The sequence below is a fragment of the Streptomyces sp. NPDC040589 genome, from assembly GCF_055594445.1.
Genome location: NZ_JBVIWP010000018.1, coordinates 1 through 50,080 on the forward strand (window position 1 = coordinate 1; position 50,080 = coordinate 50,080).

General features: G+C 71.7%; 47 protein-coding genes and 1 pseudogene. 26 read left to right on the top strand and 22 right to left on the bottom strand.

What is annotated here, in order from left to right; genetic code table 11:
• Nucleotides 1-178 (bottom strand): citrate/2-methylcitrate synthase (locus tag ACZ58V_RS40820; protein WP_471296469.1); only part of this gene is annotated, 178 nt, incomplete at its 3' end.
• A gap of 283 nt (nt 179-461) precedes the next feature.
• Between ACZ58V_RS40820 and pdxH the strand changes: the two genes are divergently transcribed.
• Together pdxH and ACZ58V_RS40830 are read left to right on the top strand one after the other, a co-directional pair.
• On the top strand, nt 462-1,130 hold the full coding sequence (gene pdxH / locus ACZ58V_RS40825; RefSeq protein WP_471296411.1) for a pyridoxamine 5'-phosphate oxidase: 669 nt from the start codon (nt 462-464) through the stop codon (nt 1,128-1,130).
• A 465-nt stretch (nt 1,131-1,595) separates the two neighbouring features.
• The gene (locus ACZ58V_RS40830; protein WP_468194192.1) at nt 1,596-2,996 is read left to right on the top strand and encodes a PAS domain-containing protein; all 1,401 of its coding nucleotides are present in this window, start codon (nt 1,596-1,598) and stop codon (nt 2,994-2,996) included.
• A gap of 16 nt (nt 2,997-3,012) precedes the next feature.
• Here the strand turns inward: ACZ58V_RS40830 and ACZ58V_RS40835 are convergent, their stop codons facing one another.
• On the bottom strand, nt 3,013-3,768 hold the full coding sequence (locus ACZ58V_RS40835) for an SIS domain-containing protein (protein WP_468194195.1): 756 nt from the start codon (nt 3,766-3,768) through the stop codon (nt 3,013-3,015).
• Between the two features lie 281 nt (nt 3,769-4,049).
• Here ACZ58V_RS40835 and ACZ58V_RS40840 point away from each other — a divergent pair, with 281 nt between their 5' ends.
• Both ACZ58V_RS40840 and ACZ58V_RS40845 read left to right on the top strand, forming a co-directional pair.
• The gene (locus ACZ58V_RS40840) at nt 4,050-4,742 is read left to right on the top strand and encodes a metal-dependent transcriptional regulator (RefSeq protein WP_215120741.1); all 693 of its coding nucleotides are present in this window, start codon (nt 4,050-4,052) and stop codon (nt 4,740-4,742) included.
• Between the two features lie 526 nt (nt 4,743-5,268).
• Nucleotides 5,269-6,195 (top strand): alpha/beta fold hydrolase, encoded by a 927-nt coding sequence (locus ACZ58V_RS40845; protein ID WP_471296415.1) that lies wholly within the window; start codon nt 5,269-5,271, stop codon nt 6,193-6,195.
• A gap of 20 nt (nt 6,196-6,215) precedes the next feature.
• On the opposite strand, the gene ACZ58V_RS40850 is transcribed toward ACZ58V_RS40845, so the two are convergent.
• The 3 genes from ACZ58V_RS40850 to ACZ58V_RS40860 all read right to left on the bottom strand — a co-directional run bounded on the left by ACZ58V_RS40850 (nt 6,216) and on the right by ACZ58V_RS40860 (nt 9,373).
• Nucleotides 6,216-7,808, bottom strand: coding sequence for a transporter (locus ACZ58V_RS40850; protein ID WP_471296417.1), 1,593 nt, complete (start codon nt 7,806-7,808; stop codon nt 6,216-6,218).
• Nucleotides 7,805-8,596 carry an ABC transporter ATP-binding protein gene (locus ACZ58V_RS40855; protein WP_468194204.1) on the bottom strand — a complete coding sequence of 264 codons (792 nt, stop codon included), beginning with the start codon at nt 8,594-8,596 and terminating at the stop codon, nt 7,805-7,807. Before ACZ58V_RS40855 ends, ACZ58V_RS40850 begins: the two co-directional genes overlap by 4 nt.
• A gap of 114 nt (nt 8,597-8,710) precedes the next feature.
• On the bottom strand, nt 8,711-9,373 hold the full coding sequence (locus tag ACZ58V_RS40860) for a bifunctional DNA primase/polymerase (protein ID WP_471296472.1): 663 nt from the start codon (nt 9,371-9,373) through the stop codon (nt 8,711-8,713).
• A 306-nt stretch (nt 9,374-9,679) separates the two neighbouring features.
• Between ACZ58V_RS40860 and ACZ58V_RS40865 the strand changes: the two genes are divergently transcribed.
• Both ACZ58V_RS40865 and ACZ58V_RS40870 read left to right on the top strand, forming a co-directional pair.
• Nucleotides 9,680-11,065 (top strand): transcriptional regulator, encoded by a 1,386-nt coding sequence (locus tag ACZ58V_RS40865; RefSeq protein WP_468194207.1) that lies wholly within the window; start codon nt 9,680-9,682, stop codon nt 11,063-11,065.
• Nucleotides 11,066-11,266: 201 nt separating this feature from the next.
• Nucleotides 11,267-13,177 (top strand): hypothetical protein, encoded by a 1,911-nt coding sequence (locus ACZ58V_RS40870; RefSeq protein WP_471296420.1) that lies wholly within the window; start codon nt 11,267-11,269, stop codon nt 13,175-13,177.
• Between the two features lie 46 nt (nt 13,178-13,223).
• On the opposite strand, the gene ACZ58V_RS40875 is transcribed toward ACZ58V_RS40870, so the two are convergent.
• The gene (locus ACZ58V_RS40875) at nt 13,224-14,534 is read right to left on the bottom strand and encodes an ABC transporter substrate-binding protein (protein ID WP_468194213.1); all 1,311 of its coding nucleotides are present in this window, start codon (nt 14,532-14,534) and stop codon (nt 13,224-13,226) included.
• A 117-nt stretch (nt 14,535-14,651) separates the two neighbouring features.
• On the opposite strand from ACZ58V_RS40875, the gene ACZ58V_RS40880 reads away from it, so the two are divergent.
• Both ACZ58V_RS40880 and purU read left to right on the top strand, forming a co-directional pair.
• Nucleotides 14,652-15,152 carry an SCO4402 family protein gene (locus ACZ58V_RS40880; RefSeq protein ID WP_189727004.1) on the top strand — a complete coding sequence of 167 codons (501 nt, stop codon included), beginning with the start codon at nt 14,652-14,654 and terminating at the stop codon, nt 15,150-15,152.
• Nucleotides 15,153-15,210: 58 nt separating this feature from the next.
• Entirely contained in the window at nt 15,211-16,092 is an 882-nt protein-coding gene (purU, locus tag ACZ58V_RS40885; RefSeq protein WP_471296423.1) for a formyltetrahydrofolate deformylase, read from the top strand.
• Nucleotides 16,093-16,189: 97 nt separating this feature from the next.
• On the opposite strand, the gene ACZ58V_RS40890 is transcribed toward purU, so the two are convergent.
• The gene (locus tag ACZ58V_RS40890) at nt 16,190-17,479 is read right to left on the bottom strand and encodes a zf-HC2 domain-containing protein (protein WP_468194219.1); all 1,290 of its coding nucleotides are present in this window, start codon (nt 17,477-17,479) and stop codon (nt 16,190-16,192) included.
• Complete coding sequence (locus tag ACZ58V_RS40895) at nt 17,476-18,057, bottom strand: sigma-70 family RNA polymerase sigma factor (RefSeq protein ID WP_468194221.1); 582 nt, start codon at nt 18,055-18,057, stop codon at nt 17,476-17,478. The genes ACZ58V_RS40890 and ACZ58V_RS40895 overlap by 4 nt, the downstream gene beginning before the upstream one ends.
• A gap of 327 nt (nt 18,058-18,384) precedes the next feature.
• Between ACZ58V_RS40895 and ACZ58V_RS40900 the strand changes: the two genes are divergently transcribed.
• On the top strand, nt 18,385-18,765 hold the full coding sequence (locus tag ACZ58V_RS40900) for an STAS domain-containing protein (protein WP_030849533.1): 381 nt from the start codon (nt 18,385-18,387) through the stop codon (nt 18,763-18,765).
• A gap of 168 nt (nt 18,766-18,933) precedes the next feature.
• Nucleotides 18,934-19,446 (top strand): EF-hand domain-containing protein, encoded by a 513-nt coding sequence (locus ACZ58V_RS40905; protein WP_468194223.1) that lies wholly within the window; start codon nt 18,934-18,936, stop codon nt 19,444-19,446.
• Nucleotides 19,447-19,873: 427 nt separating this feature from the next.
• On the opposite strand, the gene ACZ58V_RS40910 is transcribed toward ACZ58V_RS40905, so the two are convergent.
• Nucleotides 19,874-21,376, bottom strand: a complete 1,503-nt coding sequence (locus ACZ58V_RS40910) for a class I adenylate-forming enzyme family protein (RefSeq protein ID WP_471296427.1) — start codon at nt 21,374-21,376, stop codon at nt 19,874-19,876.
• A gap of 90 nt (nt 21,377-21,466) precedes the next feature.
• Here ACZ58V_RS40910 and ACZ58V_RS40915 point away from each other — a divergent pair, with 90 nt between their 5' ends.
• The 4 genes from ACZ58V_RS40915 (at nt 21,467) to ACZ58V_RS40930 (ending at nt 25,604) form a co-directional block, all read left to right on the top strand.
• Complete coding sequence (locus ACZ58V_RS40915; protein WP_471296430.1) at nt 21,467-22,663, top strand: amidohydrolase family protein; 1,197 nt, start codon at nt 21,467-21,469, stop codon at nt 22,661-22,663.
• Nucleotides 22,664-23,797: an acyl-CoA dehydrogenase gene (locus ACZ58V_RS40920; RefSeq protein ID WP_471296432.1), complete on the top strand. Its 1,134-nt coding sequence runs from the start codon at nt 22,664-22,666 to the stop codon at nt 23,795-23,797.
• Nucleotides 23,798-23,799: 2 nt separating this feature from the next.
• Nucleotides 23,800-24,681: an acyl-CoA dehydrogenase family protein gene (locus ACZ58V_RS40925; protein WP_468194232.1), complete on the top strand. Its 882-nt coding sequence runs from the start codon at nt 23,800-23,802 to the stop codon at nt 24,679-24,681.
• Between the two features lie 443 nt (nt 24,682-25,124).
• Nucleotides 25,125-25,604, top strand: coding sequence for an ATP-binding protein (locus tag ACZ58V_RS40930; protein ID WP_468194606.1), 480 nt, complete (start codon nt 25,125-25,127; stop codon nt 25,602-25,604).
• Between the two features lie 459 nt (nt 25,605-26,063).
• On the opposite strand, the gene ACZ58V_RS40935 is transcribed toward ACZ58V_RS40930, so the two are convergent.
• Nucleotides 26,064-26,990, bottom strand: a complete 927-nt coding sequence (locus tag ACZ58V_RS40935; RefSeq protein ID WP_468194234.1) for a cyclase family protein — start codon at nt 26,988-26,990, stop codon at nt 26,064-26,066.
• A 104-nt stretch (nt 26,991-27,094) separates the two neighbouring features.
• Here ACZ58V_RS40935 and ACZ58V_RS40940 point away from each other — a divergent pair, with 104 nt between their 5' ends.
• From ACZ58V_RS40940 to ACZ58V_RS40950, 3 genes are all read left to right on the top strand, one after another.
• On the top strand, nt 27,095-28,006 hold the full coding sequence (locus ACZ58V_RS40940; protein WP_468194236.1) for an SDR family oxidoreductase: 912 nt from the start codon (nt 27,095-27,097) through the stop codon (nt 28,004-28,006).
• Between the two features lie 115 nt (nt 28,007-28,121).
• Nucleotides 28,122-29,270, top strand: coding sequence for an acyl-CoA dehydrogenase family protein (locus ACZ58V_RS40945; protein WP_471296434.1), 1,149 nt, complete (start codon nt 28,122-28,124; stop codon nt 29,268-29,270).
• On the top strand, nt 29,270-30,319 hold the full coding sequence (locus tag ACZ58V_RS40950) for an alcohol dehydrogenase catalytic domain-containing protein (protein ID WP_471296437.1): 1,050 nt from the start codon (nt 29,270-29,272) through the stop codon (nt 30,317-30,319). Before ACZ58V_RS40945 ends, ACZ58V_RS40950 begins: the two co-directional genes overlap by 1 nt.
• On the opposite strand, the gene ACZ58V_RS40955 is transcribed toward ACZ58V_RS40950, so the two are convergent.
• The gene (locus tag ACZ58V_RS40955; protein ID WP_468194242.1) at nt 30,309-31,331 is read right to left on the bottom strand and encodes a GlxA family transcriptional regulator; all 1,023 of its coding nucleotides are present in this window, start codon (nt 31,329-31,331) and stop codon (nt 30,309-30,311) included. The two genes, ACZ58V_RS40950 and ACZ58V_RS40955, sit on opposite strands and share 11 nt — an antisense overlap.
• A 72-nt stretch (nt 31,332-31,403) precedes the next feature.
• On the opposite strand from ACZ58V_RS40955, the gene ACZ58V_RS40960 reads away from it, so the two are divergent.
• The 3 genes from ACZ58V_RS40960 to ACZ58V_RS40970 all read left to right on the top strand — a co-directional run bounded on the left by ACZ58V_RS40960 (nt 31,404) and on the right by ACZ58V_RS40970 (nt 34,389).
• Complete coding sequence (locus ACZ58V_RS40960) at nt 31,404-32,708, top strand: MFS transporter (protein ID WP_468194245.1); 1,305 nt, start codon at nt 31,404-31,406, stop codon at nt 32,706-32,708.
• Between the two features lie 119 nt (nt 32,709-32,827).
• Complete coding sequence (locus tag ACZ58V_RS40965) at nt 32,828-33,235, top strand: YciI family protein (RefSeq protein ID WP_471296441.1); 408 nt, start codon at nt 32,828-32,830, stop codon at nt 33,233-33,235.
• Between the two features lie 8 nt (nt 33,236-33,243).
• Complete coding sequence (locus ACZ58V_RS40970; protein WP_471296474.1) at nt 33,244-34,389, top strand: RNA polymerase sigma factor; 1,146 nt, start codon at nt 33,244-33,246, stop codon at nt 34,387-34,389.
• On the opposite strand, the gene ACZ58V_RS40975 is transcribed toward ACZ58V_RS40970, so the two are convergent.
• The 6 genes from ACZ58V_RS40975 to ACZ58V_RS41000 all read right to left on the bottom strand — a co-directional run bounded on the left by ACZ58V_RS40975 (nt 34,367) and on the right by ACZ58V_RS41000 (nt 38,517).
• The gene (locus tag ACZ58V_RS40975; RefSeq protein WP_471296444.1) at nt 34,367-34,759 is read right to left on the bottom strand and encodes a hypothetical protein; all 393 of its coding nucleotides are present in this window, start codon (nt 34,757-34,759) and stop codon (nt 34,367-34,369) included. The genes ACZ58V_RS40970 and ACZ58V_RS40975 overlap by 23 nt on opposite strands.
• On the bottom strand, nt 34,756-35,337 hold the full coding sequence (locus ACZ58V_RS40980; protein ID WP_471296446.1) for a hypothetical protein: 582 nt from the start codon (nt 35,335-35,337) through the stop codon (nt 34,756-34,758). The genes ACZ58V_RS40975 and ACZ58V_RS40980 overlap by 4 nt, the downstream gene beginning before the upstream one ends.
• A 92-nt stretch (nt 35,338-35,429) precedes the next feature.
• On the bottom strand, nt 35,430-36,680 hold the full coding sequence (locus tag ACZ58V_RS40985; RefSeq protein ID WP_229873156.1) for a helix-turn-helix domain-containing protein: 1,251 nt from the start codon (nt 36,678-36,680) through the stop codon (nt 35,430-35,432).
• Between the two features lie 191 nt (nt 36,681-36,871).
• Nucleotides 36,872-37,198 (bottom strand): divalent-cation tolerance protein CutA, encoded by a 327-nt coding sequence (cutA, locus tag ACZ58V_RS40990; protein WP_189726985.1) that lies wholly within the window; start codon nt 37,196-37,198, stop codon nt 36,872-36,874.
• Nucleotides 37,199-37,363: 165 nt separating this feature from the next.
• Nucleotides 37,364-37,900, bottom strand: a complete 537-nt coding sequence (locus ACZ58V_RS40995) for a GNAT family N-acetyltransferase (protein WP_189726984.1) — start codon at nt 37,898-37,900, stop codon at nt 37,364-37,366.
• On the bottom strand, nt 37,897-38,517 hold the full coding sequence (locus ACZ58V_RS41000; protein ID WP_189726983.1) for a TetR/AcrR family transcriptional regulator: 621 nt from the start codon (nt 38,515-38,517) through the stop codon (nt 37,897-37,899). The genes ACZ58V_RS40995 and ACZ58V_RS41000 overlap by 4 nt, the downstream gene beginning before the upstream one ends.
• A gap of 131 nt (nt 38,518-38,648) precedes the next feature.
• Here ACZ58V_RS41000 and ACZ58V_RS41005 point away from each other — a divergent pair, with 131 nt between their 5' ends.
• From ACZ58V_RS41005 to ACZ58V_RS41015, 3 genes are all read left to right on the top strand, one after another.
• Complete coding sequence (locus ACZ58V_RS41005) at nt 38,649-39,560, top strand: alpha/beta fold hydrolase (RefSeq protein ID WP_189726982.1); 912 nt, start codon at nt 38,649-38,651, stop codon at nt 39,558-39,560.
• Between the two features lie 181 nt (nt 39,561-39,741).
• Nucleotides 39,742-40,596 carry an alpha/beta fold hydrolase gene (locus ACZ58V_RS41010; RefSeq protein WP_471296451.1) on the top strand — a complete coding sequence of 285 codons (855 nt, stop codon included), beginning with the start codon at nt 39,742-39,744 and terminating at the stop codon, nt 40,594-40,596.
• Between the two features lie 133 nt (nt 40,597-40,729).
• Nucleotides 40,730-41,851 (top strand): methyltransferase, encoded by a 1,122-nt coding sequence (locus ACZ58V_RS41015; RefSeq protein ID WP_471296454.1) that lies wholly within the window; start codon nt 40,730-40,732, stop codon nt 41,849-41,851.
• Here the strand turns inward: ACZ58V_RS41015 and ACZ58V_RS41020 are convergent.
• The 5 genes from ACZ58V_RS41020 to ACZ58V_RS41040 all read right to left on the bottom strand — a co-directional run bounded on the left by ACZ58V_RS41020 (nt 41,848) and on the right by ACZ58V_RS41040 (nt 48,759).
• Nucleotides 41,848-42,489: a flavin reductase family protein gene (locus ACZ58V_RS41020; RefSeq protein ID WP_471296456.1), complete on the bottom strand. Its 642-nt coding sequence runs from the start codon at nt 42,487-42,489 to the stop codon at nt 41,848-41,850. The genes ACZ58V_RS41015 and ACZ58V_RS41020 overlap by 4 nt on opposite strands.
• Nucleotides 42,490-42,531: 42 nt before the next feature.
• Entirely contained in the window at nt 42,532-43,317 is a 786-nt protein-coding gene (locus ACZ58V_RS41025) for an enoyl-CoA hydratase/isomerase family protein (RefSeq protein ID WP_468194259.1), read from the bottom strand.
• Entirely contained in the window at nt 43,317-45,542 is a 2,226-nt protein-coding gene (locus tag ACZ58V_RS41030) for an acetate--CoA ligase family protein (RefSeq protein ID WP_471296458.1), read from the bottom strand. The genes ACZ58V_RS41025 and ACZ58V_RS41030 overlap by 1 nt, the downstream gene beginning before the upstream one ends.
• A 279-nt stretch (nt 45,543-45,821) precedes the next feature.
• A complete protein-coding gene (locus ACZ58V_RS41035) occupies nt 45,822-47,006 on the bottom strand; it encodes a flavin-containing monooxygenase (RefSeq protein WP_471296461.1) in 1,185 nt (394 codons plus the stop codon).
• A 217-nt stretch (nt 47,007-47,223) separates the two neighbouring features.
• Nucleotides 47,224-48,759 carry a subtype B tannase gene (locus ACZ58V_RS41040; protein ID WP_471296463.1) on the bottom strand — a complete coding sequence of 512 codons (1,536 nt, stop codon included), beginning with the start codon at nt 48,757-48,759 and terminating at the stop codon, nt 47,224-47,226.
• A 212-nt stretch (nt 48,760-48,971) separates the two neighbouring features.
• Here ACZ58V_RS41040 and ACZ58V_RS41045 point away from each other — a divergent pair, with 212 nt between their 5' ends.
• From ACZ58V_RS41045 to ACZ58V_RS41055, 3 genes and pseudogenes are all read left to right on the top strand, one after another.
• Nucleotides 48,972-49,421 carry a DoxX family protein gene (locus tag ACZ58V_RS41045; protein ID WP_468194270.1) on the top strand — a complete coding sequence of 150 codons (450 nt, stop codon included), beginning with the start codon at nt 48,972-48,974 and terminating at the stop codon, nt 49,419-49,421.
• Entirely contained in the window at nt 49,421-49,816 is a 396-nt protein-coding gene (locus tag ACZ58V_RS41050; RefSeq protein ID WP_471296466.1) for a Zn-ribbon domain-containing OB-fold protein, read from the top strand. Before ACZ58V_RS41045 ends, ACZ58V_RS41050 begins: the two co-directional genes overlap by 1 nt.
• 170 nt (nt 49,817-49,986) lie before the next feature.
• A pseudogene (locus tag ACZ58V_RS41055) lies at nt 49,987-50,080 on the top strand (PadR family transcriptional regulator); the annotation flags it as partial.

Genomic DNA, 50,080 nt, shown 5'->3' on the forward strand with positions numbered 1-50,080 from the left:
GGCCGGGGTTGAAGGCGCCGTCGACGAGCAGGCCCCAGACGTTGCCGAAGGAGACATGCCCGACGAGGTCCTCGATGTCGACGCCCCGGTACCGGAGTGCGCCGCCCTCCTTATCCGGTTCGGCGATCTCCGTCTCGAACGCGACTACTCCCTCGAGCCCGGGTACGAAGTCGGACATCAGGCGGCTCCTCATGATGTAAGTGACAGATGGTGTCTGGTGGGGTGAGACGTGTGAACCATGTGTCAGTCAGCTTGCGAAGCGGGCGGCCGTCCGGAGGATCCACGGTCGTGCGGCGACTCGCGGTCCTGGCCGGTCTCCCCTGTGATGCCCCGTGCGGCTGGCGGTCACCCAACCCGAACGGCATCAGAACGATATCCCCGAGTGCCACCTTTGGGGAGGGTTCACGGCACTCAGTGCCACGCAGTGACGAAGGACACCGTCCATACGGCAAGATGACCGGGTGACCGACCGCGATGCCGTCCCCTTCGATCTGGCCTCGATGCGCAAGCAGTACCGGGCCGAGGGGCTCTCCGAGACCGAGCTGGCCGCCACCCCCGTCGAGCAGTTCGCGCGCTGGTTCAAGCAGGCCGCGACGGACGGCGGGCTGTTCGAGCCGAACGCCATGATCGTCTCGACGGCCGACGCCGAGGGTCGGACCAGCGCCCGTACCGTGCTGCTGAAGCACTTCGACGAGCAGGGCTTCGTCTTCTACACGAACTACGACTCCCGCAAGGCCCGCGACCTCGCGGAGAACCCGTACGTCTCGCTGCTGTTCCCCTGGCATCCCATGGCCCGGCAGGTCCTCGTCACCGGTGTCGCGCGGCGCACCGGCCGGGACGAGACGGCGGCGTACTTCCGGACCCGGCCGCACGGCTCACAGCTGGGCGCGTGGGCCAGCGCCCAGTCCTCCGTGATCTCCTCCCGTGCCGACATCGACGACGCGTACGCCGAACTGGCCGCCCGCTATCCGGAGGGCGAGCAGGTGCCCGTACCGCCGAACTGGGGCGGCTTCCGGGTAGCCCCGCAAACGGTGGAGTTCTGGCAGGGCCGCGAGAACCGGCTGCACGACCGGTTGCGCTACGTGGAGCGGCCGGACGGGAGCTGGCGGGTGGAGCGGCTGAGTCCCTGAGGCCGGAGGCGGCTCGAACGCAGACGACCCGCGAGCCTGGTCCTCCAAAGGAGGGCCGGCCGGACGTACCGGCGGCTCGCGGGTCGGGTGACTGCTGGAGATTGGGCCGGCTGCGCGTTTCGCTCACGCGCTGGTCCGGCACCGCACTGTGTGTGGTGTCGGGCCGCTAGCCCGCAGCCACCTCACGCGTCCGGTTCTCATACATCTGCCGAACCACCTCCTCTCTCGTGTACCTGGAACCCTAAAAAACCGATCGGCCTCGGATCAACCGTTTTTCTGAGACCTTGACTCCGGGCCGAGCGGGAGGCGGGGTGTTCGTCAGCGGATGGCGTGGGGAATGCCCTCGTACAACGATTCTTTCAATGTTGTGGGAACACGGTGTGCGCTGGGTCACGTTCCAGTTGAATGATTGCAAGTAGCGAACCGACGTGCGGTACGTGCGGACGCAGCCTGCAGGGGGTCCAGGTGAGTGCTTCCCGGCGTAGTGGGACCACCGACGAACTGGGGCCCGACGAGCCCGAGCGGGACGGTTCGGACGGGTCCGATCTGCTTGCCGCGTTGCTGGACGGGATGGACGCGGCGTTGTGCGCCTTCGACGCCGACGGTGTCGTGACGCACTGGAACCGTGAGGCCGAGCGGATCCTCGGGTGGAGCGCGGACGAGGCCGTGGGGCGGCGGGGCCTGGCCGGATGGGCCGTGCGCAGCGCGGACGCCGAGGAGGTCGAGAGCCGGCTGCTGTCCGCGATGCACGCCCCGGGCCGGCAGGTGCACGAGTTCGCGCTGCTGACGAAGGACGGCGGGCGGGTGCTCGTACGGACCCAGTCGGCGGCCGTGCGGGGGCCTGACGGGAAGCCGGCGGGTGTGTACTGCGCCTTCAGCGAGGTGCACGCGCAGATCGATCTGGAGCGGTCGATCGCGTTGAGCGAGGCGCTGTTCGAGGACGCCAGCTGGGGCGTCGTGCTCGTGGATGTGGACCTGCGGCCGGCCGTGGTGAACGCGCACGCGGCCAAGGCGCTGGGCACGGGGCGTACGTCCGTGCTCGGCCGTCCGCTCGGGGATCTGCTGTCGCAGGGCGTGGAGGAGCTGGAGAGCGCGCTGCAGCATGTGCTGGCCGAGGGCGCGCCGCCCGCGCCCGCCGAGGTGTGGGTGGGCGTGCGCATGCCGGAGGGGGAGCGGCGGCGGTGCTGGCGCAGCGGCTTCGTACGGCTGGCCTCGCCGCTCGCGGAGGAGCCGGTTCCGCTGGGTGTGGGGTGGCTGTTCCAGGATGTGACGGAGGCCAAGCAGAGCGAGCAGGAGGCGTCGCTGCTGCGGTTCCGTACGCAGCAGCTGCACCGGGCCTCGCGGGCCGCCGCCGAGTGCGAGGACCCGGCGGAGGCGGCGACGGTCCACCTGGACTTCGCCCTGGCCGGGTTCGCCGACCACGCGCTGATCGACCGGGTGGCGGGCGGCGCGCTCGTCGACACGCAGACCGAGGGGCCGGTACGGCTGGTGCGGGTCGCCGCCACTCCCTCCGGCGCCCCGGGGCCGAGCAAGCTCTCGGGCCACGCGGGGCTGCCCGCGCGGTATGCCGAGGGGCATCCGGCCCTGCAGTGCGTGGAGCGGGTCGGCGCGCGGCGGGCGAGTGCGGGGGCCGCGTCGCCCGAGGAGGCCCGGCTGTGGGCGCAGGCCCGGCAGTGGCCGCCGGACGCGGTGCACGCGCTGTGCGCGGTGCTGCGCAGCCGGGGACGGACGCTGGGTGTGGTGACGTTCCTGCGGGGAGCCGGGCGCAGCGCGTTCGAGCGGTCCGACGCGATGTATGCCGAGGACGTGGCGGTACGGATCGCGGCGGCTCTTGATCTCGCGGGGTTGTCGGACGAGCCGGTGTGAAACCGGCCTGGTGCTCTCAGTGCCGGTAGAAGATCCGGTCCCGGTACCGCTCCATCACGCGGCCGTTCCACTCGTGCCCGCCGTCGACGTTCCCCGAGCGCAGGAGCGGGGGCTCGAGGCCGCGGTCGGCGAGGGTGGCGGCCGTGGTGGCCATGACGGCCTGGAGGAGGGCCGAGGTGACGACCGTGGAGGCGGGGGCGAAGGGGGCCGGGACGTTGTCGAGGGTGAGTTCGGCGTCGCCGACCGCGATCTTCGAGTCGAGGACGAGGTCGCAGTGGTCCTTGAGGTACGTCCCCGAGGCGTGCCGGGACTCGGTCTCCGAGGCGTAGGCGACCGAGGTCACGCCGATGACGCGTACGCCCAGGGCGCGTGCCTTCATGGCCATTTCCACGGGTAGGGCGTTGCGCCCCGACAGGGAGATGATCAGGAGGGCGTCGCCGGCGCGGAGCGGGGAGCTGTCCAGGACGGCGCTCGCGAGGCCGTCGACGCGTTCCAGGGCGGAGCCGAGGGGCGCGGGCATGACGTCGACGCCGACGACGCCCGGCACGGCGAGCAGGTTCATGAGGGCGAGACCGCCGGCGCGGTAGACGAGGTCCTGCGCGGCGAGGGAGGAGTGCCCGGCCCCGAAGGCGAAGAGGCGGCCTCCGCTCTCGACGGTGTCGGCGAGGAGCGTGCCGGCGGCCGTGATGCTGTCGGCCTCCTCGTCGCGGACCCGCCGCAGCAGGTCGATCGCGGCGTCGAGGAACTGGCCGGCCGGCGCGCGGTCGCTCATACGGGGTCCCTTCAGGATGGCCTCGGTGGGCGCATGTCGCGCATACGGTGCGGTCTGGACCAGTGCGGTGTCAAGACGGTCGTGACGGCCGGGTCCAGGGTGCTCAGCGGGGCTCCGGGGCCCTCGAAGGGGAAGTCCGTACCCCTCCGCCCGGCCGAGTAATCCCCTGCTTTCCCTCCCGCGGCACGGTTGTCGGTGGTATCCGGCAGAATTGGGTGCAGGGCCAGCGCACGCGCCGGTGAGCCGTCCAGCCTCCGGCAGAACTCACTCGAGGGGCACGTATGTCCGGACTGATCGACACCACGGAGATGTATCTCCGCACCATCCTCGAGCTGGAGGAAGAGGGCGTGGTCCCCATGCGCGCCCGTATCGCCGAGCGGCTGGACCAGAGCGGGCCGACCGTCAGCCAGACCGTGGCGCGGATGGAGCGCGACGGTCTGGTGTCCGTCGCCAGCGACCGGCACCTGGAGCTCACCGACGAGGGCCGCCGTCTCGCCACGCGCGTGATGCGCAAGCACCGGCTCGCCGAGTGTCTGCTCGTCGACGTGATCGGCCTGGAGTGGGAGCAGGTCCACGCCGAGGCGTGTCGCTGGGAGCACGTGATGAGCGAGGCCGTGGAGCGCCGCGTGCTGGAGCTGCTGCGGCACCCGACGGAGTCGCCGTACGGCAATCCGATCCCCGGTCTGGAGGAGCTCGGCGAGAAGGACGGCGCCGACCCGTTCCTGGACGAGGGGATGGTGTCGCTGGCGACGCTCGACCCGGGCGCCGAGGGCAAGACGGTCGTGGTGCGCCGGATCGGCGAGCCGATCCAGACGGACGCCCAGCTGATGTACACGCTGCGGCGGGCGGGCGTGCAGCCCGGCTCGGTGGTCAGCGTGACCGAGTCGGCGGGCGGTGTGCTCGTGGGCAGCGGCGGCGAGGCGGCCGAGCTGGAGTCGGAGGTGGCGTCCCACGTGTTCGTCGCCAAGCCCTGAGCCCGGCCGGGGCGACCGCGCCGGTGGCGTTGGCGTGATCCCGTCGTATCCAGGATTCAGTCCGCCGAATGGCAGCGCTCGTCCGCTTCCCGTGCGACGCTGTCGCGTGAGGCATATGACCTGAGGGCTCTTGGCCGTGGCTCGACAGTGATGTCGCCCGGCCGGGGAGGGGGCGGGAGGATGTGCCGTGGAGATGTGGAGGGCCCCGGCGCCTTGTGGCGCCGGGGCCTGTCCTCCCCTGTGCTGACCCGGAGCCCCGAGCTCTCAAGGTCATCCCCTACGGACCGGTTTCCCCGAGCGGTCCGCCTCCCGCTGAAGATCTCCCCTCGGCAGCGGCTATCAATCCCTGGGGGCGGTCACTCGAACGAGGGGTGTTGTCCGCGAGAACGGCATTCTCGAATGGGCATTCGATAGTGTGCGGGTGACGCACGGCACGGCAAGAAGGCGCAGCAGGCAGAACACGGTTCACAGGACCGAACGGCCGGAGACGACCACGGTCCGCGCGAAGCTTGGGGGGTGCCAGGACATGGCGCGACGCATCGACGTGACCGGGACGGGCGGCGTACGCCTCGCGGCCTGGGAGTTCGGAGACCCGCCCAAGACCGATCCGGCGCACGACCCGCACGACGCACAGCACTCGCACGACCCGCAGCGCACGCCCGGCGCGCACACCGCGGCGAACGGCTCCCCGGGCGTGCTCTTACTGCACGGGCTGATGGGCCGCGCCTCGCACTGGGCGTCCACCGCCCGCTGGCTCTCCGGCCGGTACCGCGCCGTCGCTCTCGACCAGCGCGGCCACGGCCGCAGTGACAAGCCCCCGCAGGGGGCCTTCTCCCGTGACGCCTACGTCGACGACGTCGAGGCCGCTCTGGAACAGCTCGGGCTCGACCCGGTCGTCCTCATCGGCCATGCCATGGGCGCGCTGACCGCCTGGCAGCTCGCCGCCAAGCGCCCGGACCTGGTCCGCGGGCTGATCATCTGCGACATGCGGGCCTCCGCGCTCGGCGCGGCGTCGCAGCGCGAGTGGGACCAGTGGTTCCAGTCCTGGCCGCTGCCCTTCGCCACGCTCGCCGACGTCCGCAAGTGGTTCGGCGAGGACGACCCCTGGGTGGAGCGGCCCAACCCGGCCCGCGGCGCGTTCTACGCCGAGGTCATGGCCGAGTCCCCGGACGGCTGGCGCCCCGTCTTCGAACCGGAACAGATGCTCCGCTCCCGCGAGACCTGGGTGTACGACGCGCACTGGGAGGAGCTGACCCAGGTCCGCTGCCCGGCCCTGGTCGTGCGCGGCCTCGACGGCGAGCTGGGCCGCGCCGAGGCCCAGGAGATGGTCCGCGTCCTGCCCCGCGGCCAGTACGCGGAGGTCGCCGACGCCGGCCATCTGGTGCACTACGACCAGCCGGAGGCCTGGCGGGCGGCGATCGAGCCGTTCCTGGACGCCCTCAGCACGAACTGAGGCGCACGGAGACGGACAGGTCACCCCTTGCTGACCGCCCCCAGGATCTCCGGCAGCCGCCGGGCCGTCTGCGGAGCGGCCAGCCGCAGCCCCATCACCGTGATCGCGGCCCCGTAGAGCGTGCCCACCGGCAGCAGCAGCCACGTCCAGTCGTCGCCCTCGGCGCTCACGTTCAGCCAGATCGTGAGCGCGATGACGGGCGCGCACAGCACGGCGGCGGCGATCATCCCGCCGAAGATGGAGATCCAGGCGAGCCCCGTCTGCCCGGGGGCGACGTTCTTGTAGCCCTCCTGCGGGATGGAGTAGGGGAAGCGGGCGGACGTCCAGGCCCCGGTCGCGAGCATCGCGCCGAGCAGCGCGAAGGACAGCCCCAGCGCCTCGGGCAGCCGCCGCCAGTCGCCGAGCATCGCGGTCGTCACCACGGTGACGAGCGTGGCGTACGGCAGGGTGATCAGCAGCAGGGCCAGGGCGCGGGCGCGCAGCTCGACGTAGGCGTCCCGGCGTGAGGAGATCGTCATGGCGACCATCCAGAACGCGGAGGTGTCCTGCCCGAACTGGTTGTACATCTGGATGCCGAGCATCCCGGCGGCGAAGCACGCGATGTACACGGACCCGGTGCCCTGCCAGGCGTTGAACACCGGCACGATCAGACCGATGGCCAGCGAGGTCACCCAGGCCGCCTTGGTCTTGGGGTCGCGCCACACGTACCGCAGGCTGCGCTCCATGACCGTGCCCGTGCGGCCCGCGGGCAGCAGCCGCCCGAGCCCGGTCGAGGACCGCTCGCGGACGGCCGTCCCGGCGGTGGGCAGTGTGGACCCGTCGGGCGAGGTCATCAGCCGGGTCAGATGCCGCGACCACACCGAGAGCAGCGCCACCAGCGCACCGGCGGTCAGCGCCAGTTGGACGGCGGCCAGGCCGTACGACCCCTCGCCCACCGCGTGCACGGCGCCGATCGCCGACGCCGGCGGCACCCACTGGAGCACGTCCGCGACCGGGTCCAGCTCGCCGAGGCCCGCCGAACCGAGCCGCTGCGCACCGAAGTTGACGACCTGCGCCCCGACGGCGATGACGAGCCCGCTCAGCACCGCGAGGTCGCGGCCCTTGCGGCTGGTCAGCAGCCGTACGTTGGCGGCGGCGACGGCCCGCGCGAAGGCCACGCACACCAGCAGCGCCAGGGCGACCGCGACGACCCCCACTGCGAACGCCGCCCCGCCCCGGGCGACCGCGATCACGGAGCCCACCAGCAGGCACAGCGTGAACAGCGGCCCGATGCCGACCAGCGACGCCGTGAGCAGGGCCCGCACCAGCGGCCGGGGCCGCAGCGGCAGCATCACCAGCCGCGTCGGATCCAGTGTCTCGTCACCGCTGGGGAAGAACAGCGGCATCACCGCCCAGCCCAGTCCCAGGACCGCGACGGCCAGCACGGCCAGCGACTCGACGTGCGCGTGCCCGCGCAGCGCGATCAGACCGAGCAGTTGCAGCGCGGCGAAGAGCAGGGCGAGGACGGCCGAGGCGATGTAGGCGGCCTTGCGCCCGCCGGACTGCTTCAGCCCGTTGCGCAGCAGCGACAGTTTCAGCCGTACGACGACGGGGGTGAGGGCGGGGGCACTCACCGGGCCCCGCCGCCCAGCCAGTCGAGGTCGGACCCGGCGTCCCGGCTCTGCGCCCCGACGAGTTGGAGGAACGCCTGCTGCAGCGAGGGCGCGTCACCGCGCACCTCGGCGAGGGTCCCGGTGGCCCGGATCCGCCCGGCGGCCATGACGGCCACCCAGTCGCACAGCGACTCGACGAGCTCCATGACGTGGGAAGAGAACACGACCGTGGCGCCCGAGGCGGTGTACCGCTCCAGCACGCCCCGGATGGTCTGGGCGGAGACGGGGTCGACGCCCTCGAACGGCTCGTCCAGGAACAGCACTTCGGGATTGTGGAGGAGGGCGGTGGCGAGCCCGATCTTCTTGCGCATGCCGGTCGAGTAGTCGACGACGAGCTTGTGCTGGGCACCGGCCAGATCGAGTACGTCGAGGAGCTGTGTGGCCCGCTTGTCGACCTCGGCACCGGGCAGCCCGCGCAACCGCCCGTTGTACGCCAGGAGTTCCCGCCCCGACAGCCGCTCGAACAGCCGCAGCCCCTCCGGCAGCACCCCGATCCGGGCCTTCACCTCGACGGGGTCCCGCCACACGTCGTGCCCGACCACCTCGACGGTCCCCTGATCGGGCCTGAGCAGCCCGGTCACCATCGACAAGGTGGTGGTCTTCCCGGCCCCGTTCGGCCCGACGAGCCCGATGAACTTGCCCGCGGGCAACTCAAGATCGACCCCGGCAACAGCGACCTGCTGCCCGAACCGCTTCCAGAGTCCTCGCACCCGTACAGCGCTGGATCCCACCGCGTCTCCCTCCGTCACGTAGAACCCTACGGTGGAGAAACGTCCTTCTTTTAGGGGCGCGGGGAACTGCGCGATCAACCACGGACAGCCCGCAGCCGCCGCACAACGGCAACCGGGCAGACGAATGGGCGCCTATCGATCCCTGCCGCACGCATACGCAAGCGGCGAGATCAACTCCTCCGCATCCGGCAGCCACCGATTCGCAGGCGTAGGCCGGCAGGCCCACTGCACAGCCCCCCGGGACCCGAACCGCGTCGGCGGCGCCGCCACATACGCCCCTTCCCCCAGCACGGTCAGATCCAGCGAGGCCAACGACCACCCCAGCTTGCGCACCAGGTCCGGGATCTTCACCGCCGCCCCCGGCAGCACGAAGAACTCCATCCGCCGATCCGGCGTGAGCGTCACCGGCCCGAGCGTCAGCTCCATCCGCTCCATCCGCGCGAGCGCCAGGAACCCGGCCGTCTCCGGCACGGAGATCGCGTCGAAGGTCCGCCCCGTCGGCAGCAGGATCGACGCCGTCGGCTGCTTCTGCCACATCCGTCGCGCGACGGTCGCACTGCCCGTCGCCTGCGTCGCCCAGTCCGGGCGCGCCGGGTGCGATCCGGGTGCCGGACACGCGGCGTCACCGCAGGAGCACTGCTGACTTCCGTCGACGGCTTCCAGCCAGGTGCCGGGGAACACGTCCCAGTGGCGCTCCTCGGCGTAGCGGACGGCGGTCTCCAGCAGCGATTCCCCGCGCTGCTTCGGGATCTGAGCGGCTTCGGTGCCGGCGATCGTCTCTTCCACGATGAACACAACTCTGGTCGTCACCAGGGGTTACGCCCGCCGCCGTGCGCGGGGAGGAGCACCGCCCTTGTCCTCGGGGCGCATGGGTGCATGTGCGGGGGCGCGCAGGAGGATCGGTGGCCGGAGCTGGGTAGCCACGAGTGGGGCCGGCAACAGCCGTTACCCCGGCATTCCTCACATGCCTCGCATTTTCGCCTGGTCGGCGGGGCATTGATCTTCACGGCCGGATCTTTTCGCCGGGACGTGAGGGGTTCGGCCGCGGAAGACACGTCAACTCGGTGCGTGGGCAGGCACCGCAGCCACAGGGGGTACGCCATGGCCGCAAGGCCGCTCGTCGCTCGGCAGCCGAACGAACGGCTCCAGGCGCTCATCCAGGAAGCCGGATGCTCCAACGCCGGCCTCGCCCGCCGGGTCAACATGTGTGGTGCCGAGCACGGCCTCGACCTGCGCTACGACAAGACGTCGGTGGCGCGCTGGCTGCGCGGGCAGCAGCCGCGGGGCCGGGCCCCGGCGATCATCGCCGAGGCCCTGGGCCGCAAACTCGGCCGTACGGTCACGATCGACGAGATCGGCATGGCCAACGGCAAGAACCTCGCCTCGGGCGTGGGTCTCCAGTTCTCGCCGACGGTACTGGGGGCCATCGAGCAGGTCTGCGAGCTGTGGCGCAGTGACGTGGGGCGGCGGGACTTCCTGTCCGGCTCCTCCGTCGCCGCGTCCGCGCTGGTCGAGCCCAGCCGTGACTGGCTGATCTCGGCGCCCGACGGCCAGGTGTCGCGCTCGGCCGGACCGCGCGTGGGGCAGTCCGACGTGCAGGCGGTCCTCGCCATGACGCAGGCGCTGGTGGATCTCGACCACCAGTACGGCAGCGGGCATGTGCGCCCGGTCGTCGTGCACTACCTCAACAGCGTGGTCTCGGGGCTGCTGGCCGGGTCGTACCGGGAGGCGGTGGGGCGGGACCTGTTCGCCGCGGTGGCCCGGCTGACGGAGCTCGCCGGGTACATGGCCGTGGACACCGGGCAGCCCGGTCTGGCGCAGCGCTACTACATCCAGGCGCTGCGGCTGGCCCAGGCGGCCGGGGACCGGGGCTACGGCGGGTATGTGCTCGCCGCCTCCATGAGCCATCTCGCCGCGCAGCTCGGGAACCCGCGGGAGATCGCGCAGTTGGCGAGGGCGGCGCAGGAGGGGGCGCGGGGGCGCGTGTCACCGCGTGCGGAGTCGATGTTCTACGCGGCGGAGGCGCGTGGGCACGCCCTGATGGGCGACGCGCGCGCCACCCAGTCCGCGGCCGGGCGCGCGGTGAGCGCCCTGGAGGCGGCCGACCCGGCCGCCGGGGACGACCCGGTGTGGATCGCGCACTTCGACGAGGCCTATCTCGCCGACGAGTTGGCCCACTGCCACCGGGACCTGGGGCAGGCCGACGCGGCGGCGCGGTGCGCGCGGGAGTCGCTGGACGGGCATCCCGAGACGCGGGCGCGCCGCCGGGCCATCGGTTATGTGCTGTTGGCCACGGCGCAGGTGCAGCAGCGCGAGGTCGAAGAGGCGTGCAGCACGGGCATGAAGGCCGTGGAACTGCTGGAGGGACTGCGGTCCAACCGGGGCGCCGAGTATCTGGAGGACTTCCAGCAGCGGCTGGAGCCGTACCGGGACGAGGCGGTGGTCAGGGAGTTCGGGGCGCGGCTGGACCTGCAGGCCGCGGCGTGAACACAGGGTCTGCGGATGCGTGAACGTGTGGGAAACGGCCGCCGCGCGCGCAGGAGGTGACATGAACAGCGCGCCGTGACCCGGTTGTGTTACCGCGCTCACAGGGCTTGAGGTCAGGCCCTGTGCTGCGTGGCACGGGGCTCTGGGGACCCGGTAGCGTGACCCGACGATTCACAAGGTCCCCCATAAGTAGGAGTCCCGGTGACGCAGAGTGGACAGGGCGAGGAGCCCTCGGCGCGCCAAGCGCGCGAAGGCATCGTGCTGCCCTCCGACGGTGGCGAACCCCTGCTGCCGGGGATGACGGGCGGACCCGGTGACACCCCGGCGGGCCGTCGGCCCGGCCCGGCCCCGAGCGGCCAGGCCCAGGCCTCCGCTCCCGCCGGGGGCCAGACCTGGGGCCAGCCGTGGGGCCCCGACCAGCAGACCCCGCCCCCGCCGCAGGACAACAGCTGGCAGTCCCCGCAGCCTCAGCAGTCCCAGCAGTGGGCCACCCCGGAGCCTCCGGCGTGGGACGCCCAGCACCCCGCCGCCCCGGGCACGCTCCCTCAGGAGGGCACCCAGCCCCCCAACCCGTACGCCGGCTACGGCACTCCGCCCGACACTTCCCAACTGCCCCCGGCCCCGGGCCCGTACGGCACCCCGCTGCCGCAGACCACGGACGGCTACGGCTCCCCGGCCGGGGGAGGCGCGCTGCCGCCGAGCACGGACGGGTACGGATCTCCTGCCGCGGGCGGTCTGCCCCCGGCCTCCGACGCGTACGGGTCCCCTGCCGCGGGCGGGTACGGCTCCCCGGCCGGGGGAGGCCAGCTGCCGCCGAGCACGGACGGGTACGGATCTCCTGCCGGGGGCGGTCTGCCCCCGGCCTCCGACGCGTACGGGTCCGCTGCCGCAGGCGGTTCGACGCCGTCGGCGCCTGGCGGGTACGGGTCTCCCGCGCCGGGCTCCGGCGCGTACGGGGCCGCTCCAGGGGCGTACGGCGCTCCCGCCGGGGGCGCCCCGCTGCCGCCCGCGACGGACGGGTACGGGTCTCCCCCCTCGTCCACGGGCGCCGGAGGCGCACCGCTGCCCGCGCCCGCCGACGAGGGCGCGACCCAGTTCCTGCCGCCCGTCGTCGCGGCCCCGGATGAGGGAGCGACGCAGTACATACCCCCGGTGGGCCCGGGTGCGCTGCCGCCCGAGACGCCCACCGGTCACGACCCCGAAGCCACCACGTTCCTGGGGACCGCGCCCCGGGCCGGAGCCGGGCCGTTGCCGCCCGCCTCGAATCCGGACGCCGAGGCGACGCAGTACATCGCGCCGGTGCCCGGCGGGGACAAGCAGCCGCCCGCCGAGTTCGACAACCTCTTCCGCAGCGACCACGGCGCCGAGAGCCCGGCCGGGGCCACGCAGCAGATGCCCCGCTTCGAGCAGCCCCAGCCTCAGCCCTCGTACGCCCCGCCCGGCCACTCCGGCGGCGGGCGGTCCGGGCGCGGCGGCCGGACCGGCTCGCGGGTTCCGGTCATCGCGGCCGTCGGCATCGGCATCGCCGTCCTCGGCGTGGGCGCCGGCGCGCTGCTCGCCGCCGGCGGAGGCGGGGACGACGACGGCGGCGACAACAACAAGACCGTGGCCGCCTCGGCGCCCGCGACGGACGACTCCGCCTCACCCTCCGCCGACCCGGCCCGCGCGCAGGCGGTCGAGCTGGACAAGCTGCTCGCCGACAGTGGCGACAGCCGCAGCACCGTGATCAACGCGGTGGCCGACGTCAAGGGCTGCGACAACCTGCCCCAGGCCGCCAAGAACCTGCGCGACGCGGCCAAGCAGCGCACCGAGCTGGTCACCCGGCTCTCCGGCATCACGGTCGACCAGCTGCCCGGCCACGCCGCGCTGACCACCGCCCTCACCAAGGCGTGGCAGGCCTCGGCGTCGGCCGACAACCACTACGCGGCCTGGGCCGACCAGACCGCGGGCAAGAAGGGCTGCAGGAAGGGCCAGGCCCGTGCCACCGGCCAGACCGTGGCAGGCAACAAGGCCAGCGGTGTCGCGAGCACGGAGAAGACCAAGGCGGCCGGGCTGTGGAACGCGATAGCGAAGACGTACGGCCTGACCGAGCGTCAGCCGACGCAGCTGTGACGTGAGGTGACGTGATCCGATCCGGGCGCGAACCGCTGAGCGGGACTCAGTAGTTCACGTCGGCGTTCTGCAGGGTCCTCGTCGTGTCGACGAAGCCCTTCCGCGCCGACACCAGCCGCCCTTCCCGCACCACCTGAAGGGTCACGTTCGCGTTCACCAGACGCGGGAAGCCGACGGCCGCGAGCTTGTCCTGGAACCGCCACCGCAGCGTCGGCGTGAGCCCGCCCGTGCTGACCCTGAGGCCGTCGTCGAGGGCCTCCGTCACCGTGTCGGCGCTCACCTCGCCGCCGCCGAGCGACTCGACGATCTTCTTGAACACGGTGTAGGCGATCCATGTGGTCTGCACTCCGGCGTCCGCGGCGTCGATGCGGTTGTCGCCGAAGGCCTCCTCCTTGATCACCTGCTTCATCCCGTCCCAGCGGGCATCGCTCGCCACGGGGTACCAGCCGGTGATGTAGGAGCCCTCGTACGGCCCCGAGGCGCCGCCGGTCGCGTCGATCACCGTCTGGTCGACGCTGCCGAGCACGGCGGCCGTCCGTACGTCGGGATAGTCCTCGCGGGCCCGCCGGAAGGAGTCCATGAAGGTGCCGTTGCGGTCCCCGAGGGCGGGCACCACGCACCCCTCGTCCCCGGGGGCGGCGGTCGTCGTCTCCAGCGCCCGCTCGGCCTGGCCGTCGTACTCGGTGGCGTCCTCCGCCGCCCGCTGGTCCCGGGCCGCCGTGTGCCCGCCCGCCTTGAGGCCGGAGTCGAGCAGCGGAGGCAGCTGGTCGCCCGCGATGGTGTCGGGCCGCACCAGCGCGACCGGCCCGCAGCCGGCCAGGGATCTGCCGAGACCGGCGAGCAGCGCGGGCTGGCCGCCGTTGACGGGGTAGGACAGGGGGCTGGTGAACTCGGCGTTGGTGATGCCGTAGCCGCCTATGTACGGGATGCCCGCGCCCTCCAGGGACGGGAAGAAGGAGTCGGCGTACTGGCTGTAGGATCCTACGACCGCGACGACGTTCTCCTTGGCGGCCCGCCGGGCGCACTTGGCGGCGGCCACGCTGTCGTTGTGGTCGTTGCAGGTCAGCACGTTGAGCTTGCGGCCGTTGATCCCGCCCTTGGCGTTGATCCAGCGGGCGTACGCGTGGGCGAAGGCGGGCATGCCGGGCTTGTTGGTGGCCTTGGTGTCCTGCGGCGCCCAGGTCATGACGGTGATCGGATCGTCCCCGGCATCCCCCGTGGTGCCGGGGACGACCCCGCAGCCGGCGAGGAGCGACGCGCACGCGGCCGCCGTGCCCGCGGAGAGGACGCCTTTTCTGGCGTGACGGGTGAGGTGGCCGGGGAGGAATGTGCTTCGGGTGCGTCGCCTGCCGGTCATGGTTCCGCACGATTCCGCCACATGACCAACCCGAGAGTGATCTCGGCTCAACAATGGGTGACGCGCAGGTGAATTGCGGGGGTAGGGGTGACCGATGTGGAGGGGAACGTACGATCGATGACCGTGCAAGCTTCGGAGAACTCTTCCCGTCGTGGCCGTCGCTCATCCACCATGGGCGGCATGCCTGTCAATGACATGCCGTGGTGGCGCTGGCGCAGCAACGTGCGCTCGGCGCTGCACATGCTCTCCGATCCCGGGTTCCAGCGGGACGTCTGGCTGGCCGGCGTGGACGGCTACGGCGACGTGACCGACGCGGTGTACCGGCTGGTCGAGGACACCTGGCTGGATCACTGGTCCGCCGAGAAGTACGTGGGCACGATCTTCCGCGACTCGCAGGAGGCGGCCCTGGTCGACAGCGCCGTGCTGCGGGTGCTGCGGATCATGCACCAGGTCGGGCCGGACGCGCCGGTCGCCGCGTACCTCGAGCACCAGGCGTGGCCGGAGGCTATCCAGGCGGCCCGGGACGCGCATGTGCGGCTCGCCGTGAGCGACGGCGAGGAGCCGGACACGCCGCCGCGCAGCCTGGAGGTGCTGCGGATCATGACCAGGTCCGCCTAGGGGTCCGCACAGCGGGACGATTGCGGGCGGTGCGGCCGCCTGTGGGAACCTGTCCTGCATGAACGAGCAGTCCACCACCGCCGCGACCCCGCCCGACCAGTACGTCCTCACCCTTTCCTGCCCGGACAGGAAAGGCATCGTGCACGCCGTGTCGAGCTACCTCTTCATGACCGGCTGCAACATCGAGGACAGCCAGCAGTTCGGCGACCACGACACGGGACTGTTCTTCATGCGCGTCCACTTCTCGGCGGACGCCCCGGTGTCCGTGGAGAAGCTGCGGGCCAGCTTCGCGGCGATCGGTGACTCCTTCCAGATGGAGTGGCAGATCAACGGGGGCGACCAGAAGATGCGCATCCTGCTGATGGTCAGCAAGTTCGGGCACTGCCTGAACGACCTGCTGTTCCGGGCGCGGACCGGGGCGCTGCCGGTGGAGATCGCCGGGGTGGTGTCCAACCACACGGACTTCGCCGAGCTGGTGGGCTCGTACGACATCCCCTTCCACCACATTCCGGTGACGAAGGACACGAAGTCCGAGGCGGAGGGGCGGCTGCTCGACATCGTGCGTGAGGATGGTGTCGAGCTGGTCGTTCTCGCCCGGTACATGCAGGTGCTGTCGGACGATCTGTGCAAGGCGCTGTCCGGGCGGATCATCAACATCCACCACTCGTTCCTGCCGAGCTTCAAGGGCGCGAAGCCGTATCACCAGGCTCACGCCCGGGGTGTGAAGCTGATCGGGGCGACCGCGCACTATGTGACGGCCGATCTTGATGAGGGGCCGATCATCGAGCAGGAGGTCGAGCGGGTGGGGCATGACGTGACGCCTGAGGGGCTTGTCGCCATCGGGCGTGACGTGGAGTGTCAGGCGTTGGCGCGGGCGGTGAAGTGGCATGCCGAGCGGCGGATTCTGCCCAATGGGCGGCGGACGGTGATTTTCGCCTAGGAGCTCGGGGCGTCCCGTTTTCTGGGCGGCTGCGGGTGCGTGGGGGTTGTTCGCGCAGTTCCCCGCGCCCCTGACGGAGTGCCCGCACGCCCTGTGGCTACATCCTGCTCAGTGAGGCTGCGGCGAAGAGGACGTCCCTGATCGCCTCTCTGTCTCCCACCTGGCCCGCTGCCGCCTCCTGTGGGGGTACGTGGCCTGCTGCCAGGCGGCAGAATTCGACGCCGTCCAGGGCGATGTGGGCCACCTCGTGTTCCGCGGAGCCCTTGGCCGCGGGGGAGTCGAGGGGGATCAGCCACTCGCCGCCGCCCGAGCCCTCGATCTCCAGGCGGAGGCTGCGGCCCGGTTCGCCCGCCGCCACGAGGTGGCGGTGGTGGGCGGGGGCCGCGAGGCCGGCGCGGCGGCGGTGCGCCAGGGCCGTCGGCAGCATGCGGGCCGCCAGGTCGATCATGCGGTGCAGATGGCGCGGCGAGGGCGGGTCGTAGGGGTAGTCGACCGCGTCCGCGATGTCCTCGGCGTGCACCCAGCACTCGAAGGCCCGGTCGAGCATCGCGTCGTGCAGGGGCAGTGCGAAGTCGCCGTACGGCACGGGCATCTTCCCGGTGCTGCCGCCCGTGAAGGACACCGTGCGGACGAGGTTGTGGCTCTGCTCCCGCCAGGGCGCCCGCACGGCCCGGGTGGGCGGGAAGTGGGAGGCCCGCCAGTACGCCTCGGTGCGGGCCGCCGGGGTCGGGTGCCGGGACGTGACGTCGCCCAGCGGGTCGTCCAGGCCCAGCGCGAGCGCGACCAGCCCGTCGACGCTGAGCAGATGCGCGATGACCCCGGCGACGGTCGTACGGCGGCTCGTCGACTCGTCGGCCCGGAACCAGCGCAGCCGTACCGGCGCGTGCCACTCGGCGTCGCCGAAGTCCTGGAGCAGGGCGTCCAGACGCGCGGTCTCGGCGTCGTACGCGGCGGCCCAGTCCGGCACCGGGATGCGCGGCGGGCGCCGCTCCAGGCAGGTCTCCAGGACGCGGGTGCGCAGCGACGGGTCCAGGTCGAGGCTCTCGGGCCGTTGCAGCAGCCCGACCGCCTCGCGCAGCCGCCGTGCCTCGTCGGCGCACTGCCCGCACTCGCCGAGGTGCTCCTCGACGGCCACGGCCTCCTCGGCCGAGCAGGCGGCCAGCGCCCAGGCGCCGAGCAGGGCCTTCAGTACGGGGTGCTCCAGCACGGGCCGTACGGGAGGGAGCGCCGCGTCGCCGAGGTCCTCCAGCGCGGGCAGGGGCAGCCCGCTGTCCTCGACGGAGGCCCGGGGCGTGGGGATCCGCGGTGGCTTCCCCGGCTCCTGTCCGTCGTCGTACTCGGGTCCGTCGGGCGCGCCCGGGCCCGAGGGGATCTCCGACCCGCTCACACCGCACCCCCGTGTCCGTGCGGTGCGCCGGGTGGCTCGGTCTCGTGGGCGGTGGACAGGAGCTGGAGGCCCAGGCGCAGCCGGCGGCGGGCCTCGTCCTCGGTGATGCCGAGGTCGGTGGCGGTCTGGCGGTAGTCGCGGCGCTGGAAGTAGGCCCGCTCCAGGGCCGAGCGCAGCGGGGCCGGCATGGACTGGACGATGTAGTCGGCGCGGGCGGCGACCGAGGCGCGGCGCACCCGGTGCTCCAGTTCCTCCGCGGTGCCGGAGCCGTCGCGGGCGAGGGCGGCGGTCTCGGTGGCGCGCAGGCGTTGCACGGCCAGGCGGTGGGTCAGCGTGGCGACCCAGGTGCGCAGCGGGCCCTGTCGGGGGTCATAGGCGTCCGGATGTTCCCAGACGTGGACGAAGACCTCGCGGGTGATGCGGTCGGCGGCGCGTTCGTCGCCGAGGACGCGGTGGGCGAGGCCGTGCACGAGGGAGGCGAACCGGTCGTAGAGCTCACCGAGGGCGGCGGCCTCCCCGCGGGCGAGCCGCTGCTGCATCTTGCGGTCCCAGCGGGGCGGTACGTCCTTTTTCGCCATGCGGCCCCCTCACCCCCTGCTCGTGTCCCGCGCCCGTGCCCTGTCCAGCGTGTGCCTGATGTCTCCTCGAATGTAGTCGGCACGTCCGGTAGCGCACGCCCCTTTGTGGCAATGTGCGCCCCCTGACCGGCCGCAGGTGGTAGAGGCGTCTACCCCTCAGACCTCCGATCAGACCTGACTGAAGGGGATCGAACAGGATCGAAGCCGACTAAAACAAGCCTCTTCTGAGGGGGATCCGTTTTTGGGGTTGTGTTTCAGGGAACGGCCGCTGGGCAGCCGCGCTGCAAGGAAGCGTAGGGACTGCTTCCGTTTTGGCGATCGAAGGGCGTGGTGGTGACCTTCAAAGTGACCGGCGGCGAGCAGGGCGAATGGGCCGTGCTCCAGGTGTCCGGCGAACTGGATCTGGTGACCTCGCCGGTGCTGCGTCAGCGTGTGCACGACGTAGTGGCCGAGGGGCACCACTGTCTTGTCCTCGACCTGTCCGAGGTGTTCTTCTGCGATTCCAGCGGCGTCGGCGTGCTCATCGCCGCCCGCCGTCTGATCCGCTCCTGCCAGGGCCGGCTGCGGCTGGTGCTGCCCGCCCGGGGCGCGGCCGACGGGTCCCACGTCAACCGGGTCCTCGGCGCGCTGGGCGTTCGCAGGCTGTTCGACGTGTACGGCGATGTGGACGCGGCCCTGGGTGACGAGGGCGAACCCCTGTCCGCGTGAGGGGCCGATGACGCACGGTAGGGCGAGTGTCGCCGTTCTGACACGCTGTTGTCCCGGAATTCCCCCGGTCTTGGCGCAAGTGACGTTTTCCCGCGCCCGAACGGCCCCCTCCGTCGTACGCTCCGAGCGAGACGCACCCCACCTGACGTAAGGCGGCCTGAAAGAGACATGGTCAGCAGCGAGTACGAGCGCAGGATCGCCGCCCGGTTCGCCATCTTCGACCAGGACGGCAACGGCTACATCGACCGCGAGGACTTCTACGGGGCGGCCAAGGCGCTGCTCGCGGAGTTCGCCGTAGCGGCCCGGTCCGACAAGGGCCAGGCGCTGTACGGCGGCGCGGAGGCGTTCTGGCAGGGCATGGCGGGCATCGCGGACCGCGACGGCGACCAGCGCATCACGCGCGGGGAGTTCGTCAACGGCGCGGTCAAGCGCCTGCGCGACAACCCGGACCGGTTCGCCGAGATCGCCCGCCCCTTCCTGCACGCGGCACTGGACATCGCCGACACGGATGGTGACGGCGCGGCGACCCTCGAGGAAGTGGCCCGCGTCCTCACCTGCCTCGGCGCCCCCGAGGACATCGCCCGCACAGCCGCCGGCGCGCTGGACGCGGACGAGGACGGCAAGGTCGGAGAGCCCGAGGTCGTACCGGCCTTCGCGCGGTACTTCACGGTGCCCGAGTAGAGCGACTGGGCCGGGCAGAGCGAGGGGCCTGGGCGCAGCTACCGGCCCGGGCGGAGCGACTGGCCTGGGTGGAGCTGCCGGCCCGGGGACAGCGCGCCGGTCCGGGTGACGGAGCCGGTTCGGGGAGGGCGCAGGCCAGTGTGGCGCCACGGCCGCGGGGTGTGCCGCAGGCCGTGGTGGCGCAGCGGGCCCGGTGTGGGCGTGGTCCCGAACGGCGCGGCCGACCCCGGTGATGGCGACGGCCTGGGTGATGCTCTCCCGCCCAGGGCGATGCCGTTGACCAGGCGGCCCGAGTGACGCCCTGCCGGTTCGGGTGGCCCTGCCGGTCCGAATGATGGTGCTGGCCCTGGGCGATGCCCAGGCCGGAGTCGCGCCGCCTGCCCGGCCGCGTTGCTCATCCGAGTCACGCCGCCCGCCCGCGCCCGCGTCACCCGCCCGAATAGCGCTCGCGCAGCTTGTACTTCAGTACCTTCCGCAAGGTCTCGCCCCGTGGCAGCGCGTCCACCACCTCCAGCCTCTCCGGCAGCTTGTGCACGGACAGCCCCTCGGCGCGCAGGTGCGCGGCCGCTGCCGCCAGGGTCAAGGGCTCGGCACCCGGCGGCTGTTCCACCACCGCGCAGACCAGCTCTCCGCGTGCGGTGTCCGGCAGGCCGATCACCGCCACGTCTCCGACCGCCGGATGCCGGTGCAGCAGGTCCTCGATCTCCTGGGCCGAGATGTTCTCGCCCTTGCGGATGATGACGTCCTTGAGCCGGCCGGTGAGGACCAGGTGCCCGGTCTCCGTCACGTGCCCGAGGTCACCGGTGCGCAGGAAACCGTCCGGGTCGAAGGCCTCCGCCGTCTGCTCGGGATTCAGGTACCCCCGGCACACCGCCTCCCCGCGCAACCGCACCTCCCCGTCCACGATCCGGATCTCCATGCCCTCCGGCGGCCGTCCCTCGGTCGTCGCCAGCAGCTCGGGGGTGTCGTCCGGCGCCCCCATGGTGATCATCGGCACCTCGGTCATGCCGTAGCCGTGGGTGAGCTGCACGCCCATCTCGCGGACCACCGCGTGGTAGAGCTCCGGAGGCTTCGGTGCCCCGCCGCCCGCCAGGAGTCGCAGCGTCGGGACCACAGGGGTCCCCGGCCGCTTCCGCTGCTCCGTCAGGAACATCGAGTAGAACGCCGTGGAACCGCCCGCCATGGTCACCCCGTGCCGACGGTAGGACTCCAGCGCGTCCGGCAGCGCGAACTGCTCGAACAGCACCGCCGGGAAGCCGTAGAGCAGCAGCATCACCGTGTAGTCGGGCCCGCCGATGTGGGCGTACGGGAAGGCGATCGACCCCACGTCGTCCCCCGAGGGCCGCAGTGCGTGCGCGAGGCAGGAGCCGCCCGCGATCAGGGAACGGTCCGTGTGCAGCACGCCCTTGGGGTCGGAGGTCGTGCCGGACGTCCAGTAGATCCAGCGGACCGTGGTGCCGTCGGAGGGCGGGGGAGGCAGTACGGAGGGATCCCCGTCGGGCAGGTCGCCGTACGCCTCGAAGACGCCCTTCGCGCCCAGCCGCCGGGCCATCTCCGCGTGGTCGAAGCCGCGCCACACGCCCGGCACCGCGAAGAACTCCGCCCTCGACTCGCGCAGCGCGAAGCCCACCTCGCGGTCCCGGTAGAAGGGGATGACCGGCGTCTGCACGGCCCCGAGACGGGCCAGCGCGAAGGAGAGCAGGGCCGTCTCGATCCGGGTGGGCAGCTGCCAGGCGACCACCGTGCCGGGGCGGACGCCCATGCCGTACAGCCCGGCCGCGACCCGCTCGGCCCGCGCGCGCAGAGCGCCGAAGGTGAGCCTGCGGGCGCCTTCCAGGAAGAGCGGCCGGTCCGGGGTGAGGGCGGCACGGCGGGTGACCAGCTCCCACAGCGTGCGGGACGAACTCAGGGCGTGCGGGGTCTCGTTCACGAATGCCCCCTGCTGCTTGGCTGACGGGTCGTCAGGTGGGATGCTATCTGACGCTCCATCAGATAAGCATCTGTCCGGCGGAGGGGACCCATGGCGACCGAACTGCCCCGCATCATCAGCGTCGACGACCACGTGATCGAGCCCGCCCACCTCTTCGACACCTGGCTGCCGGCCAAGTACCGCGACCGCGGACCCCGGCCCCTGACCGCCGGGATCGGTGAACTCGCCTATGTCGCGGGCAAGTACCGGATCACGATGGACCCGGACGGCCCGCCCACCGACTGGTGGATCTACGAGGACCTGAAGTTCCCGTACAAGCGCAACATCGCCGCCGTCGGCTTCGACCGGGACGAGATGACCCTGGAGGGCATCACCAGGGAGGAGATGCGGCGTGGCTGCTGGGACCCGAAGGCCCGCCTGGAGGACATGGACCTCAACCACGTCGAGGCGTCCCTCTGCTTCCCGTCCTTCCCCCGCTTCTGCGGCCAGACCTTCGCCGAGGCGCACGACAAGGAGGTCGCCCTGGCCTGTGTGCGCGCCTACAACGACTGGATGGTCGAGGAGTGGTGCGGGGACAGCGGAGGGCGGCTCATCCCGCTCTGCCTGATCCCGCTGTGGGACGTCGGGCAGGCCGTCGCGGAGATCCGGCGCAACGCCGAGCGCGGCGTGCGGGCGGTGACCTTCTCCGAGATCCCCACCCACCTCGGGCTGCCGTCCATCCACTCCGGCTACTGGGACCCGTTCTTCGCGGTCTGCCAGGAGACCGGGACGGTCGTGAACATGCACATCGGGTCCTCGTCCCAGATGCCGGCCGCCTCCCCGGACGCCCCGCCCGCCGTCCAGGCCTCGCTCAGCTTCAACAACGCGATGGCATCGATGATGGACTTCCTCTTCAGCGGGGTCCTGGTGAGGTTCCCGCGCCTCAAACTCGCCTACTCCGAGGGCCAGATGGGCTGGATCCCGTACGCCCTGGAGCGTGCCGACGACGTCTGGGAGGAGCACCGCGCCTGGGGCGGCGTCCGCGACACCATCCCCGAGCCGCCGTCCACGTACTACTACCGGCAGATCTTCTGCTGCTTCTTCCGCGACAAGCACGGCGTGGCCTCGCTCGACGTCGTCGGCCGCGACAACGCCACCTTCGAAACCGACTACCCGCACGTCGACTCGACCTTCCCGCACACCAAGGAGGTCGCCCTCGACCACGTCAAGGGCCTCGACGACGAGACGGTCTACAAGCTGATGCGCGGCAACGCGATCCGCATGCTGGACCTGGACCTCGACAAGTAGATGGACCTCACGTACACCCCGGAGGAAGAGGAGTTCCGGGCGCGCCTGCGGGAGTGGCTCGGCAAGGTGCTGCCCACGCTGCCTCCCAAGCCGTCCCCCGACGACTGGCCCGCCCGCCGCGCCTACGACCTCGGCTGGCAGCGCAGGCTCCACGACGCCGGATACGCCGACGTCCACTGGGACGCCTCCCCGACCACCCGGCTGATCTTCCTGGAGGAGACCGAGAAGGCCGGCGCGCCCTATGTGGGCGCCAACTTCGTGGGGCTGCTCCACGCCGGACCGACCATCGCCGCCGAGGGCACGGACGAGCAGCGGGCGCGCTGGCTGCCGCCGATCCTGCGCGGCGAGGAGGTCTGGTGCCAGGGCTTCAGCGAACCGGAGGCCGGCTCCGACCTCGCGGCCCTGCGCACGCGCGCGTGGCGCGACGGCGACGCCTACGTGGTGACCGGCTCCAAGATCTGGACCTCCCACGCGGAAGTCGCCGACTGGTGCGAGCTGTTGGTCCGCACGGATCCCTCGGCGCCCAAGCACCGGGGCATCACCTGGCTCGCCATGCCCATGGACGCGCCCGGCATCACCGTACGGCCGCTGCGCACGCTGGCCGGGTCGGCCGAGTTCGCGGAGGTCTTCCTCGACGAGGTGCGCGTGCCGCTCACGAACCGGGTCGGGGACGAGAACGACGGCTGGCGCGTGACGATGGTGACCCTGTCCTTCGAACGGGGCACGGCCTTCGCCGGCGAGGTCGTCGCCTGCCGCCGCGTCCTGGGCGAACTGGCCGTCGAGGCCCGCGAGAACGGCCGCTGGGACGACCCGGTGCTCCGGCGCCGGCTGGGCAGGCTCAACGCCGAGTTCCGGGCACTGTGGCGGCTCACGCAGTGGAACGTGAGCGCGGCGGAGGCCTCGGGCGGGGTGCCGGGGGCCGGAGGCTCGGTCTTCAAGCTGCGGTACTCGCACGCCCGCCAGGAGCTCTACGACGCCGCCGCCGACGTCCTGGGCCCGGACCGCCTCGACCTGGACCGGCCCTGGACCCTCGACCGCCTCTCCTCCCTCTCGTACACCATCGCGGCCGGTACCTCGCAGATCCAGCACGGCATCGTCGCCGAGCGGATCCTCGGCCTGCCGAAGGGACGGTGACCGTGCGTTTCCGGTTGACGGACGACCAGCGGGCGTTGCGCGACGGGGTGCGGCAGCTGCTGGCCCGGCGCTTCGACGCGGAGGCGCTGCGGGCCGCCGTGCGGGACCCGGTGCGACTGGACCGGGTGCTGTGGCGGGCCCTGGGCGACGCCGGGTTCTTCGCCCTGCGGCTGCCGGAGGCGGACGGCGGGGTCGGACTGGGGCTGCCCGAGGCGGTGTTGGTGTTCGAGGAGGCGGGGCGCGCGCTGCTGCCCGGGCCGCTGGCCGCCACCCACCTCGCGGCCGGTGCCGTACCGGGCGCGGCCACGGGGGAGACCGTCGTGACGGCCGTCGACGGCGGCCTCGCGGAGTGGCTGGCGGAGGCCGACGTCGTACGCGGCGACACCGCCGGAGCCGTGCCGCTGCGCTCCCTCGACCCGCTGACGCCCCTGCACCGCGTGCCCGGCGGCGCGGCGACGGTCCCGGACCCCGTCGCCGTCCTCCTCACCGCCGCGGAGCAGCTCGGCACGGCGGGCCGCGTCTGCGAACTGGCGGCGCAACACGCCCGGGCCCGCGAACAGTTCGGACGGCCCATAGGAGCCTTCCAGGCGGTGGCGCACCTGTGCGCGGGGATGCTGGTCCGGGCGGAGACGGCCCGCGCCGCGGTGTACGCGGCCGCCGTCACCGCCGACCCGGTCGACATCGCCGCCGCCCGCCTGCTCGCCGACGAGGCCGCCGTACGTGGCGCCCGCGACTGTCTCCAGGTGCACGGCGGCATGGGCTTCACCTGGGAGTCCGAGGTCCATCTGCACCTGAAACGCGCATGGGTTCGAACCCAACGTGGAGGCGGCGTCACGGAGAGTGAGGAACTCCTCGCGGTCGAGCTGGCGGCCGGGACGGCCTGACAGGCCCGCTGGCTGCGACATTGCCGATGATGCCCGTAAAGATGTCGCGGATTGTGGCATGCCGGAATTACGGAGAGTTGATACCGGGTCGTATCCGATGCGTGACTCGTAACAGCCCGGAGTCGGCTGTCCGCTCCGGTACCTTGTGTGAGATGCGAGTGGCTCAGAGCGCGGTGCGACCCAGGGGCGCGGCCTGTTCGACTCCCCGCGGTGAGCGTCGCACAGTATCCCGCAGGGGTACTCCTTCGCGCTGGAATATGCCCGAAGCGCTTGTTGGGGTGACTGTACGTCAACCATGCTGTCCCACAAGGGATTCACGTTCCGTGAACCTTGTCCCGGCCATTGTTCTGGCCATGCAGAAAATGGCTACGATCGTGGCCCTCGTGAGGCGCGAGCCTAAGTGTCCGCCGGTTCGGATGGTGTGAGCGGTGCAGGTGCTTCAAGTGCAGCTGGAGATCCGGCCCGACCCCGCAGAGGTGGGGCGTGCCCGGCGGTGGGCCCGCTCGCGCCTGGCCGGGTCCGGCATACAGGCCGACGAACCGCTCGCCGAGACGCTGATCCTGCTCGTCTCCGAGCTCGTCACCAACGCCGTGGTGCACACCGGCTGTCCCGCGGTCCTGCTGCTGTCCCTGCCGCACGCGGTGACGGACGAGGCCACGGTCCGTCTCGAGGTCGCCGACCGCAGCGGCCGGGCCCCCGTGCCCCGGTGCGCTGACGACGACGCGACCGGCGGCCGGGGCCTCGCCCTCGTCGACGGCCTCGCCGACCGCTGGGGCTGGAGCGTCGAGAGCACCGGCAAGCGCATCTGGTGCGAGCTGGACCGGTGCGCGAAGTCCGGCGAGGTCACGACGTCGTGCGGAGGGGGCGCGGCGGCGTACGGCGGTGGGGCGTCCTTCGAGGGGCTGGCGTACGAGGCGGTGTAGGGCCGGACCCTTCAGGCCGCCTCTCCGTGCCCGCCGAGCGTGTGGGGCAGGGGGCGTGGTGGACGGCGGCACATGCCGCGGGGTCTTGCGGCGAAGCCGGGGCATGGGTGCACGGCAGGCCGGCCGGTTCCGTCATGGCATGCCGCGATGCGCCGGGATGTGCTTCCGTGCGCGCCTACGGCACATACCGCATAAGCGACAAATCACCGAATCGGGTGTTGACGCGTCGTGACCATGTGCTCACGCTGGTGAGCAGCGATTCGCCGTGAGGGGACGGCGAGGGCGTCGGTGACGGCAGCCCTCGGCGAGTGTGAGTCGTGATTCGGCGTCGGCTCCCTTCAGGGCCAGGGGAGCCGGGGCGGGAGCGCCGGAGATGGGTGGCGGCGCACGCTGCCGCGCTCGGGGCGAGCAGCGGGGCGCCGCCATCCAGCTTCAGCGGATCCCTGGGGAGCCGATGCCCTAGAGAACGGCGACCGGTGCCACCGGAGACCCCGTCGCCCCGGCGAACGGCTCGGGCGTCGCCGTCAGCAGGAAGGCGTAGCGCCCCGCTTCTCCACAGGCTGTGGACAACTTTTCGAGATTCCAGTTCTGGCCCTGCGGCATCCCCATCTCCACGAGGTGGAGCGCGTGCACCGGCAGCCACAGGCCGTCCACCTCGGGCGGGAACACCTCGAAGGTCAGGGTGTCGTTGGCGACCGCCGCGACATCGCGCGCGTGGAACCACTCCGGCGTCCGGATCGACAGCCCCGGTGACGGGTAGGCGTAGGCGTGCCGGTCCCCGGCCAGGCAGACCTGGACCTGCCCCGTCCGTACGAGCACGATGTCGCCGGCCCGCACCCGGGTACCGGCCAGCTCCTCGGCGGCGTCCAGGTCCTCGGGGGTGACGGCGTACCCGCCGTCGAGCCGGTCCGCGCCCCGGGCCCGGGCGACGTCGAGCAGGACCCCGCGCGAGACGAGGTGCCGGACCGTGCCGATGCCGCTGAACCCGGCGCCGCCGTGCGCCGTGATGGAGTCGGCCGGGCGGCCGTTGTAGATCCGGCCCGAGTGCGAGACATGGGGCAGCGCGTCCCAGTGGGTGGCCGCCTGCAGCCCCATGGTCACGGCGTCGTCGCTGCAGGCGACCGTGCCCGGACCGAACAGCTCCTGGTTGATCTGCACCATGACGTGCAGCGGGTCGATGCGGCCCGGGATCATCCCCGTCTGCACGCCGTTCTGTTCGAGGGGCAGCGCGAGAGGGACGCGGTGGCCGCTACGGACGGTGGCCGCGGCCTCCCGTACGACCTCGTCGGTGATCAGGTTCAGCGTGCCGAGCTCGTCGTCGGCCCCCCAACGGCCCCAGTTGTTCACGCGCTTGGCGATGTCGTGGAACGCGTCCGGCAGCGACATGAGTCCTCCCCGGGGCTTGTCTTCCCGTATCTGACGGGTCGTAGAATTCGGGAAGCTGAAATCTAACGGTCCGTCAGAAACCGTGGGACGGGAAGGGGCCGGGCGTGGGGAACTTCTTGGCAGGGAAGGTCGTCGCCGTCACCGGCGCCGGGCGGGGCATCGGCCGGGCGGTCGCGCTCGCGGCGGCGTCCGAGGGGGCGAAGGTCATCGTCAACGACTACGGCGTCTCCGTCGACGGCGCCTCGCCGACCAGTGAGATCGCCGAGGGCGTGGTCAAGGAGATCGAGGCGGCCGGCGGGGAGGCGTCGGCCGTCGCCGACGACATCTCCACCATGGCGGGCGGACAGCGGGTCGTCGACATGGCGCTGTCGTCGTACGGGCGGCTCGACGGGGTGGTCTGCGTGGCCGGGATCCTGCGCGAGCGGATGCTGTTCAACATGACCGAGGAGGAGTGGGACCCGGTCGTCGCGACCCATCTGAAGGGCACGTTCACGGTGTTCCGGGCGGCCTCGGCGGTGATGCGGAAGCAGCGGGCCGGGACGTTGATCGGGTTCACGAGCGGGAATCACCAGGGGTCCGTGTCGCAGGCCAACTACAGCGCGGCCAAGGGCGGGATCATCTCGCTGGTGCGGAGCGCGGCGCTGGGGCTGCACAAGTACGGGGTGACCGCGAACGCGGTGGCGCCGGTCGCGCGGACGCGGATGTCGGCGGGGGTTCCGATGGAACTGGCGGAGATCGGGGAGCCGGAGGATGTCGCCGCGCTGGTGGTGTACCTGCTGTCCGACGCGGCGTCCCGGGAGGGGATCACCGGGCAGGTGTACACGGTCGCCGGGGCGAAGATCGCGGTGTGGGCTCAGCCTCGGGAGCTGCGTGCGGCGTACGCCTCCGGTGGATGGACCGTGGAGGGGATCGCGGAGTTCCTGCCCGGGTCGGTGGGGGTGGATCCGATGCCCTTGCTGGAGCGGGTGCGGGGGATGGAGAGGGCGGCTCGGGAGGGGGAGCGGCCCAACGCGTGAGGGGGCGGGGGTGCGGGTGCGGGTGGTTCGGCGAGTGCGGGCCGGTGGGGGTTGTTCGCGCAGTTCCCCGCGCCCCTAGGGGGCCGGAGACTGCGGCGTTGAGAGGGGAAGCCTGATGGACTTCGGATTCGGCGCGGAGGACGAGGACTTTCGTGCCGAGGTTCGTGAATGGCTCGCGGAGCACGCGTCGGGCGCGAGCGACCGACGCGCTTGGGAGCGGACGCTCGGTGCGGCCGGGTGGATCGGGCTCGGGTGGGGGGCGGACGGGTACGGGAACCGGAGGGCTGGTCTCACCCAACAGGTCGTCTGGGCCGAGGAGTACGCGCGCTCGGGGGCGCCTCCGCGCTCCGGGCACATCGGGGAGAACCTGCTCGCGCCCACGCTCATAGCCCACGGCACCGAGGAGCAGAAGGCCCGCTTCCTGCCTCCGATCGCCGCCGGTGACGAACTCTGGTGCCAGGGCTACAGCGAACCCGGCGCCGGTTCGGACCTGGCAGGGGTGCGTACCGCCGCCGTACGCGAGGAGGGCGGCCGGGCGTATCGGGTCACGGGGCAGAAGATCTGGACGTCGCTCGCGCACGAGGCCGACTGGTGCTTCGTGCTCGCCCGTACCGAGGCCGGGTCCCGGAGGCACCACGGGCTGACCTTCCTCCTCGTCCCCATGGACCAGCCGGGCCGTATCGAGGTCCGTCCCATCCGGCAGCTGACCGGCACCAGCGACTTCAACGAGGTCTTCTTCGACGGCGCGCGTGCGGAGCAGGTCGTCGGGGGTGAGGGCGACGGGTGGCGCGTCGCCATGAGCCTGCTCGGTTTCGAGCGGGGCGTGTCCACGCTGGCCCAGCAGATCGGGTTCGCCCAGGAGTTCGAGGACGTCGTGCGGGCGGCCGTGGAGTCCGGGGCGGCGCGGGATCCCGTCGTACGGGAACGGCTCGTACGGCAGTGGGCCGAACTGCGCACCATGCGCTGGAACGCCCTGCGCACGCTGGGCGGTTCGGGCGACGCGGGGGCGCCGAGCGTGGCGAAGCTGCTGTGGGCCGGCTGGCATCAGCGGCTGGGGGAGCTGGCGGTGCTGGTGCGGGGTGCGGCGGCGGGTGTGGGTCCCGCCGACTGGTCGGCCTCGGCGCCGTACGAACTGGACGCGGCACAGCACCTGTTCCTGTTCTCCCGGGCCGACACCATCTACGGCGGCTCGGACCAGATCCAGCGCACGATCATCGCCGAGCGCGTGCTCGGCCTGCCCAGGGAGCCCAAGGGGGCCGTGTGATGCGAGGCGTGATCTTCGACGGGAAGCAGGTCCGGGTCGTGACGGACCTGGAGGTGCGGGAGCCCGGGCCGGGTGAGGTGGCGGTCGCGATCCGGGCGGCCGGGCTGTGCCACAGCGATCTGTCGGTGGTGGACGGGACCATACCCTTCCCGGTTCCCGTGGTGCTGGGCCATGAAGGGGCCGGGGTCGTGGAGGCGGTGGGTGTGGGCGTCACCCATGTGGCGCCCGGTGACCATGTCGCGCTGTCCACACTGGCCAACTGCGGGACGTGCGCGGAGTGCGACCGGGGGCGGCCGACGATGTGCCGGGGGGCGATCGGACGCCCGGGCCGGCCGTTCAGCCACGACGGCCTGCCGGTGTACCAGTTCGCGTCGAACTCGGCCTTCGCCGAGCGCACGGTGGTGAAGGCCGTGCAGGCCGTCCGCATCCCCGAGGACATCCCCATGGCGTCGGCGGCGCTCATCGGGTGCGGGGTCCTGACGGGGGTGGGCGCCGTACTGAACCGGGCGCGGGTGGACCGGGGCGACAGTGTGCTGGTGATCGGGACGGGCGGGATCGGGCTGAACGTGCTGCAGGGGGCGCGGCTCGCGGGCGCCCTGCGGATCGTGGCCGTCGACGCCAACCCGGCGAAGGAGGAGGCGGCGCGGCGCTTCGGCGCGACGGACTTCCTCACCTCGACCGAAGGCGTGCGCGGTGTCCTGCCCACCGGCGCGGACCACGCCTTCGAGTGCGTCGGCCGTGTGGAGCTGATCCGCCAGGCGATCGACGCGCTGGACCGGCACGGCCAGGCGATCCTCCTCGGCGTGCCCCCGGCCACGGCCGAGGCGTCCTTCCGCGTCTCGTCGATGTACCTCGACAAGTCCGTCCTGGGCTGCCGCTACGGCTCCTCCCGCCCGCAGCGCGACATCGCCCTGTACGCCGACCTGTACCGCCAGGACCGGCTGCTGCTCGACGAACTCGTCACCCGGACCTATCCGGTCGAGGAGTTCGAGAGGGCGGCGGCGGACGCGGAGGCGGGGCGGGTGGCGCGGGGGGTGCTCATGTTCTGACGGCCGCCGTCCGGTCTTTCTCGGTTCGGAAGGTCCGCCGGTAGGCGGTCGGCGTGACGCCGAGCGCAGCCTGGAGGTGCTGGCGCATCGACTGGGCCGTGCCGAAGCCGGCGTCGTGGGCCACCTGGTCGACGGAGCGGTCGGTGGACTCCAGCAGGTGCCGGGCCCGTTCCACGCGCTGCTGGGTGAGCCACTGGCCCGGGCTGACGCCGGTCTCCTCGCGGAAGCGGCGGGTGAAGGTGCGGACCGACATGGACTCCTGGGCGGCCATGTCACGCAGCTGGATCGGCTCGTGCAGGCGGCCCAGGGCCCAGGCGCGGGCGGCGGTGGTGGACGCCTGCTGCGGATCGGGCACCGGCCGCTCGATGTACTGCGCCTGCCCGCCGTCGCGGTGGGGCGGTACGACCGTACGGCGGGCCACTTCGTTGGCGACGGCGGCACCGTGGTCGCGGCGCACCATGTGCAGGCACAGGTCGAGGCCGGCCGCGACGCCCGCGGAGGTCAGCACGTCGCCGTCGTCGATGAACAGCACGTCCGGGTCGACCTCGACCTGCGGGAAGAGTCGCTGGAGCCGCTGGGAGTCGGCCCAGTGGGTGGTGGCCGGGCGGCCGTCGAGCAGGCCGGCGGCGGCGAGGACGTAGACGCCGGTGCAGATGGAGGCCAGCCGGGTGCCGGGCCGCAGGTGGGCGAGGGCGGCGGCGAGTTCACCGGTCAGCACGCCCTCCTCGTAGACCGGGCCGAGTTCGTACGACGCCGGGACGATCACCGTGTCGGCGGTGGCCAGGGCCTCGGGGCCATGGGCGACGTGGATGTCGAAGTCGGCGTCCGTCACGACCGGGCCGGGCGGGCGGACCGAGCAGGTCACGACCTCGTACAGGTGCCGGCCCTTTGTGTCCTTGGGGCGGCCGAAGATGCGGTGCGGGATGCCCAGTTCGAAGGGGAGCAGTCCGTCGAGGGCGAGGACGACGACGCGGTGGGGGCGGAAGCCCGGGTGTGCTGCGCTCGCTGTCATGGCCCGATCCTAGCGAATGCTGTCCCTCGGGCCACTCGCTGCGTCCCGGGCGTGGATCGGAAGCTCTATGACGTGACACAGACAAGCGAAGCCCCCACAGTCGTGGAGCAGCCGTCGAAACCGAACCGCAGGCGTGTGCACCGCGCCTGGTTCGTCGCCGCTGTCACCTTCGTGACGATCATCGGCGCCGCGGCCTTCCGTTCCGTACCGGGTCTGCTCATCGACCCCCTGCACAGCGAGTTCGACTGGTCACGCGGCACCATCGGTGCCGCGGTCTCCGTCAATCTCGCGCTGTACGGTCTGACGGCCCCCTTCGCGGCGGCTCTGATGGACCGCTTCGGCATCCGCCGGGTGGTCGCTCTCGCCCTGACCGTCATCGCGCTCGGGTCCGGCCTCACCGTCTGGATGACGGCGGCCTGGCAGCTGATGCTGTGCTGGGGCCTGCTGGTCGGCCTCGGCTCCGGCTCCATGGCGCTGGCGTTCGCGGCGACCGTCACCAACCGCTGGTTCACCGAGCGGCGCGGCCTGGTCAGCGGCGTCCTCACCGCCGCGTCGGCCTCGGGCCAGCTGATCTTCCTGCCGCTGCTGTCCTGGATCATCGACCGGTACGACTGGCGTCCGGCGGCCGTGACGGTCGCGCTCGCGGCGCTCGCGGTCGTCCCCTTCGTCTGGCTCCTCCTGCACGACCACCCCGCCGACGTGGGCCAGAAGCCGTACGGCGCGACCGAGTTCGTACCGAAGCCGGCACCGGTGGTGGGCGCCGCGCGCCGCGCCGTGTCCGTCCTGTTCTCGGCCGCCCGCACCGGCCCGTTCTGGCTGCTCGCCGGCACCTTCGCGATCTGTGGTGCCTCCACCAACGGCCTGATCCAGACCCACTTCGTGCCCGCCTCCCACGACCACGGCATGCCCATCACGGCCGCGGCGTCGCTGCTCGCGGTCATCGGGATCTTCGACGTCGTCGGCACGATCGCCTCCGGCTGGTTCACGGACCGCTTCGACGCGCGCCGGCTGCTCGCGGTGTACTACGCGCTGCGAGGGGTGTCGCTGCTGTTCCTGCCGCTGCTGCTGGCGCCCTCGGTCCACCCGCCGATGATCTTCTTCATCGTCTTCTACGGCCTCGACTGGGTCGCCACCGTCCCGCCCACCCTCGCCCTGTGCCGCGAGCAGTACGGCGAGGACAGCGCGATCGTCTTCGGCTGGGTCCTCGCCTCCCACCAGGTGGGCGCCGCCCTGGTCGCCTTCCTCGGCGGAGTCGCCCGCGACACGTTCGGCTCGTACGACGTGGTCTGGTACGCGTCGGGGGCGCTGTGCGCGGTGGCGGCGCTGATGGCACTGGTGATCCGGCGGCGGGCGGGGGATGTGCCGGCGACGGTTTGAGACCTCTTCCTACGAGGGCCCGAAAAAAGTCGGACCAGGATGTCGAGAACCCGCGTCCCGCTCCGTCCCCGGTGTGAACGCGACCAGAATGGGTCGCACGAGCACCGAGGAGAACCATCATGGCCAAGTACCTGCTGCTGAAGCACTACCGCGGCGCCCCGGCTTCGGTCAACGACGCGCCGATGGACCAGTGGAGCCCGGAGGAGATCTCGGCGCATCTGCAGTACATGAACGACTTCGCGGCCCGGCTGGAGAAGACCGGCGAGTTCGTCAGCAGCCAGGCGCTCGCCCCCGAGGGAGCGTGGGTCCGCTACGACGGTGAGGGGCGCCCGCCGGTCACCGACGGACCGTTCGCCGAGACCAAGGACCTCATCGCCGGCTGGATGATCATCGACGTCGACAGCTACGAGCGTGCCGTCGAGCTGGCCGGGGAGCTGTCCGCCGCCCCCGGGGCGGGCGGCAAGCCGATCCACGAGTGGCTGGAGGTGCGCCCGTTCTACGGCGAGCAGCCCACCATCACGGAATGACGCCACCGATGGACGAGGCCCTGCTCAGGAGCCTCACGCCGAGCGTGCTCACCGTCCTCGTCCGCCGCGGAGCCGACTTCGCGGCGGCCGAGGACGCCGTGCAGGACGCCCTGGTCGAGGCGCTCCGCCTCTGGCCGGCCGACCCGCCGCGCGATGCGAAGGGCTGGCTGGTCACCGTGGCCTGGCGCAAGTTCCTCGACGCGACCCGGTCGGACCTCGCACGCCGCCGGCGAGAGGACCGGGTCGAGGAGGAGCCGGCGCCCGGCCCGGCGCCCGCGCTGGACGACACGCTCCAGCTCTACTTCCTGTGCGCGCACCCGTCGCTGACCCCGGCATCGGCCGTCGCGCTCACGCTACGCGCCGTCGGCGGCCTCACCACCCGGCAGATCGCCGAGGCCTACCTCGTACCCGAGGCGACCATGGCGCAGCGCATCAGCCGGGCCAAGCGCACGGTCTCCGGTGTGCGGTTCGACCAGCCCGGGGACGTGGCCACCGTCCTCCGCGTCCTCTACCTCGTCTTCAACGAGGGCTACTCCGGCGATGTCGACCTCGCCGCCGAGGCCATACGGCTCACCCGGCAGCTCGCGACCGCGATCGACCACCCCGAGGTGGCCGGTCTGCTCGCCCTCATGCTGCTCCACCACGCCCGGCGTGCCGCCCGGACCGCGCCCGACGGCAGCCTCGTGCCGCTCGCCGAGCAGGACCGCGGCCGCTGGGACACCGCGTCGATCGCCGAGGGCGTCGTGATCCTGCAGGCGGCCCTCGCCCGCGACCGGCTGGGCGAGTTCCAGGCCCAGGCCGCCATCGCGGCACTCCACGCCGACGCGCCCACCGCCGAGGAGACCGACTGGGTCCAGATCGTCGAGTGGTACGACGAGCTCGCGCGCCTGACCGACAGCCCGGTCGTCCGGCTCAACCGCGCGGTCGCCGTAGGGGAGGCCGACGGACCGCGCGCCGGCCTGGCCGCACTCGCGGCGCTGGACACCTCGCTGCCCCGCCACGCCGCGGTGGCGGCGTACCTCCACGAGCGTGACGGCGACTTGGGCACGGCGGCCCGGCTGTACGCCGAGGCGGCCCGGCGGGCCCCCAACCTCGCCGAACGCGATCATCTGATGCGGCAGGCGGCGCGGCTCAATGCGGGGCGGGGGTGCTGAGGGGTCGCGTGTGGACTGTGTCGGCTGTTCGATCCTGGTCGGGGGTGAGCTCGCCGGGGCGTTGGAGCAGGCCCAGGAGCGCACGCGCGATGACACCGGCGTCGTGCAGTCGTCTGGCCAGGTCACCTGACGTCGTAGCACTGTTGAGATGTTCGTCAGCATGCCGCAGGACGGTTTGTGCGGTGGCCTGCGTCCCGTCCCGCATCCGAGGCATGAGCTTTGACAGCTCGGGTGCCAGCAGCCGTACGTACCCCTCCATCTCCTGGAGGCGGGCCCGCTGCTCGGGCGGCTGCCCGCTGGGGCCCCACAGCGTTTCCTCGCACCGGCGCCGGATCAGGGCCGCGTCGAACGGAGCCGTCGTATCGCTCATGCTTCCGGCTCCGTGGCGAGGCACTGCCTGGCGGCGGCGATCAGCCGGGCGACCTTCAAGGGTCTGCACAGGGGCGCGGCCGAGGCCATCGGCACCGACCAGTAGGTGACGCGAGCGCGCGTGCATTCCAGGGCGTCCGCCCTGGGAACTCCGAGATAGCTGCCGAGGCCCAGGCACTCCACGTCCAGGGGCCGCCAGTCGTCGACGGCCTGACGCCAGGTACTCGGCATGGTCGCGGGCACCAGGGCGTAGTAGCGGAGGTGGCGCGGGTCGCAGATGACCGGGCCGTCGTCGAGGGCGTGGCGCATGAACTCGTCGAGCTCCGACGGCTCGGTGCTGTCCGCCAGGGCCAGCACGAGGCGGCCGGGGATGCGTACGGCGGAGAAATCGATGCCGAGCGGGAGCATGGCTACGGCGTGCTGCTGCCATTCCAGGCGGGCTCGGTCGCGGCTTGGGGGCGGAAGGGTTGCCAGCAGCCGGTGCTCCGCCGCTGACCGCCGGTCCGAGGTGGGGTGTTCGAGCACTCCGGGGTCGGCTGCGACGGGCGGTAAGACGGAGTGGCTGTGGTTGCTCGGCATGCTGGGGCCTCCCCGGTCACGTGCGTTCCGTTTCACGCCGTGACCGTAGAAGCGCTGCTACCGCGACAGGGGCACAGATTGTGCCCCTTTGCTCACGCTGAGAGAAGGCCGAGCTTCACCGCGAGTCCCGAGGCGCGACGCCTGCGCGCCGGGGACTTCGCCTCGGTCTCCTCCAGCACGATGCGTTTGGCGTAGCCGTTGTACTTGATCGTTTCTGGGGCCGCCTCGTAGGCCTGGTTGAGCGTCGCGAGGGCCACGTCCGGCTGCCCGTCGAGCTGGTAGCCGCGCGCCTCCTCGATGCGATGGCGAGCACGTCGCGGCCGCGACGGGATCGTCGCCGCGTCGGCGGCGGCCGCCTGCCGTACGGACTCCCCGCCGGCGTGCGTCTCGACGGCGATGGTCACGGCGTGCGCGCCCATGATGGCGCGCGAGAACGACGTCACCGGGTGGTAGTAGGCGGCGGGCAGACGGGTCGCCATGTCCCGGGCCAGGTCCCAGTGCCTCCAGGCTGTGCCCGCCTCGCCTCGGCGGGCTGCCGTGTATCCGGCTTCGAAGGTGAGGGCGCCGGTGATCGCGAGGACATCGTCGCTCGCGTTCGGCAACAGTGGTTCGAGGTAGGCCAGCGTTCCCATCGTCACGGCGTCGGCGGCGTCGAAGTGGGCGGGCCCGCTGTCACGGTGTGCTTGAGCGGCGAGCCACGCGGCGACGCCGATCGCGTGCGGGTCCTCGGACTCCTGGGCGGCGATCAGGGCACGGTCGGCGACGCGCCACAGCAGCGCCGCGTCGGGCTGGTAGGCACAGAAGAACTGCGCGAGGGAGTACACCTCCGCGAGGACGGCCTGCGCCGCGCGCCGCTCCGGTCCGGAGTCCGCCTGCCGTGCCGCGGCCTGGGCGTCGCGGATTAGGTCCGGCAGTAACTCGCCGATGACCTCACGGTGGTTCGGAGCAGAATGCCGGGCGGCCCAGGCGCGTGCGAGGCGAGCGCGGAGGTGCTCGGCAGGGGGCGCCTGGCGCTCGGTGGTGAGCGGGAAGGCGTCGAGCGCCGACTTCACCTCAGGGAGGCGTGGATGACCGGGACCGGTGAAGAGGCCGACCCGCATGGACTGGTCTCCGGTGAGGTCGGAGAGGTCCCGTAGGCGCAGGACCTCGGCGATACGGAGGATCACTTCGAGCTTGGGCGTCTTGAGACGGCCCGTCTCGACGCCCTTGACCCAGGAACCGGAACGGCCGACGAGGCCGCCGAGTTGCTCGCGGGTGAGGCCCTTGCGGGTGCGCAGGATCTGGAGTCGTGGCCCGAAGACAAGCGGGTCGGCGTAGGGGTCCGGGGTAGCGTCAGATGGCACGGTCTCGCCCCTTTTCTGTTCAGCGTCCACTGTCAGGGTATGGGGCGGGGGTACTTGTGTGTGAGTGCTCTGCGACGCTCCGCATAGGCGAGGGGCGAGTTGTGTGCTGTGGACTCCGTGCATGACGAAGCCGGTCCTGTACCTGATCGTCGACGAGGTCGGTCGTGGAGCAGAGCACATGCCCGGTTGAGCTACGCGGGCGGCGCGGTGTTCGCGGCGATCCACTCCAGGCATCCCTTCGAGCCGGCCTCGATCGGGACGGCCGCGATCTCCGGTTTCTGCCACGGGTGGTGCTTCAGCAGGTGGGACTCCAGCTCGGGGTAGCGGGATCGGGTGGTCTTCAGCAGGAGTTGCCACTCCTCCCCGGTGCCGAACTCGCCGTCGTGCCAGAACGCCGACGTAACAGGGCCGATGATCTGCGCACCGGCCGCGAGTCGCTCGGCGACGACCGAACGGGCGAGTTCAACGGCCTGGTCATGAGTCGGGGTCGCGGTCGATACCTGGAGAAAGTCAGCCATGCCGGGAGCGTAGGCGGCGGCCAGATGTTCAGGAAGGGCATCGCGGGGTGGCGGGTGGCCGGGTCCGCTTGCGGGCTCTGGCCCGTTGGTTGGTTGTGACCGCGCTTCCGTGATGGCTACGCCTTGGCTATGAGATCGGCTCGACTGGGGGTGTGCGGCCGCCCATCAACCAGGGAGCTTCGTGTAGATCCAGTCGAAGCCGTCGTATCCCTCGGTGTCGAGATGCGGTGCTCGGTTGAGCCCGGCGCGTATCGCCACGCGCTGAGAAGCGAGGTTGGCCGGTCGCACGCGGGCGATCAGCGGGAGGCCGGGCAGGTGACGGGATGCCCAGGTGGCGACCGCGGCTGCGGCTTCAGAGGCGAAGCCTTGGCCCCACGCTGAGGTGGCGAAACGGTAGAAGAGGTTCAGGACCGGTGCCCCGTGCAGTTCCATGGGCTTGATTCCGCAGAATCCGAGCTGCTGAGCGGAGCCGTGGTGCCGGACGACCCAGTACCCGTATCCGTGCTGCTGCCACTGATCGTCCCAACGGTGGTAAAGCGCCTCTGCTTCCTCAAGCCGGGCGAGTGCGTCGGACGGGTTGTGGGCACAGGTCTCAGGATCGCGGTGGACGGCGAAGATCGCGTCGACATCGGCTGTGGTCGGGCGTCTCAGCAACAGCCGGTCGGTCCGCAGCTCCACGGCTGCTGGGCTCCGGTCACTCATGGCAGGACCACCTCACCGGTGCGGAAGATTCGGTTCAGGTGGTGGTTCAGCACTGTGGTCGCGGACTCCGGGCTGCGCTGGCCGACGAGGATGCCGGTGCCGAGTCCCGCGGACATGGCGAGCAGGCCGGCTGCCTCCAACCGTGCGTCCACACCGGGCTCGAGCAGTGCCGCTTCCTGCGCCTGCCGGAGGAGTTCGGTCAGCGCGTCTTCGGCGGTGTCAGGGTTCTTGATGAAGGGCTGGGCTGCGAGTGCCGGGTCGTTCACGGCCAGAACCGCGTATGACGTGTAGAGGTGATGGAAGGTGCGGCTCTCGTCGTCTGCCGGCAGCGCCGCCATCAACAGCGCCTCGACCATCTCTCGCGGACCAGGACTGTCCCCGGCGGCCCGTACACGGGTGGATACCCGTTCCCCGAATCTCTCCGCCAGAAGCTCAAGCCCGAAGAACAGCAACTTCTCCTTGGTCTGGAAGTAGTACTGCACCAGCCGCAGTGACACGCCCGCCTCCGCTGCTACATCGCGCATCCCGACGGTATGCAGCCCGCGTCGGCCGGCGACCCGGATGAGGGCCTCGCCGATCTCGGTGCGCCGTTCTGCGTGGTCCACGCGCTTGGGCATCGGCCGGTTCTCCGCTCGTCGTTCCCGCTACGGCTCCCATGGGCTCTACGGCTCCCATGGGCTTTTGATGATACATCTGTACCAGTAACGTGGTACGTTCGTATCACGAAATCGATACGCCGGAGGTGGCCATGCCCGAGACCGCTGCCCGAACCCAGGCCGATGTCGGCCGCTATGTGAGCGATGCCTGGCGGGATCGCTACTTCACGGCCTGCGATGCGGTCTACGCGCTGGGGGCGCCCGCGCGCGCGGAAGAGGACGTGGAGACGTCCTTCGGCACCACGCACGTCTACCGCTACGGCCCCGCGAACGAGGCTGACCGATCCCGCACCCCCGTCGTCCTGGTGCACGGGGCGGGCTCATGCTCCGCGATGTGGTACCCGAACACCTCCGCCCTCAGCGCGGACCGCCCGGTCTACGCGATCGACACCCCGGGCGATCCCGGCCGCAGCGTGCAGCGCGAGCCCATCCACCAGCCCGAACGCGCCGCACAGTGGCTGGATGAGACACTCGCCGGACTCGGCCTCGACCGCGTACACCTCGTCGGCTCCTCCTACGGCGGATGGCTCGTCCTGAACCAGGCGCACCGCAGGCCCGGTCGCCTCGCCTCGGTCACCTTGCTCGACCCCGGCGGCTTGGAGAAGGTGGGACTGCGCTTCTTCGTCTGGATCTTCGCCAGCCTCTTCGCGACCTTCGCGCCGAAGGCGCTCCGCCCGCGACTGGCGGCCTGGCTCGAACAGCCGGTCCTCGTCGTGCCGGAACTGCGCGCGATGATCAGAACGGCGGTTCGCGCCTACCGCATACGCCGCCCGGCGCCGCTTCCCCTTCCCGAGAAGGAGCTGTCCACCATCCGGACCCCGCTCTACTTGGTGCTCGGCAAGCGAAGCCTCCTCGTACACCCGCAGCGGCAGGCGGAGCGTGTGCCGCGTCTGATCCCCGGGGCCCGAGCCGAGATCATCTCCAGCACGGGCCACGGGCCGCAGATCGACCACGCGGAGGAGATCAACCGCAGGATGCTGAACTTCATGGCTTCCGTCGACTGACAATTCCGAGCTGCCCGTCGGCGGGCAGGGGCTGATTGGATCGCGTGCGCCAACGCCACGGAGACGTCGACGAATTGGCCGCCACGGGGCTGTCCCTCAGCGCGGGTGAGACCGGAGGCGGGGCCACAGCGGCGTAATTCGGTGTTCGAGGAGAGGTGGGTCGGCCTACGGTGAGGCCCCTATGACTCTCCTACATGCGCATGACTATGGGGGCGATGGCCCGCAACTGGTTCTTCTGCACGGGTTCGGGCGGTCTCTGGCCGACTGGAGTGCCTCGGCGGCTCAGCTCACCGACGGGTATCGGGTTCTTGGCGTCGATCTGCCCGGGCACGGGCGTTCTCCCGATATCTCCCCCTGGGCGCTTCCCGCCGTGGTGCGGGACATCACCGACACGCTCGACGCGCACGGTGTGACCGAGGCCGTCGTGGTGGGGCATTCTCTCGGCGGACTGGTTGCCGTCGAGTACGCACGGGCGTATCCGGACCGTGCTCGTGCCGCCGTGAATCTCGACGGGTTCTGGTGGCGGCGTGAGGACCCGGGCGCCGAACAGGTGACTGAGGGGCTGCTGGCGTCGGTCGGGGCCGTCGCGTCGGACGGGTACGTCGAGCAGCAGGTCGCCAACTCCGCGCGGTTCGGGGTGCCCGCCGACCGTGCGGAGGCAGCTGCCCGCGCGGCGGCGCGGCCGCTGTCCGACGGTACCTGGCAGACGCTGCCGGAACGGGCCGCGGCGCTGGAGATCGTCGACGAACTCCACCGGCTCGGCGCGCACGGTGTCGCCGCCTGGCTGGACGGGGTGGACCGCCCGCTGCTGCTCGTGCAGGCCGGGCGACGGCTGCCGCCCGCGCCCGGCATGGAGTGGTTCGACGAGTTCAGCGCCCGGTTCGCCCGAGAGGTCTCCGACGAGCTGGCCGCCCTCTCCCGCGCCCGGCCGATGATCGGCGTCGAGCGGGTCGACGCCACCCATCCCATGATCCTTGAGGCCCCTGAGGCGGTGGCGACGCTGGTCGCCGGGTTCGTTCGGGCCCTGCCCGACTGAAAAGTCCGGCACACTGAGCCCAGCTGCTTCGCCGCTTCGAGAGGTCCGTTGATGACACTCGGCATGGTCCTCGGCGACGTGGACGTCGTGACTCAGCACGCTCGTTCACGCCCGATCTTCCGAGGAGTACGCCGTGTCCACGATCCACTGGACCGAGACTCAACCCCGTTCCGCCCGCTGGCACTCTGAGTCCGGACTGCCCCTGCCCCGCACGGTCGTCGTAGCCGACGACCGTATGCGGGCCGCCGTCGCCTACCGGCTGGCCTGTGAGGGCACCGCGTTGTTGTGGCGCGGGGACTTTCACAATGCGCGGCAGTTGCTGAGTGCCTTGGACCGTCGTGTCGGGCGTACCGCGCCCGGGGCGGCGGACACGGCGGCCGAGACCTTCCGGTCGCAGCGCCGGTTTCGTGCCCACCGTGCTCGCGTGCTCGGCAAGTTGCTGGTTCTGCTGGACGCGGATCACGGACTGGACCTGCGGAGGGCTCCCGATGTGCGCCGGGCGGTCGCCGAGGCGTACGGGGCGTTCGACGGGCCCGTGGCCGTCGCCCTCTCCGAGTTGCTGGGTGTGATCAGTGCCCGGCAGTGGCGGGAGAAGGGCGTGCACGTCCCGGCGCTGGATGCGGTGGTTCACCCGCACTATGGGGTGTTCGCGCCCACCCGGAGTGAGTACGTCGACCTCGTCGCCCGGGCTCCGCTGCCGCGAGGCGGTGAGGTACGGGTCGCGTTCGACCTGGGCACCGGAACCGGCGTGCTCGCCGCCGTGCTGGCCCGGCGGGGCGTCGGGCAGGTCGTGGCGACCGACGTCAGTGCGCGCGCCCGGGCGTGTGCGCGGGACAACGTGGGGCGGTTGGGGCTCGAGGGGGTGATCCGGGTGGTGAGCGGGTCCGAGCTGTATCCCCCGGGGCGCGCCGACCTGGTCGTGTGCAACCCGCCCTGGATTCCCGGCCGTCCCGCCTCCGACCTCGACCTCGGCGTCTACGACGCGGGTGGTGGCATGCTGCAGGGCTTCCTGAGCGGGCTCGCCGAGCGGCTGGAACCCGGAGGTGAGGGCTGGCTCGTGCTGTCCGACCTCGCCGAGCGGCTCGGGCTGCGCAGTCGCGAGCAGTTGATGACCGCCGTGGAGAGTGCCGGGCTGCGGGTGGTCGACCGGCTGGACACGCGTCCGCGTCACGCCCGTGCGCGGGACACGGACGATCCACTGCACGCCGTACGGGCCGCCGAGGTCACCTCGCTGTGGCGGCTGGCCGTCGGCTAGTCCTCCGTCAGCCGCGCGAAGCGCCCTCGGTGGAACAGCAGCGGTCCGTCCGGATCGTCCGTGCCCGTGCCGAGGGCGTTCACCCGGCCGACCACGATCAGGTGGTCGCCGCCCGTGTGGACGGCGTGGATCGCGCAGTCGATCCAGGCGACCGCGCCGGAGAGGCGGGGTGAGCCGGAGACGGGTGCCCTGTCGTAGGCCACGCCTGCGAACTTGTCCGCGCCGCTCACCGCGAAGGAGCGGCACAACTCGCCCTGGTCGGCACCCAGGACGTTGACGCAGAAGACGCCCGCGCGGGCGATGCGCGGCCAGGTCGTCGACGTACGGCCGACCATGAAGGCCACGAGCGGCGGGTCGAGGGAGAGGGAGCTGAAGGACTGGCAGGCGAAGCCGGCGGGGGCGGAGTCGGGGGTGGCGTGAGTGTCGGGAGCGGCGGGGGGTGCCGTCACGATCGTCACGCCCGTCGCGAAGCGGCCCAGGACGCGGCGGAATTCCTGCCGCTCCAGGGGAGCGCGCTCGTCTTCACCCACGCAGCGCAGCTCCGGGCGCGGCAGCGGTTCCACGGGCCGTGGGGCCGGGGTGCGGGTCGTCGACCTGAGGTAGCGGACGGCGGCCTCCGCCATCCCTGCTTGTCCCATCACGCTCCTGATTGAAGCTGACGATACGTCAGATTGGAAGACTCAGTGGCCCTTGTACGTCGGCTTCCGTCGCTCCACGAAGCTCCGTACCCCCTCCCGCGCGTCCACCGTCGTCATGTTGATCTCCTGCGCCGCGGCCTCGGCGGCGAAGGCGGTGGCCCGGTCGGTGTCCAGGGACGCGTTGACGAGCTGCTTGGTCAGGGCGAGGGCCCGGGTCGGGCCGGCGGCGAGGCGTTCGGCCCAGGCACGGGCCGTCTTGTCCAGGTCCCCGTCCGGTACGACCCGGTTGACCAGGCCCAGGCGTTCGGCGTCCGTCGCCGTGAGCGCGTCGCCGAAGAACATCAGCTCCTTCGCCCGCTGCGGGCCGATGAGGCGGGGGAGCAGGTACGCGCCGCCGCCGTCGGGGACCAGCCCCCGCCGTACGAAGACCTCGATGAACCTGGCCGACTCCGCGGCCAGGACGAGATCGCAGGCGAGCGCCAGATGGGCTCCGAGGCCGGCCGCCGTGCCGTTCACCGCCGCGATCACCGGCTTCTCGCAGTCCAGGACGGCGGCGATCAGGCGCTGCGCGCCGTTGCGGAGGGTGCGGGCGACATCGCCGACGTCGCGTTCCTCCGTGGTGGCGGCGCCTCGCAGGTCCGCGCCCGCGCAGAAGCCTCGGCCCGTTCCCGTGATCACCACCGCCCGGACATCGGCCGTCGCGGACGCCTTCGCCAGGAGCTGGACGACCTCGTCCCGCTGGTCCGGGGTGAGGGCGTTGAGCGCCTCGGGACGGTTCAGGGTGATGGTGAGGACCTGGTCGGCTGTGGCGTGCAGGACGGCCGGCATCAGCGGCACACCGCCAGCGCGTCCAGCGCCACCGCGCCCTGTCCCTGCGGCAGCACCATCAGCGGGTTGATGTCCAACTCCGCCAGCTGGTTCCCGAGTTCGAGTGCCATGCGCTGCACGCGCAGGACGACCTCGACCAAGGCGTCCAGATCGGCCGGCGGGCGGCCCCGGACTCCGTCGAGCAGGGCCCGGCCGCGCAGGCCGGCGAGCATGTCCCGGGCCTGCTCCTCACCGAAGGGCGGTACGCCTACGGCGGTGTCGCGCAGGACCTCGACCAGGACCCCGCCGAGGCCGACGGTCACCGTCGGGCCGAACAGGTCGTCGTGAGTGACGCCCACGACCATCTCCACGCCCTGTTCGACCATCTGGCAGACCAGTACGCCGTCCAGGGAGACCTCCTCGTAGCGGGCGATGTCGGTCAGCTCCCGGTAGGCGTCGCGGACCTGGCTCGCCGAGGTCAGGCCGATCTTCACCAGGCCCAGTTCCGTCTTGTGGGCGATGCGGGCGCCCGACGCCTTCATCACCACCGGGTAGCCGACCAGGCCGGCGGCCCGGACGGCGCCCGCCGCGCTGGTCACCAACTGCTCGCGCGGTACGCGGATGCCGTACGCCCGCAGCAGCTGCTTCGCGGCGTGTTCGCTGAGCTGTTCGCCGGGGTGCATCAGCGCCTGTGCCTTGCGGTAGGACGGCGAGGGGGTGCGCGGGGCCTCGTCGAAGGGGGAGCGGTAGGCGGTCGTGAAGCGGTGGTGGGCGAGGTAGGCGCGGACGGCGGTGAGGCAGTTGCCGACCGTGCGGAACGTGGCCACGCGGGAGGAGCCGAGCAGGACCTCGCGGTAGGCCGGTTCGGTGCCGACCGGCGAGCCCCATACGACGCACACCAGCTTGTCCGTGTGTTCCGCCGCGTCGACCAGGTCCCGTACGAGGCGGTCGCTGAGCGGGGGGAAGGGGCCGGTGATCGGGCAGATCAGCACGCCGACCTCGGGGTCGGCGAGGATCGCGTCGATGATCTTCCGGCCGCGCCAGTCGCCGACCGGATGGCCGCCGTTGTCGACCGGGTTGGCGACGCTCAGGTACTCGGGGATCCACTGGTGCAGTTCGGTCTGCTTGGCCTCGGAGAGCGACGGCAGCCTCAGGCCCGTCTCGGCAGCCAGGTCCGCGACGTGGGCGCCCGTGCCGCCCGAGATCGAGTAGACGGCCACCCCGTCGGAGCGCGGCGGGCGGGCGCGGGCCAGCAGGGCCGCCGTGTCCTGGAGTTCGTCGAGGCCGTCGACGCGGATCACGCCGTACTGGCGCAGCGCCGCGTCCACCACCGCGTCCGCGCCGGTCAGTTTGCCGGTGTGGGAGGCGGCCGTGCGGGCGCCGGTCTCGGTGCGGCCCACCTTGACGGCGACGACCGGGACTCCGCGCCGGGCGGCCCGGTCGGCGGCGAGGAGGAAGGAGCGGCCGTCCTTCAGCCCTTCCAGGTAGCAGGCGATGGCGCCGATCCCGGGCTGCTCGGCGAAGTAGGAGAGGAAGTCCGCGGTCTCCAGGTCGGCCTCGTTGCCGGTGGGCGCCCAGTGGGAGAGGCGGATGCCGAGTTCCTGGAGGGCGAAGACGGGGCGGCCCTGGTGGCCGGACTGGGTGATCAGGGCGATCGCGGGGCCGTCGAGGTCGTCGCGGAAGTGCTCGAAGGCGTTGAGGTTGGTGTTGGGGCCCAGCAGACGCACCCCGGAGCGTTCGACGGCCGCGGCCAGTCGCCGCTGGGCGGCCTCGCCCTCGGGGCCGGTCTCCGCGAACCCGGAGGCGAAGACGACCGCGAACCGTGCCTTGGCCTCGGCCAGTTCCTCGATCACGGGGAGGGGGTCGCCGACGAGGACCACCGCCAGGTCGACCTGCTCGGGCAGGTCGGCGACGGAAGGGGAGCAGGGCAGGCCGAAGACGGCCGGGCGGCTCGGATGCACCGGGTACAGCCGGGCCCCGACCCGCTCGGCCCAGTCGGCCAGTTGGCGGGTCACGCCGGTGTTGGGGCGTCCCTCGGAGTCCGAGGCGCCGATCACGGCGACGGACCGGGGCCGGAAGAAGTGGTCCAGATCGGGTACGTCGACGTGCAGCGGGCGCCCGCTGACGTCGAGGTCGCCCTCCTGGGCCGGCCTGCCGTGCACGGCGGGCCCGGGCCGTTCGCCACAGGCGATGGCCCGGGCCCGGCGGGAGTCGGTGGTGAGGGTGCCGTGGGTCGATCCAAGCATCGTTTCCGCCCGCTCCTGTGAGACAGCCGCTAACTGACGCACTGTCAGATTACTGAACTGATGCGATGTCAGGAATGGCTGTGCAGGAAAGTCGGCGAGTGAGGGTGCCTGGAGGTGGGGGTGGGGGTGGGTGCTCGGGGTGCTGCGACCGACGCTCTTCGTGCCCGGGGCGCCGCCGGCCGAAGTGTCGGCGCATGTGCTCGGGGTGAATCGCGCAGGACCGGCCATGGAGGTCGGCCCCGAACGGCCGGGACTGAGTGCTACTTACACCGATATCACTTACGCCGAACCGTCCCGCGCGATGGCCTTCGCGATGCGCACCGCGTCGAGTGCCAGCTCGCGCAGGTTGCCGCTGATCGGGTTGGTGAAGCCGGTGAAGTACAGGCCTGGGGCGGTCTTCGGGCTGCGGGCGCCATGGACGACGGGCTTGCCGCGGGCGTCGAGCACGCCGAGGTGGCCGACCAGGCCCTCCAGGGCGCGGACGTACCCGGTGGCGGCTATCACCGCGTCCGGGGAGAGCCGGGTGCCGTCGGCCAGCACGATCTTGCCGTCGCCCTCGAAGGACTCCACGGCGGCCACGATCTCGACCGTGCCCTTGCGCACGGCGTCGATCAGGCCGACGTCCTGCACCGGGATCGCGCCCTGCTTCACCCGGGTGTACAGCCCGGTGTCGGGGCGCGGCAGCCCGTGTGCCGACAGGTCGGGGATCGCCACCTTGGCCTGCGCCCGGGAGATCCGGTCGACGAGGCCGACCGGGAGATGCCGTACGAGGACAGCGCTGTACTGGGCGGCCCAACCGGCGGTCGAACGGCGTACGAGGTGCGGGACGGTGCGCACGGCCAGCCGGACCCGGGAGGCGCCGCTCTCCACCAGGTCCACGGCGATCTCGGCACCCGTGTTGCCGACGCCGACCACGAGGACGTCCCGGCCGGCGTAGGGCGCGCCGTTGCGGTACTCCCCGGCGTGCAGGAACTCGCCGGTGAAGGACTCGCGGCCGGGCCAGTCCGGCAGGCGCGGGGTGTGGTTGTAGCCGGTCGCGACGACCACCGCGGAGCCGGTCAGCTCCCGGCCGCCGGTGGCGTACAGCAGCCAGCCCGTGCCGTCGGGCGCGCGCTCGATCCGGGACACCTCGACGCCGGTGACGATCTCCAGGCGGTGGTGCTCGGCGTACTTCTCCAGGTACCGCACCACGTTGTCCCGGGACACCCACCGCCCGAACCGGCGCGGCATCGGCAGCCCGGGCAGGGCCGACAGGCGGCGGGTGGTGTGCAGATGCAGCCGGTCGTAGTGGCGGCGCCAGGACGCCCCGACACGGTCGGACTTCTCCAGGACGACGGCCCGTACGCCCCGGGCGCGCAGCGCGTACGCGGCGGCGAGTCCGCCGGGGCCGCCGCCGATGACGTAGACGGGGCGGTCCGGTGTGGGGTGCGCGGAGGAGTGTGGGGAGGGCGTGGAGTCGGCCATGAGCGGGAGCGTAATCACGAGCCCGGTTGATGGGTCTCGGTCAAGACCGGAATTGGTTGCGGATTGATCACGGCTGTAGGGGGAGGGAGTGGGGCTCGTGGCGTAGTGGGCCTGGTTGTGGCGGGCGCGTGATCGTTTCTGACGGGTGCGGGAGGGGCCGGGGTGCGGCCTCCGATACGGACAGACGGGAGTACCGGAGGCCGCGGTCCTGAGGGGGCTACCTGATGCGGTAGCCGGTCACCTTCGCGATCCACTGGATGAAGTCGCCCGGGTCGGTGTTCGCGCCGTGCCCCTCGTCCCAGTAGTAGAGGTGGCTGACGTCGTCGCCCAGCGCGGCCGCGGCGGCGGCGAGGTTGGCGGAGACGGTGTGCGAGGTGTCGGAGTCCTTGGTGCCGAGGCGGATCCACCAGTGCTTGGTGCGGTGGGCGTTGGGCTTGCCCCCGGTGAGGAAGGGCATCGGGTTCATCAGCCGCAGCTTCGCGGGGATGTCGCCGTCGAGCCGCGTGCCGGTGTTGCCGGTCGTGTCGTGCTTCAGGCCGTACGTGGTGAAGTGGCGGGTCCCGGTCGCGCCCGTGCCGAAGAGGTTGTTCTCGCCGGTGGACAGGTCGAAGGCGTCGAAGGACGGGGCGCTCTTCTTGCGGGCGCCGACGTGGGTGAGGAAGTCGGCCCAGCTGAAGTGTGCCTTGCCGTTCTTCCAGGTGATGAAGGTGTTGTCGGCCAGGTAGGCGGCGCGGTCGGTGTCCGACAGGGCCTTGAGGTAGGCGGTGGCCGAGGGCTCCATGTACTGCTGGAGCAGGTACGTGTCGTAGTTGCGGGCGGTGAGCGTGCCGAAGCCGCCGAGGCCCCGCAGCTTCAGGGAGGCCTGGTACTCGGCGAACTGCGCCACCAGTTCCTTCGACACCGTCCGGTCGGCGAGCTTGCCCGTGCCCTGGACGACGTTGGTGCCCCAGTTCCACTCGTAGGCGCCGTCGGCGTGCTCCAGGTCGGTGATCGGGCACCAGGCGCCGGTGGCGAAGATGGCGTCGGAGGCGTCGGCCGCGCCGAGTTCCCTCAGGTACTTCTCGTACAGGGGGCTGTCGCCGGAGGCGCCGAGCAGCGAGGACAGGGCGCCGCCCGCGCTGGTGCCGGAGGAGACGATCCGGTCGGTGTCGCCCGGGACGCGGCCCTTGTTGGCGCGGACGTACCGGACGGCGGCCTTCAGGTCGACGATGGCGGCCGGGGCGGTGCCGTAGTACTCGCCGTCGGAGTTCTTCAGGGTCCGGCCGCGGGCGCCCGGCTCGACCACGACGTACCCGGCGGCCAGCGCCAGCTTCGGCAGGCTGACCATCTTGCCGCCGCCCCCGCCCCCGGGCATGCCGCCCGTCCCGCCGGCACCCACGCCGGTGGCGTCCGCGACGGACGAGGGCATGTAGCCACCGACGGAGTTGGCGAAGAGGACGGGCGCGCCGCTCGCGTCGACCGACTTGCCGTCGATCTTCACGGGCACGCTGACGTTCAGGCTCTGGTACTTCTCGTCGACCGGCTCGGCGACGTAGGTGACGGCCTTCCAGAAGCGGTAGACGACCTCGTGGTCGTCACCGTTCGCGTCGGTGATCGTGGTCGTCTGCTCCGTGTAGCCGTCCGTGTCGAAGACGAGGCCGCCGGTTCCTGTCCCGGTCCCGGTCGTCGAGCCGCTCGTGCCGCTCGACGCCTGTGCGTTCAGGGCGATCCCGCCGACCGCGGCGGCACCGGCAGTTGCTCCGATCCCCAACATGACGCTCCTGCGCCTGACTGCCCTGTGCTTCACGTTGACGCCCTCCGTGGACTCGATCCGGGCTTGCCTCAGCGAACGTAGCCAGTCGCTGACAAAATTGCCAACAATCCTGTCGGACTCATTGTGAACGCACAGTTTCATGGGGGGGCGCACAGCGTCTTGGCGTCCGCGGGGCCTTGCGGATCCCGGTAACTGACGTACCGTCAGATCTCATGGACACGATCTGGCTCGGCGGAGCGGAGTGGCTGGCCGTACTGCGGATCGGGCTCGGGCTGTGGTGGCTGGAGAGCTGGCGGCACAAGGACCGCAAGGCCTGGTTCGAACGGGGCGCCGGCATCGAGTGGGCGGCCGGGATAGCGGCCGAGCACCGCTGGAACGCCGTCCGTTCGGGCTTCGGCGCGGTCGTCGCGCCCCATCCGCGCGTGATGGCGTACGTCGTCGTCTACGCGGAACTCGCCCTGGGCCTGGGCCTGATCACCGGCTTCCTCACCCCGGTCGCCCTGGTCGGCGGGTTCCTCCTCAACGTCCTGTACCTCACGCTCATGATCCACGACGTCGCCGAGCAGGGGCAGAACTCGATGATGGCCCTGACGTCCGTGGTCGGGCTGTTCGGGATGTCCTGGCAGACGTGGTCGCTGGACAGCGCGCTGGGGCTGTTCTGATGACCGGGCGCTTCGACCTGCCCGAGCCCGACGCCTTCACCCGGACGTACTGGGACGCGGCAGCCGAGGGCCGGCTGCTGATCCGCCGCTGCCGGGCCTGCGGACGGGCCCACCACTACCCGCGCGAGTTCTGCCCCCGCTGCTGGAGCGAGGACGTCGTCTGGGAGGCCGCGAGCGGCCGGGCCACCCTCTACACCTGGTCCGTCGTCCACCGCAACGACCTGCCGCCCTTCGCGGAACGCACGCCGTACGTCCCCGCCGTGGCCGACCTGGCCGAGGGGCCGCGGATGATGGCGGAGGTGGTGGGGGAGGGGGAACTGTCCGCCGGGGCGGACCTGGAAGTGACCTTTCGGGAAGGAATCCCGGTGTTCCGGATCGTGCCCGGTGCCCGGTAAGAGCCTGTTTTCTTGCCGCGGCGCCGGTGTCCGCCTCTTTTTCGAACCGTGACGATCGGGACTGCCGACTCCCTCACCTGCGCTCTCGTGCACCCCGCCACGACCCGCGCACTCCGTGTATGCATGCCGTGTATACACGTCGCGTATACACAGTGTGTAGAGTGCCGTTCATGTCCATCGGTCACACCCTTCTGGGGCTCCTGGAGTCCGGCCCGCGCCACGGTTACGACCTGAAGCGGGCCTTCGACGAGAAGTTCGGTCACG

Bases quoted from the DNA above. Each gene is read 5' to 3' on its own strand.
- ACZ58V_RS40835 (WP_468194195.1), bottom strand. From the start codon at position 3,768: ATGAGCGACCGCGCGCCGGCCGGCCAGTTCCTCGACGCCGCGATCGAC.
- ACZ58V_RS40840 (WP_215120741.1), top strand. From the start codon at position 4,050: ATGTCCGGACTGATCGACACCACGGAGATGTATCTCCGCACCATCCTC.
- ACZ58V_RS40845 (WP_471296415.1), top strand. From the start codon at position 5,269: ATGGCGCGACGCATCGACGTGACCGGGACGGGCGGCGTACGCCTCGCG.
- ACZ58V_RS40865 (WP_468194207.1), top strand. From the start codon at position 9,680: ATGGCCGCAAGGCCGCTCGTCGCTCGGCAGCCGAACGAACGGCTCCAG.
- ACZ58V_RS40875 (WP_468194213.1), bottom strand. From the start codon at position 14,534: ATGACCGGCAGGCGACGCACCCGAAGCACATTCCTCCCCGGCCACCTC.
- ACZ58V_RS40880 (WP_189727004.1), top strand. From the start codon at position 14,652: ATGACCGTGCAAGCTTCGGAGAACTCTTCCCGTCGTGGCCGTCGCTCA.
- purU (WP_471296423.1), top strand. From the start codon at position 15,211: ATGAACGAGCAGTCCACCACCGCCGCGACCCCGCCCGACCAGTACGTC.
- ACZ58V_RS40895 (WP_468194221.1), bottom strand. From the start codon at position 18,057: ATGGCGAAAAAGGACGTACCGCCCCGCTGGGACCGCAAGATGCAGCAG.
- ACZ58V_RS40905 (WP_468194223.1), top strand. From the start codon at position 18,934: ATGGTCAGCAGCGAGTACGAGCGCAGGATCGCCGCCCGGTTCGCCATC.
- ACZ58V_RS40915 (WP_471296430.1), top strand. From the start codon at position 21,467: ATGGCGACCGAACTGCCCCGCATCATCAGCGTCGACGACCACGTGATC.
- ACZ58V_RS40920 (WP_471296432.1), top strand. From the start codon at position 22,664: ATGGACCTCACGTACACCCCGGAGGAAGAGGAGTTCCGGGCGCGCCTG.
- ACZ58V_RS40935 (WP_468194234.1), bottom strand. From the start codon at position 26,990: ATGTCGCTGCCGGACGCGTTCCACGACATCGCCAAGCGCGTGAACAAC.
- ACZ58V_RS40945 (WP_471296434.1), top strand. From the start codon at position 28,122: ATGGACTTCGGATTCGGCGCGGAGGACGAGGACTTTCGTGCCGAGGTT.
- ACZ58V_RS40950 (WP_471296437.1), top strand. From the start codon at position 29,270: ATGCGAGGCGTGATCTTCGACGGGAAGCAGGTCCGGGTCGTGACGGAC.
- ACZ58V_RS40955 (WP_468194242.1), bottom strand. From the start codon at position 31,331: ATGACAGCGAGCGCAGCACACCCGGGCTTCCGCCCCCACCGCGTCGTC.
- ACZ58V_RS40965 (WP_471296441.1), top strand. From the start codon at position 32,828: ATGGCCAAGTACCTGCTGCTGAAGCACTACCGCGGCGCCCCGGCTTCG.
- ACZ58V_RS40970 (WP_471296474.1), top strand. From the start codon at position 33,244: ATGGACGAGGCCCTGCTCAGGAGCCTCACGCCGAGCGTGCTCACCGTC.
- ACZ58V_RS40975 (WP_471296444.1), bottom strand. From the start codon at position 34,759: ATGAGCGATACGACGGCTCCGTTCGACGCGGCCCTGATCCGGCGCCGG.
- ACZ58V_RS40980 (WP_471296446.1), bottom strand. From the start codon at position 35,337: ATGCCGAGCAACCACAGCCACTCCGTCTTACCGCCCGTCGCAGCCGAC.
- cutA (WP_189726985.1), bottom strand. From the start codon at position 37,198: ATGGCTGACTTTCTCCAGGTATCGACCGCGACCCCGACTCATGACCAG.
- ACZ58V_RS40995 (WP_189726984.1), bottom strand. From the start codon at position 37,900: ATGAGTGACCGGAGCCCAGCAGCCGTGGAGCTGCGGACCGACCGGCTG.
- ACZ58V_RS41000 (WP_189726983.1), bottom strand. From the start codon at position 38,517: ATGCCCAAGCGCGTGGACCACGCAGAACGGCGCACCGAGATCGGCGAG.
- ACZ58V_RS41005 (WP_189726982.1), top strand. From the start codon at position 38,649: ATGCCCGAGACCGCTGCCCGAACCCAGGCCGATGTCGGCCGCTATGTG.
- ACZ58V_RS41010 (WP_471296451.1), top strand. From the start codon at position 39,742: ATGACTCTCCTACATGCGCATGACTATGGGGGCGATGGCCCGCAACTG.
- ACZ58V_RS41020 (WP_471296456.1), bottom strand. From the start codon at position 42,489: ATGGGACAAGCAGGGATGGCGGAGGCCGCCGTCCGCTACCTCAGGTCG.
- ACZ58V_RS41025 (WP_468194259.1), bottom strand. From the start codon at position 43,317: ATGCCGGCCGTCCTGCACGCCACAGCCGACCAGGTCCTCACCATCACC.
- ACZ58V_RS41030 (WP_471296458.1), bottom strand. From the start codon at position 45,542: ATGCTTGGATCGACCCACGGCACCCTCACCACCGACTCCCGCCGGGCC.
- ACZ58V_RS41035 (WP_471296461.1), bottom strand. From the start codon at position 47,006: ATGGCCGACTCCACGCCCTCCCCACACTCCTCCGCGCACCCCACACCG.
- ACZ58V_RS41040 (WP_471296463.1), bottom strand. From the start codon at position 48,759: ATGTTGGGGATCGGAGCAACTGCCGGTGCCGCCGCGGTCGGCGGGATC.
- ACZ58V_RS41045 (WP_468194270.1), top strand. From the start codon at position 48,972: ATGGACACGATCTGGCTCGGCGGAGCGGAGTGGCTGGCCGTACTGCGG.
- ACZ58V_RS41050 (WP_471296466.1), top strand. From the start codon at position 49,421: ATGACCGGGCGCTTCGACCTGCCCGAGCCCGACGCCTTCACCCGGACG.